The organism is Microbacterium shaanxiense (genome assembly GCF_054779995.1).
On the sequence record NZ_BAAGXE010000007.1, the window covers coordinates 1 to 54,905 of the forward strand.

The following is a 54,905-nucleotide window of genomic DNA, read 5'->3' on the forward strand; positions in this document are numbered from 1 at the left end:
CACAACGCCGAACCGGCGCTCACATAAACACCGGAACAGAACCCAGGGCGGTTCAGAACGGTCTGGGGTGCATGCGCGTCGGCGGCGTCGAAAGAGACGTCGACGTTGCTGTTCGGGTCGTATACGTCGGGGACGACAAGGACGTTGATGTTCCCGATTGTGTGGTCCACGGCAGGAAGGGGCGTGATCGTGCCGACGGTGCCCGTGAAGACGCTACCCGCCCCGTACCACGGGGCGGTGCCGCCGCCACCGTTGCTCATCGTGATCTGGGTGCCACCGAGCATGGTGAACTGATACGTGGTGCCGTAGACCGCGGGGTCGACAAGGGACGTGTCGATTCCGAAGTACTGACTGCCGATGGTCCACCACGAACGCGCGTTGAAGACATGCCAGTCGGAAGGGTCCAACTGTGCGTTGACGACCGCCGGCAGGACCCCCAACGGGCATGCCAGCGGTGTCGTCGAAGCCGCGGCCAGCGGCGTCGCCACGGCGACGGCGACGACGGGAAGAGACCAGACGGCTCCCTTGACTACGCCACGGCGCGTGGGGCCCTCGGTGCGACGTGCGCCCTCAGGTGAACCGTTGCCTCCAGTGACCACAGAAATCCTCCGCCTCTGCAGCCATCTAGACCGCCTCTTTTTGACGACGGCGTTTCGGTTTTCTGACATCGTGCGGGCGAGTGGATGAGGGCGGTGCGCGCCAGGTGGGCGCCGGAGCAACCCGTGTCAGGTGTGGACAACCGTGACGAAGCACTGGGCGGTGATGGGGGAACCAACGAGGTTTCCCAAGGCTGCGCCCATGTCATCGGTTGTCAGGGGGAAACCGTCGGGGAGAATGACGACGAGGACCCGGTCACCGAATGCGCTGGCCGCTTCCCACCATCCGGGAGGCGACTTCGGGTTCCCGCCGGCATCATGGAACAGGACTTGCTCCTCGATCACAACGCTGAGATGGTCCGGCATGATGCGGATCTCAGCGCCATCGTCTTCACGGATATGCCCCGCGTACGGCGCCCACCCGCGAGCATGCAACTGGTCGATAAGCGGGTTCCCCTCGCTGGCCGTCATCAGGAGCATGGGGACAGGGAGCGGACCGCCGTTATTGAGGACTTTCGCGTACATTTCCCCGAGAGTAGCGGCCCCCGTCTGCACTACATCGAGACCCCTAGTCAGGACTCGGGGCCAGGGGAGTGCTCGGGCATGGTGTCGGGCAGGCAGCGCGGCTGTCGGGGTTGATGCGGTTCGTGCGCTGTCTTTACGGGCGCGGAACGGAAGGAAGCGATTCGCGTGGTGCGGGTCTCCGGATACGGCCTCTCACAGGGGCAGTGCTGACGCGTATCGCACGCGGCACGGGCCTACGTTCGTAGAGACTTCATCCGTGCACCACCTAGAGACCACCCCCAACGTCCGAATCGACTGTCGTCGATAGGTGTTTTCCCGTACCTGCGTGCCCCGCTGCGCGATGAGTTCCTATGCTGGCCAACAAGCCGCTCTCCTTGCGGCAGCGCTCTCCTTGCGGCAGCTAGTGAGACCGTGGCCAGTAGTCGGTTCTCAAGAGGGGACTTTCCATGACGAGCACCCCGCGGGCACACCGCGTCGTACCCGCCGTCCTCTTATCGACGGCGGCGTTGGTGTCGATAGGGGCCAGTGTCTACCTCATCATTGGCGGTAGCTACACCACGCGCTTCGGCAGCTTGGGTGGGGTGATGGGCGTCATGCTCATTCTGTTCGGTGTCTTAGCCCTCATCGTCGGCGGCACCGCCGCCACGGCCGCAGCTCTGGCGATTCGCGGCAACCGGGCGGCGCCGATCATGGCCGTCGTGATCGCCGTCGTTCTCGGAATGGCGGGGGTGCCTGCCTTCAATTCCTTCGTAGGCGTGCTTGCAGAGAATCCTACGGACCCGTTGCCTTACCTGCTCAGCAGCATCGGCATACTGGTGACTCTCGCGTGTTCCATCACAGCCGCCATTCTCCTGATGCGATCCAGAAATGCGCGCACTCCGCATCCCCGCACGGCACCACCCGCCGCCTGAAGCGAAGCAACTGCAGGGTGATCAACTAACTGCGCGAGAGCTGCGATCCGCTGGCCTCAGCAGGCAGAGACTGATGCACCCCATCGATCCGGCTCGCAAAGCCGACCAGCTCAACGAACGGAGCTCCATGCGTGACGAAATCGCAGCTCGACGCGTCCCCACAACCGTCCAGATCGTCATCTGGATCATTGCCTTCGGTCTCACAATTGACGCGGCCGTCGCCGTCTTCAGGCTGCTGCGAGCCATTGATGTCCTGGATGGCACTGCGGCTCCCATCCCGGGTAGGCCGGAAGACGGAGCGCTCCTCCTCACTGTGGCAGCGTTCATGATTGTTTTGATCGCCCTTGAGGTCTTCGTGCTCGTGAAGTTGCGCGGTGGCCGAAACTGGGCCCGAATCGTCATCACCGTCCTTGAGGTGCTGTCGGTGCTCTCCTTCTTTGTCGACGTCACCGCGGTAGGAGTACTTGGTTCACTTGCGTCCTTACTGATCATCCTCTTGCTCTGGACGAAGTCCTCCAATGCCCACTTCCTCTCTCTGCCCCGGACCTGACGACAGGCATCTCGACGTCTGATCGCGCGCGCGGAGTGTCCAGAGGGATAAGAGCACGGTCACCTGATGCGCAACGTGTGAGCCGAACTCACAGTCTTGCCGGGACGGTCAGTCGCTCCGCGATTGGCGTGCGCGGCTGCGCACGCCAACGGTGGCGCCGACCACGAGGCAGGTCACGCCCGTGACGGTCAGTGCCAGCGGCGCAAACCAGCCAACGAGAAACGACGCGACGCCTGCCGCGACCAGGAGAAGCACGCCGGAGAGAGTCCACCTCAGTGTTGCGTTCATGGTGTCTTGCATACCTCATGATGCTGCGCTTTGCACGGTCACTGAAGCGAGCGCGTCTAGATCGATTGAGGCTGCTCGACCCGGCCGAGGAGGCACCCGGCCGCAGGTAGAAGGGGCCGTGGGCGTCTGCCCCCGCGCGCGGCCACTATTCTGCAAGCATGGAGGCACTTGTCTTCGCGGGCCTGGTCGTCGTCCTGCTGTGGATGCTCGTCGCACGCCGCGTACAAAGCTGGGGGGTCGGCGCACCCATCGTTCTAATCGTCGCGGGGGCGCTGCTTGGTGGCGTGGTCGACCCGGATTTGGGTTCCCTCCTCGACACGGTCGCCGCGGAGCATTTGCTTGAGATCATCCTCGCGCTCATCCTCTTCAGTGATGCGACAGAGGTTCGAGGCGGTCTTCTGGGCGGCGAGAAGTCCGCCGTCCTGAGGCTTGTCTTGATAGCGCTCCCGCTTTCGCTGGCGGCCGCAGCCGGAGTCGCCCTCGTGCTCTTGGGGAACATTAGTTGGCCGGTCGCTCTGGTTCTCGCGTGTGTCCTCATGCCCACAGACTTCGCGCCAACCGCCGGAATCGCCAGACGAACGAATCCGCGTGTTTCAGGGATTCTGAACGTCGAATGCGGGTACAAGGACGGGATTGTGGCACCGATTCTCCTGTTCGCCTTCGCTGCTGCGGAGGCGGCCGGTAAGGTTACCGGATCACCAGGGGAGGTTCTCTGGGCCGCTCTCCCAGAGCTCGTGGTATCGCTCCTGGTCGGCCTCGGTCTGGGTGCGGCCGTGGGCCTCGCCGTGCGATGGTCGACCTCACACGCGTTGATGTCTTCAACCGCGGTGCGCGCTGTCCTGATGCTGGCACCCGTCATCGCCTATGCCGCCGCCGAAGGAACTCACGGCAACGGGTTCGTGAGTGCGTTCGCGGCAGGTGTGACGTACCGAGCCACGCGCGCAGGAGTCGATGATGGGCTGTCGTCCGAGGAGACGTCATTGGTCGATGACGTGAGCCGTATCGCGTCGTTGCTGGTCTGGTTCCTGTTCGGTGCAACGACTGTACTTGCTCTTGAGACGGGGATACAGTGGCCGGTCGTGGCGTTGGTTGCTCTCGCCCTCACGGTCCTTCGTGCCGGTCCCGTGATGCTGGCGCTTGTAGGCACCGATCTTTCGACGCATGAGAGACTCCAGGTCGGCCTCTTCGCCCCGCGAGGTGTCGTCTCCGTGATCTTCGGGCTCCTCGCCTTCAACACTTTGAGGGAGGATGAAGCCAATCTCGTGTTCTATACGATGATCGTGTTGGTCGTCGGAAGCGTTCTGCTGCACAGTGTCCGGGTGAGGCGTAGCCGTATCGTGTAGATCGCGAGGAGCGTAGCTCGTTGCGCGGTCAAGACGTCCACTCTGTCGGGATCGAGAGCTGTTGCTGCAGCTTGTTGGATAGCCGCCGAGTTCGCGTGGGGGTACGACCGGGGACACGCTCGCGGAGAGTCCCCGCTTTACCGCTTTCGACCTTGCCTGTGGGGAAGCGCTTTGCGCGCGACGATGTGAGAATTCGGAGTCACTCTCGTCGTTCGAAGTGCAGGTTGTCCCGCGTCATTGCGGGAACGGCGCGCCTGCAGCATGGCTGTCCTTGATGCGCGACGGCTCAACCACCACATCGCACAGAGGAATGAACGATCCATGTCGCTGCTGCTCGATCTTGCTGATGCGCTCATCCCGCTCGGCCTCGTCGGAGTCGTCGTCGTCGCATGTGCCAGCGCGGTTTTCGCAGCGATCGCCTTCGTGATCATCGACGCCCCGACGACCGGGGGGCTCGCGGCGTCCGTGTGGTCGGCGGGCGTGAACCTGCGCCAGTGCGTCGCGTTCGCGCATCAGTGGCAAAAGACTCCCGTCTCCCTCGCGGTGTTGCCAGTCCCGAGTGCGGACACGCATGGGCGCTAGGACTACTAGCTGGGGACGAACATTCTCAGGTGGCAGAGGAGAGCGTTTGCAGATGACCGGTGTCGCTGTTTTCGGATTGAACCCGGGTGCGGGGGTAGGCATTGGGTCGATATAGGGCGGCGTCCGCGTTCGCCAGGCTGACCCGCGCGATCGACTCCGGTGACGATGATGTCCTGGCCAACGCGCTTGCATCCGACGCGTGGCCGTTGCTCAACCGCCACTTTCAGCAGTTCACAGAAGCTCTGGAGAGCCTTCCTGCGAGCGTCGTGCGCCGCCACTACCCGCTGGAGCTTTATCATCCCCTCGCGGGAGTCGTATTCCGTGGGCCGAGCGGACCCTCCCCGGTAGGGGCGGAGAAGCTTAAGGGGAATGACCTGGCCATGTTCCACCTTGCGCGCCTTCTCACCGCTCGTGTCGTGGGCGACAGCGAGAGCCTCAGCTACTTCTCAGATCAACTCGAGCATTGGGCGGGCTCGCAGGCCCGCACCCAACGGGACGCGGCTGACGGACCTGTGCCGTTGTGCTTCATCCAGGTCGGTTACACGTCAATGCTCCGAGGCGACCTTCGTGGTGCGCTCCGACATCTAGGGATCGCGAACAGCCTCGCCCTTCGTTCGCAGCTGCATGACGGAGCGCGTCATGCCTACATTCTCAGCTCGCTGAGCCATTCGATGAGGGGTGCCGTCGCGGAGGCGCGTGTCGCCTTAGAAGACGCAGTCGCACGTCCGATCCTTGCCCCGGAGCTCTATGAGATCGGCGTGGCGTCCGCAGAGGCGGCAGCGCGAGCCATCGTGAGCATCGAGACCGGTGGCTCGGACGCGGACGCACTGGTGGCAGCACTCTCGCCGATTGAAATGCCGGACGAAACGTGGGTGTTCAAGCTCCTCGCTCGAGTCAGGCACGCACTGATGCGTCACCGTGCCGTGGAAGCGATCGAGTTGGTGGCACTCGCCCAGGCGACACAACGCGTGGCCCCCGGCTCGCTCGCGGCTGATGTCATACCCGCATTGCGCATCGAAGCGCTCCTCGAGTCAGGGCTCATGGGCGAAGCTCGGCGCTTCGTTGATCGACGAGAAGGAACCCGGGGAATCTTGACACAAGTCGCGGTGCTTCGAATGCACGTCATGTCCGGCGACCGTCAGATGGCAGGGCGCGCGGCTGCGGCGATTGTCGCGCTTCCGGCACTCTCTGTGGGAGTGCACACCGAAGTTCTTACGCTGCTGGCGTGGGCAGACCATCTGGCCGGAGAACAGGTGAGCGCGAATACCGCGGCTCAGCTCGCAGGGTATGCAGCGCAGGGCGGTCGGAGACTTCTTTCAGTGGTACCCCGCGACGTGATCGCCGCCCTGGCGGCCACTCTCGACACGAACGCGCCTTCCCTTATCTCAGACGGGCCAGCGTCACGATCATCTGAGATCGCTGCCCGTCTCACACGCGGAGAGTTGCGCGTGCTGCGGGAGTTGGCGGAGGGACGATCCAACACAGAAGTCGCGGCCATTCTGCAGCTCTCACCACACACGGTGAAGACTCACGTGTCGTCGATACTCCGCAAACTCGGTGTGTCCACGAGGGCGGCAGCGATTACCACAGCAGCACGGCAAGGGCTGATCGAGTCAGCCAGGTAGCGGGTATCCGGTGGACGATCCGGATCTGAGGCCAGAAATGGCGGAGATCACCGTCTTAGATGGTGAACGGCGCAGAGCAGGAAACGCGCTCCATCGGAGCCGTGTGAAGCAGTTGAACAGAAAGGACCGCCATGACCGCCAGCCATGTTCCACAACCCATCGCCTCGTTCATCGCGGCAATCAACTCGCAGGACCATGCGGCGTTCATCGGTGCGTTCAACACAAGTCCGTTTGTCGACGACTGGGGCACGAGGTACGACGGGCTGCAAGCCATTCAGGCGTGGAGTGACCGCGAATTGCTCGGCGCGAAGGGAACGTTCACGGTGGAGAGCTCCAGCCAAGAAGGGAACGTCGTCGCCGTGGTCGGGGACTGGCGCAGCTCCTTCGCAAACGGGCCGTCGTCGTTCCGCTTCGGCCTCGAAGGGGACAAGATCGCTTCGATGACTATCCGCGAAGACTGACCGGACCGCCGCGCAGCAGGACTCCGGCCGGGCAGCGCTGACGGGCAACTGAACGAATCGAACGGTTCATGTCTAGAGACAACACACAGTCCACCGCTGAATCCCGTGCTCGTTTCGGGTTGACGATCATGCGTCCGCGAGATCCGAATGAACCGCACCGAGCAGCGAGTTCTCTAGAGCTGTTCTTCGACCTGGTCTTCGTGGTGGCGGTGTCCTTCTCGTCAGCGCAGTTGCACCATATGGAAGCCGGCGGTCATCCCGGCGCCGGCATCCTGGGGTATCTGATGATCTTCTTCGCCATCTGGTGGGCGTGGATGAACTTCACGTGGTTCGGGACCTCGTTCGCCACCGACGACTGGCTTTACCGGACATTGACCATCGTGCAGATGGCGGGTGTTCTGGTTCTCGCGACCGGAGCCGAATCCGCGATGGCAGACCATGACTTCACGCTCGTCACTGCGGGCTATGTCGTCATGCGGCTCGCGCTTGTCGGACAGTGGTTGCGGGCGGCGGCCAGCGCCTCAGCGCTCCGTTCGACCGCGCTGCGGTACGCCGCCGCAATCGTCGTCGTTCAGGCGCTGTGGGTGGGACGGTTGTTCCTCCCGGAGACCGCCGGCTTCATCGGCTTTTTCGTTCTCGTCGCTGCTGAAGTCGCAATCCCCATTTGGGCGGAATCGCGTAAGCCGGCGCCCTGGAATCCGAGCCACATCACCGAACGATACGGGTTGTTCACCCTCATCCTTTTGGGGGAGTCGATTCTGGCGTCTGCGAACGCTGTGGTCGACGCTATTGAGTCCGGCCATCACATCAGCGATCTGCTCATCATCGCCAGCTCGGGGCTGGTCGTCGCCGCAGGCATGTGGTGGGTCTATTTTTCGCGAGAACATCACGAGCACATCAACGGGCTGCGTTCCTCGCTCACCTTTGGTTATTTCCATTACCTGATCTTCGCCGCGGCAGGCGCGTTCTCCGCTGGCATCGAGGTCGCTATCGACCGGGTGGGAGGGCACACTGAGCTCGGCCACGAGGCGGCAGCCGCAATGCTGAGCGTCCCTGTGGGTCTGTTCTTTCTCGCAGTGTGGTGGTTGACGCTTCGCCGCACACTCAGCGCGGCGACCAGCACCGCGTTCCTCGTGGGCGTGCTCGTCGTATTCGGGGGAATCCTGACGGACGGTCTCTGGGCGGTCGCACTCGTCGCTGCCGGAGCGCTCGTCGCGGTGATCGCCGTCGAGGCAGGGGCCCGATCGCAGGCGAAGATTGGTGCGCAGAACGCTTAATCTCAGACGGGCGAGCGTTCCACTGGATGATATCTGCACCGAGGTAGCGGCCGACCGACACGGGAGTTCGACTCGAGGCCTCGCGCGCTCTCGGCTCGAGCCAGGACAGGAGCGCATTGCCTCCGAGCTCGGCAATGGCGGCGGGCGTCGCACGTTCCTCGCAATAGACGAGGGAGAAGCGCACCCCTGCGCTTCTCCCTCGGTCCTCCACCCGCATGAGTAACGGGTGTCAGGGTGAGGACGAGGAGATGGGCCTCCCAAGAAGAAGACGACGGCTCTGGGGATTTCTGGTCTGAAACGAAGCCTTGGTCAGAGCTCGCCCCCGTAAACGCAACCAGGAGCGCCGAGAGCCGTGGTCCTGAGCTGCTCAGCCAAGGGTTTAAGTCAGACTTCACCCCTCCACTCGTCATTCTCGGTGGAGTCGTTGCGGCCGCCACGTTCATGGTCGCGTACCAGAGTCGAACCCGTGATGCCGCCCATTGATCGCATAGGGAGTCCGATGGAACTGAGCGACTACGTCCGAGTCGTGCGCATGCATTGGGTCGTGATCCTCTTGGCGACGATGCTTGGTGCTGGCGCACTGTTCGGGTGGAGCGCGGTGCAACCGCGGGTGTTCTCCGCCGATACGACGGGTATCGTCACGTCCGTCGGAGGGAACGGCACGAGCGGGGCGGCTCTTGTCGGGACCCAGCTCGCGCAGAGTCGCGTGAAGTCATATCTTGAGCTCGGTTCCTGGCGGGCGGTCGCGGAGCATGCGATTGATGAGCTTGGTTTGGAGTCTGAGCCCGAAGCGCTTGTCGGCCGCGTTCGTGTGTCGAACCCGGCCGAGACTACATCACTCGTGGTCACTGCGACCGGCCCTACTCCTCAGGAGGCGCAGGAACTGGCAGAGGCATGGCTGCGCGCGATGGCAACCGAGATCCAGAACCTTGAGCGTGGCACAGCTGCGACCCCGGCTGCGGTCGAACTCGTGGTTGGCGATTCTGCGCGGATCCCCTCTTCGCCTAGTTCACCGAACACCCGCCTGAATGTGGGCGTAGGGGCGGCGGCTGGGCTGGCGCTGGGGCTCGCGTACGCGTTTGTCAGACGTGCCGTCGATCGGCGGGTTCGCCATCCGCGAGACGTTGAGCGCGAGACCGGCGTCTCGGTGATCGGTGTCATCCCGCTCGAGAAGTCGATGTCTGACGAGCGCCAGGTGATCGACTTCTCGCTGGAGTCGCAGCACGGCGTCTCGCACCACACGATCGAATCGATGCGCGAGCTGCGCACGAATCTGCAGTTCATCGACGTCGACAACCCGCCGCGCGTGATCGTCGTCACCAGCTCGGTGCCGGGCGACGGCAAGTCGACTGTGTCGGTCAACCTCGCCTCGAGCCTCGCCGCCGCGGGCCAGTGGGCGATCTTCATCGACTGCGATCTGCGTCGCCCGGTCATCGCCGACATCTTCGGGATGTCCAAGGACGTCGGCCTCACCGACGTTCTTGCTGGGCGCGCCGACCTGCAGGATGTCGCTCACCGCCCGTCGCGCGATGTGCCGCTGGCCGTCGTGGGGGCTGGGCGCATCCCGCCGAACCCGAGCGAGCTCCTCGGCTCGCACCGCATGCGCGACTTCCTGGCGGAGATCAGCAAGTCCGCGATCGTGATCCTCGACTCCCCTCCGGTGCTGCCGGTGACGGATGCCGCTGTGCTCGCCGCCGGCGCGGACGGCGTGCTGATCGTCGTCTCGTCGGGGAAGACCACTTTCGACATGCTGCAGCGCGCCATCGAGAACATCACCCGCACGACGGGCCGTGTGCTCGGCGTCGTCCTGAACCGCGTCCCCCGCAAGGGACCTGCCTCCGCCTACTCCGGTCGCGACTACTATGAGTCGCCCGTCCAGGAAGCTGATGGTGCTTTCAGAGCTGGCGGCCCCGATGCTCGCCGTGCTTTTGCTGAGGATGCAGATGGTGTACCGGACGCGTCCGTCACGCCGGCGTCAACACGGGTGAGAAGTCGACGTTCAGTGGGACGCAGCTAATTCTGTTCGCTCTGTCGTCTGATTGCGTCCCGCATGCGTCGGACACTGGTGAATCCTGAACGTGTGGCCAAGTCCGGTTCAGAGAGGTGTCCGTCAGATCGCTGTCGAAGTGTTCGCACCGCGGAGACGCGGCGTTCTTCGACAACGTCGCGAGGGCTCCTGCCTTCCTGGGCGAAGAGGCGATGCAGATGAGGTGTGGAGATGGACAGTCGCTGCGCGAGGCTGGTCACGTTAAGCGCAGGGTCTCGGTGCTGCTCCTCGATGATCCGCAAAGCCTCGGAATACAGAGAGGAGCGGGACGAGGCAGACGAGGGAGCTGCACTCGCTAGCACCGCAGCGAGTGCAGCGCCCAGAGCATCTGCGAGGAAGGGATCCTCACTACTCGCTGGCCGGTCGCCAGACGGGGCGAGAACGTTGGTGATTGCGGCGATGAGGTTCCACAGTTGTCCCTCGACGCTGAGTACTCTCATGAACGATGCGCCGAAGCGCGCGAGTTGAAGCGCTGGATAGTCCACTTCCCAGATCATCCTTGCCCATGGGGCATCTTGGGTGGTCACGACAGGCCAGTCGCCGTGGACAGCAACGATCGTATGGGGCGGGACGGTCGCGCAGCCGGCCGCTGTTTGGACCGTCCCATCGCCATCCACACCCACGAACGCGCGTACCATCCCTTGCCGAAGAGGTGTGCCTGTGAATGTGCCCGCGGAAGACCACAGCCGTGTCGCCCGCCAGCCCTCGCCTCCTCGGGAGTCGAAAGCGACTCGTGGAAAAGGGAGTGCTACGTCCCACCCGATCGACCGCACTGCCTCGACTGTCACGAATCCGTCATTCTCGAGTCGCGTTGTACGGCGGTGAGATCGTGCGGATGGCATTTCACGCCACCGCGATGATGGTCGAAGCAGGGCGATCCGAGCTGATCAGATGGTGACCGAGGGTCGCCATCGCCCCTAGAGCTTGGATGAGAGTCGCTTCACGACTCTGACGGACTGACATTCCCGCGCACCCCTTCGACGACGGCGACGAACCTCTATCGCTAAAGACGACGGCGTGCGGTCAATCTCGACGAGAACCTCGCGCCCTGCGTCGGAAAAGCTCGCGAGAGCGCGACGAGATCGCCTGTGCGACCGCGCCGTGAGGCAGGCTCGACCGGGTGGGCACCGCGCCCGGCCCGATGTCCGTGCTCTCGAGAGTGTGATGCTCACCTCCTAGGGCAGCTCGGCAGCGTGCCGAGGCAGTCGGTCCCGGAGTTCGGTCGACGAACTCGGGGCATGGTTGACCAAGAATGGAGAACCGCATGACCGTGCTTGTTGTCACGCTGTCTTCGCTTCTCGCGCTGCTTTTTTTGCTGAGCGCCGGCGGAAAGCTCGTTGCCCCGGATCGTGGGCAACGAACATTCGCTGCGTTGCGTATTCCCGTTCTCCAACCGCGGTACGCAGCGCTCGGGATCATCACCGTGGAGGCGCTGGTCGCGGTCGGGCTGATCGTGGCATCAGGCTGGCCTCTTGCTTTCGTCGCCTGGAGCGCCACAGTGTTGGCTGTCGCGCTCCTCGCGGTGGTCGTCCGTGCCTATCGCAGTGGGTCCGCGGAGGAATGCGGGTGCTTCGGCGACTGGCTTCCCTCACGGATCGGGGCGCCCCTCATCGCGCGCAACGTCGCGATCGCTGTCTCTGCGATTGCCCTCGGCATTTTGAGCACAGCCGCAGCCCCTGGCGGGAGTACGCGTGGACGTTCTTCATGTCGTGTTCGCCAGCGAACTTGCCAGCCCGATCCACTGGTCGCTCGCAGCATGCGTGTTTACTGCGGTCGTAGTCGCAACCGTGATCCGAGCATGGGACGTGCCTCGTGACGCCATGGCCCAGGTCAACAGAGAGGGGTCAGACGAACCGTCAGGTGCAGTGCTACTGCCGGATAGCGGTGAGATCGTCGATCTCACCCGCCCAAGCGCGCGGCCGCGACTGCTCGTCTTTCTCCGTGCAGGATGCCGTCCTTGTATCGCTGCGCGCGAACTTGTGGGCGCACATATTCACACGATCGCGCCGATCGTCGACGTGCACCTCATATATACGGCTTCATCCGGCAACATCGAAGAGCTACCTGATGCTGGTGATGGTTTGGGAATGTTTGTGGCTGTGGACATCGCAGGCTCGCTGGGCCACCGCCTCGGCGTCGGTGCGCGGCGGCCAGCAGCAGCCCTTGTCACTCGGGACGGGGAGATGGCGGTTCCCGTAGCGTCCGAGTTCGACAGTGTCGGCGTGCTCATCGACGGACTCGTGACGGTCGCGGTCGAGGGACAGGTGGACCCCGTCAGCTGAGCAACCCGGTGGAGCGTGCCAGTGCAACGGCATCTTCTCGCGTGTGCACATCTAAGCGTCTGTAGATCGCTTTTGTGTGGGTCCTGACCGTGTTCACAGAAAGTTGCAACCTGCCCGCGATCTCGCTCAGTGAGCCGCCGACTCGCAACTCCCGAAGTACTGCCAACTGACTGCTACGCAACCGAACAGCGGAGCGCGGTTCGGGGATGTCAACCGGCGGCGCGCCGCCAGAGGAGACCATCGATGATATCCGGGCCGGAACCGAGGTCAGAGCACGCACCAAGCCCTCCGACGAGACGGCCCTGTTCGCCAGTGAGGCGGACCAGCTGGATGCGTCGGACCGACGGCGATCCAAGATCCACAGCTTCAGCAAACCGGCTTCGGCACTGACGACGGGGCCTGCACCCTCATCCCTGAGGACGATATTCACCATCTCATCTGCACCCTCATCGTCACCAAGCTGAAGGCGGACCCGTCCCCTCGACAACCGGATTTCCGGTGTTTCCACGGCGATGGAGTCGAGGACTTCGAGCGCCGCTCCGGAATGCCCGAGGTGCGTGAGAGCGGCGGAGCGCGCGAAAGCGAGGACCGATTCAGACATCGTTGCAGGGACGATACCGTGCTCAGCTTCGGCGAGAGCGACCAGATTGAGCACGGCCGTGTAGAACCCTTGAGCGAGCTGCCAGCGAGTCCGACCCAAGACTTCGAACGGCCAGAACTTGCCCAGATCGGCACCTGCCAAGCGATCAAGCAGTCCGGCGGCCTCGCCATCGAGGCGTTCGACGGCGATCAGCGCCCTCGCCAGCAGTGCGAGGGGCTCCTCGGCTGTGGCGTTCGGCAACGGCGACGTCGCCAACTCGAGCAGACGCGCGGCTTCGTGGAGTCGCCCGTAGGCAGCATTGATCACCGCGGCGCGTACCGCGATGGCAGTGCGCAATTCAGGGCGCGAAGCCGAGAGCCGCAGGGCTCGAGCGTAGTCGGCGAGGGCTTGAAAGGGGCGTTGACAGATCGCCGCGACCGTCCCCGTCTCCAAAAGCAGCTCACCGAGTTCGGCGTCGACATTGGCGACGGGTTCAGACAAGAGGGCGAAGACACGCACGCGGAGTCGTCGGGCAAACTCGTGCGCCTCAGCTGGTGCCCCCGCCGCCAGTGACTGGCACATCTGTGAACGAATACGATGCAACAACGAGTCTGGCTCGGCGTTGATTGCCACACCAACGTGCGGCGCTGCCGTGGGTGACGCCCTTCCTGGCCGCTCAGTCGCTCTTGAGGGAGCCGGGATCGCTAGGGACAGTCTGCGGATGGCTTCGGGCACAGCATGTGGATGCTCACGAGTGAGTCTCAGGTAGTCGTCAACCAAGATGTTCGCCACGATCGGCGGGCCATCGGAGTGTGCAATCGGAGTGATTGCCGCGGGGAGCGTCATAGGGTCGACTGCTCGTCGCATGACCCCTCCCCAAGTGTGCGGCGACCGCCGGTCAGCGTCGCTTTCCGTCGAGATTGGTCCCGGCCAATCACAACAGAATCAAGCTATCTGTACGCCATCCACAGGCTCAGGGGCATGGAATGTGGAATCTGACACGGTTCCTGGCGCGGAGGGATACGAGACGCCTTGGTGTCAGAATTCCGTCGACCCTTCGTCGATATCAACGGAGGCATCCCCAGTCCTCCAGAGGCACTAACCCTGCCTCACCCGGCGGCGCCTTCTGGCCTGCCAACGCGGCTCGGGACCCCAGCGACCGCGATGTGGGGGGAGGGCCCCAAGCCTCCCCCCACAGTTTCGGCGTCAGCTGCGGTGGCTGCGTTTCATGACTACTCGTGAGACATCAGCGCTTCGAAGTCCCGCAGGCCCTTGCTGCAGTCACTGCACCTCCACAGTGCGGCGAGCAGCTCGCTGTCTTCCTGCCCCGCGATCATGCCGCCGCTCGTTGTGCTGAAACGGTCTTGGCGTGCGCGGCACCCCGTCGAAGTGCACGCTTGACGAAGCGAAGCGCTTAGCAAGGCGCTGCGCAACTTCTTTTTCGCCCGGTACAACGTTGTGTGAATCCAGGCAGCTGACTGCTGGAAGTTGCCGGTGAGTTCGCGCGCGGGCGTTCCGTCGATCAAGACTCGGATCAACAGTGTTCGATGATCATCCGACAGCGTTCCCAACGCGGCGGCGACGACATCACGGTCCATCTGTAGCTCGATGTCGTACGTGTCTGACACGCCGGCACGAGTGACCTGTTCGTCATCCAGACTCACGTCCTTGGACCTTGGCGACTTGATGTCGTCGAGGAGGCGGTTCCGCATCGACTGAGCAATGTAGCCGGTGACGTTTCGATCGGGTCCGGTACCGCTCGTCCACTTCGACCAGGTCGAGGTCACAGCAGAGGCGAGAAGCTCGTCGGGGTCACCCCGCCAACCGGCGATGTACCGAGCGGAGCGCTGCAGACGATGCCAATGCCGCCGAAGATAGAGGTCAGCGGCTTGCCGCTCGCCTTTGCTCGCTCGCTGGATGAGTAGTTGATCGTCATCGACCCCTGCCCATCCCGGTGTGTCCTCTGTGACTGCGCCCGTGGTCGCGTTCATGCTGGCCCCCTGCCCCGTTCTCCCGCCCATGGGAGAACCTGTAGCTAGGAGACGGCAGAACAGGCGGTCTGATCTGAGTTATGGCAAAAGATCATCCGTGGACTACACCACGAGTCACCCGCTCGGTACCTCGATGGCGGAAGTGCAGTGAGCTCGAAGGCGCGGACTTCACCGTGAACGCGCGCGAGGTCGTCGGCCTATCGCGTGAGACGAGGCGGGAACGTCGCACGGCCGTTTGTGCGTCGTTCAGCACCGATGATCGGGTGGCTTCGTCTATCCCCAGCGCAGGGCCAGTACGCCTACGGGAAAATCGATGCGCTCAGCATGTACCGCGCCTGCGTCGAGTTGGCGTCGGCGTCGTGTCTCCACTCCGTCGATGACTTCTGTTTCCTCGATCCATGTCGGCGTTGCGCCTTCAGCGAATTGGACCCAGAGAACGACCTCGTGTGTTCGCCGTCCGGAGGCGTAACCGCACTCTCTTTCCTCCGGATACCCCTCGGGGTAGTCCATCTGGAACTCGAGGATGGTGGACCGCCCGACCGGTACTGCCCGATCCAATGCGAAAAGGCACCCGAAGGCGTCGGCCGACGCACGCGAGATGGTGCGCGCGACGCGGCAGCCGTACCGCGCACTGAAGACCGGTGCCACGGCGCTGGGAACGTAAGTCATCTCGACCCGCGCGAACTCGGTCATGGGTGTTCGCACGGCTTGGATGCGGATGCGTTGACGCTGGCGCACGACGACCCCCCGGGCATCAACGTCTGCGACGATCTGCACGCTAACGGGACGGACGTTGTCAAGGGACTGCGACAGGAGCAACTGACCGATCTCGTCGATGGAATCGGTAACCGAACCGATCACTTCGGGGATACGTATCGGTGACGGGGCCCCGACGCGTGCGCTCGGGGGGAGCAGCGCACTCAGGGCGCCTGATCCGAGGTGAAGAATCTCCTCCATCCCGGCGACCGCCGCCAAGGACTTGGCACCTTCCGGCGTGCGTTTGCCTGCGCGCCAGTACCCGAGCGCGGAGACCGATACAGGATTGCCGTGGTCCATGAGGCGGTCGCGGAGTTGAGAAAGCGTGACACCGCGGTCTGTCATCGCGAGACGAAGTGCCTCAGCGAACGCCTGGTTCTCGCGCAACTCGTCCTCCTTCGACGCTTTCTGGTGAGCGGCTGCTGAGCGGTGCGGCCGGATACGGCTCAGCGTAGTGGCGACGTGTGCACGGTAAGACGAGTCCGCCGAGCTCACTTCTGCGTTCGGAAACGGCCGGCATCGTTCCACTTCGGTGGGGAGCGCCGCAACGCCGCGTATACGTGGCACCACTTACCTGGTCGATAGGAAGCGTCGATCTGAGCAACGTTGGATGTGCGACCTGATCAGCTTCTGATTGGGTGGGGGGATGGGTCCGGTGAAACCACGCAATCAATCCACTCACTGGTGGGCCGTGGGCCTCTATGTGGCGCTGCTGGCCGGCGGGGGGATCATCGTCGTCCCCCAGCTGGTGGATGGCACGGTCGGAACGACGGGCGCGTGGCTTGTGTGGGTGGGAGGTGCCATTCAGTCCGGACTCCTGTTCGGGATCTCGTTCCTCGCTTTGCCTCGGAGCCGAACAAGCGCGAGCCTTCGAACATTGGCTGCACTCGGCGGTGGATTGATCGCTCTCGCCGCAGGAATCATCGTGAATCAGGGGTCCTCGGTGGTGGCCCCCTTTGCCGAGGAGGTGCTGAAGCTTGGCGTCGTCGGTCTTGTTGTTTGGGTTGGGTGGAGGAACGACCCCGGCCCGCTGCAAGGACTCGTTCTGGGCTTCTTCGTCGGGTTTGGGTTTGAAATCATCGAGGATGTCATCTACGGGCTGAATGCGCTCATTCAAGGCGGTGAAGGTAACGCGTTCGCTTCGCTGTCGGTACGGACCTTTGTCGGGTTCGGACTCCACAACATGCTTACTGCCGTCAGCGGATGCGCTCTGGTCGGGGCTCTGCGCCGTGGGGGGCGCGCCTGGCTGGCGGTCGTAGTCGCACTGCCTGTGACGATCAGCTTGCACTGGGCATGGGACAACCTCCTCTCGACCGTTCCATGGCTGCTTGTGTATGCGGCTGCCATCGGCGTGTTCATCGTCGCCCGCCTCATTGCAACCCGTTCGGAGCAGAACCGGAACCTAGGCACAGTCCGTGTGGAAGATGACGGGTTACCCACCTCCCCCTAACATGTGGGTTGTGGTGGAACGTGAGACCTATCCGCGCGAAGCGATCTCACTCACGATGCTGGACTCTGTCCTCAAAGAGATCCGGAGCATCACCGGAATGCTCGCCGCCCCCCATGTCGCGTCGGGGCTGTGGACGGCGGCGCGCGGCGACAACACCGAGGCAGGGAGGTTGGCCCTCCAGCTGACACAGCACCAAATCGCCGGCATGTCGGTGCTGCCGTTTCCCTTCCCCGCGCTCGGATACGGGGCGCGGTTCGAGGAGGCTGCGGCGCTCTCGCCAGCGAGGAAGCGCCTGCTACAAGTTGCAGCTATGTCGACGAGTGATCGCGTCGACGTGGTCCTCTCCGCTGCCGGCGTTGACGTCGCTGAATTGCTTGCCTTGACGCCGACCTACCTACATGTCAACCGGGGACGATTCAGGTTCACAGACGAACGGCTCAGGTCCTTCTCTTCTCCTGCGGATAGCGCAGGACTGCACAGGGCACTCGCGAAAGCACTCCGCGATAACGGACTTCCCGGCCAGCGCGCCTGGCATGCTGCTCTCGCCCAGCAGGGCGGAGAACCCCGAATCGCTCGAGAGATTCTCGCCCTATCCGGTTCGGCTCTCTCTGGAGGTAGTCCGCATGCCGCATTCGTGACGGCGGGGTGGGTGATCGAGCACGGCGATCAACAGCAACACGCTTCCGCCCTGCTCTTGCGGGGGCAAGCGGCGTTGCTGATGGGATGCCTGCAGGACGCGCGCGAGTTCCTCGGAGCCGCGTCGCATCTCGGTACGCCCGCCCAGCGAGACAGAGCAGCGGTGCTGGTCGCGGCGGTCGATTCGCTCGTCGACGGCCCGGCCGAGGACACGGATCCTCGTCGACGGTTCGTGGAGCAAGCACGTCGCCTCGTCCCTGCGATCGCGACCACGGCCGACAGGAAGGTCATGTCCGCTATATCTGAGATCTCCGGAACGTGGTGGATCGATCCCGATGAAGCTGACGCGATTCAGGCGGCGTCGTTTCTCACCAGCGTCAGTGCGAGACAGCCATGGCCATGGGTATTCGAGCCTGCGTCGCTCTCCCCACTCTTTGAGGCGGTGATGCGCGTGCAGAACGCTGGCTTCCAGATGCAAGCCGGTGACCTGAGCGGTGCCGTCGCTGTGCTCACCGACGTCATCACCCGGCTGCCCGCCACTCACGCGGCTGGAGGTGTCATGCCAGCTGCGCTCCGCCTCCTGCCGCAGCAAGGGCCCGAAGAGCTCTCACATCTGCATCAAGCGTTGACGGCTCTGGGGCCCGCGAACCCGATCCAGTACGAAATCTATGGTCCGGACTCGGGCCGACGGGCGGCCGCAGCGGCACGGACCGAGTTCGAGCCCCCCACTGCATCTCGCAGTGATCTGACACGCCTGCTAAATCAGCTCACGCCGCGGGAACGCGAGACTATTGACTTGGTCCTTGAGGGACGTAGCAACCTCGCGATCGCGTCGCGACTCGTGATCTCCGAACGTACGGTCGAGGTGCACCTGAGGAACGGGTTCAAGAAGCTGAATGTCCGCACGAGAGCTGAGTTGTTCTCTCTCGTACTGCGGTCCGAGAGTGTCGGACGAAGTTGACTTAGTTAACCAGATAAGAAATGCAGGCGACACGTCAGGGCGAAGATATCAGGAGAGCCCGCCGAAGCCGAATACTGTGGTGACGCCTCCGAGTGCGGTGACGGCAGCGAGGACCGCCAGAACCGCCGCGGTGATGGCTAACCCGCGGGGTTCATGACGTAGGAACGCGATCACCGTCAGAACGGCCCCGGTGACCACCAGCACTGCCGTGGTGATTCCGCCAAGGAGTGTCGTGCTCAAGATTGCCATTCCCATTTCGGGAACGGCGAAAAGCGCAACTGTCCCCACAGCGACGATGAGGGCGAGGCCGCCCACCCCGACCGCAGAGACGGCGAAACCGCTTCGGATATTGGTTCGTAGGGCCATCATCGCCGCATTCTATAGATGACGGACGACCGCGCTCTCGTCGCTCCCGGCTCTGTCCTGCCAGCCCGAGAAGCGCAGCGCCCGACGGTGACAGCTCGAGGATGGCCGTTGTCCTCTTCGAAATGAACAACCCCAACGCGAAGTGCCACGCGGCTTGTTCGGTAGCGGCGGCGTCATTTCGCGCCAGAACATCGCAGGATCGAGCAGAAACATCTCCATTGTGAGGCGTTGTCGTGTGTGCGCGAACGCTTCGCATCCTGCTCGGCGAGGCGGTGGTGATTGCCGCTGACGAAATGTTGCTTCCGGGCAACCCGGAGAGGCCGGATCTCAGATCCGGCGATAGGGGAGAAGTATGAGTAATCAAGACATCCAGGCCGAAGGGCCTCAGAGCGAGGGGCGTAGTTTCAAACGTCGTACCGTCGTCAAGGCCGCTGCCTGGTCCGTTCCGGTCATCGCCGCGGCCGTCGCGACACCGCTCGCAGCAGCAAGCGTTCTGGATCCGTGGAACGTGCGCATCTCTGGCGATTGCGTGCTCGATGCCGGTGGTACAGGCCTTCTCGCGCCGGGCTTCCGGGTCGTCGCAGACTCGCCGACCGAACCGATCCCTGCTGTGCTGACGATCACGGAGACCGCGACCGGCACGTGGAGCATGACGCTCCCCGCGCCGAGCGTTCCGCTGGTCGGGACGGTTGACCCGACGCTTGTCCCCGGTGCCGACCTTGCGTTCGGCGGATTCTCGCTGGCGTATGCGAGCGCGATCGTTGCGGCGGTTCTCGTTCCCGCGGCGCTCGCCGCCAATGGGCCGAAGGTCGGTGGCGATCTTTGGGTGACGCCGTCGAACCTTCTCGACTACCTTTCTCCGCCCACGTTCACACGCACCTACTCTGGCTCGGGACTCAACCAGACCGTCACCCTGAGCTGCACCTGGGACATCCAACGTGATCTGACGCTCACCGGCCTCGTGCCAGGCGACCAGACGTACTGGGGCTACTTCGGGGCCCTCGTCCCGCCGAATGTGACGGGTGTACCCGGATACGCAGCCCTCAACACGTTCATCCAGGGCCTCGGGGTCATCCCGGTCGCTGGACCGCTGATCGTCAGCGCGTGGAACACCGCAGTCGGCTCGATCAGCCCGGACCTTCAACTCACCGCAGTTGGCAACTGGACCGATGCCGCGCCCGACCACGTCGGTCAGATCACGAACGTCTTCGCCTTCAGCTGCTGATCGCGAGACGAATCCCCCGGCCGCTCACGGTCCGGGGGATTCGTTGACTCCGGCGAGAGTTGGCCACCGTTCTGGATTCCCCCTGACGTCGTTCGTGAAGCGTCCCACCTGTCCACGCCTTACTTCTTCTCACAGAGGGACACTGCGGTCGCGATCCTTCCAACGGTCGAAGTCTCAGACACGGTGAACGAGGCGGCCGCGGTCGGCGCGCTCGCGGGCGCGAGGACCGCTCCTGCTACACCGACGAAGACCAGCGCATCCGTAGAGCGAGCAAGAGGGCAGTTTTGCTTCTTTGAAGGTTCGTCCGCGCCTCGCATCGAGGAATGTAGTTGGGGGAGGGGGTCCCCACGACCGCCTCCCCCACGGGCCGTCCAGGGAGCGAAGGAGTGTCGGGCCCGGCCTCCGAACACGAAGGGCGTCCGGAGTGAGCCCATGGATGCCGGGCTCATTCGATAGACGATTCAGGGCTACCAATCTGCCCGTGTTTGGAATTCACGAACACCGAGCCTTCCGCATCGGTTGGGGACTGCGGGGGTCCGGTGGCGGGCGGATTGAGGCGGGGCGACGCGATCTCTGCTCTCGAGTTACCCGGCTGCGACGGTAGGTGTGTGCGGGCTGGCGGGGAAAGGGATGCTGGGGAGGGAGAGCCCCCGGTCGTCGGGGTCTTACGCGCCCATGAGATTCGAGCCGTGCTTGTGCAGCTGCTCGTACGCGTCGGCGTAGGTCTGAGGCTCGGGCGCATCGTGATGTCCGAACCGCGCCTGCAGGAGCCCGATCAGGCCGCGGGCAGGCGGGCTCAGCGGCTTGTCCTTGTGAGCGTGTCCGGGGTGCGGCGGGGCTTCCTGCGGGTTGGCGGGGGTCCACTGCGGCACCGTCGTCGGCCAATCGTCCGGATGGCGCGGAGCGTCGAGGTTCACGATCGACAACAGGTCGTTCGCGCCGGCGTCGCGTCGGGTCAACGGCTCCAGCCCATGCAGCGTGCTGAGCGTCTTTATGACCGAACCATGATGCATCTCATCGTTGATGACCGTGCCGCGACGCGTGTAGGCGGACACGGCGATCGCGGGCACGCGGCATCCGAGACGATCGAAGGAGAAGTCCATCTCACCCGCTTCGGCGTCCGCGTGGGGAGGTTCGCCCGCGGGCGGGGGGACATGGTCGTAGGTGCCGCCGTGCTCATCGAACGTGATCAAGAGCATGGTGTTCACGGCGTTGGATCCTGTCGCCGACGCGGAGTTCTTGATCGACATGTAGATGTCATGGATCAGGGCCTCGCCGGCGCGCACATCGGAGACAGCGCTGTCGACCACCTGCACCCCGTCGACCTCACTCTCCCGAAGGACCCCGAACGGCGGGTGGAAGTCGTTGTGGTTGTACGCCATCCGTGGCTCGATGAAGGCGTACGCCGGGAGATCGCCGTTCGCCACATCCTTGTAGAACTGGTCCATCGTCGCGAAGTGGTCGCTCTTCCAGTACTTCTCCAGGACGGGAGCGTGCAGCACCCCGGTGAAGGAGACGAGCTGGAGCTCATCGAAGTAGATCCGCCAACTCAGCCCCGCGTCCTCGAGCCGGTTGAAGATCGTGGGCGCCTCCGGAGCGTCGATCCACTTGCCGTAGCCGCCGCCGTGTTTGTTGGTCACGAAGCCGTGCGACGTGGATGCGTGGAAGAAGGACCGGTTGCAAAACGTCTGCGACGGCACAGCGCAGAACCAATGATCGAACACGGCGAACTCGCGGGCGAGCGTCGAGAGCACCGGCAGCATCTCGGGAGAGAAGCCGCCCATGATGTGTCGAAGGTCGTCGGTTTGCGGCTCGACGCCTTTCTTCAGTCGCCGGTAGTTGATGAAGTAGTCGTGCACGAAACCCGAATTCGTCGGAGTTTCGGTGGAACCCGGCCGATTGAAGGGATGGGTCATCTCTTCGACCCACAGGTGTTCGTTGCCCTGTGGCTCGACATGGTCGAACAGCTGTGTGTTGACGTGCGGGAACTCCTCCCCGGGGTCGGGGTTGGGGTACCCCATCACCTTGTCGGTGTCGCCGTTGTAGACATGAGCGGGGATGACGGTCCCGTCCGGAGCGGTGTTCGAGTAGTCGCCGAACGCCAGCCCGTCGAACTGGGCGCCGGTCGGGAGAGTCTCCGGCGTATACAGCCAGCCGAGCAGGTTGTCGAATGCTCGGTTCTCACCCATCACCACGACCATGTGGTCGAAGCCCGGCGCAGACCGGGGCTGGAGCCCCACGAAGTCATCGGCGCCCGCGGCGAATCCGTCGCGATAGCCGATGGCTGCGCCGGCAGCCGCGCCGCCCGCGGCTCCCAGGCCTCCGGCGATGGCTGCGATCCCGCCCGCTTTGAAGAAGTCGCGGCGCGAGTGCGTTTTGGGGTCGCGGGGCTGCTCGCTGGCTCTGTCGTGATCTCGCCTCATGGTCCTGCCGTTCGCTCGTGTGCCGGTCTAGTAGTTCTCGGCGGGAACTCTCTCGTACCACCAGAAGGGGTGCGTGAGCACATGCATGAGAGGCTCCCTGCCGACCCACGACCCGAAGTGACCCTCACGCCATCGTCCGCTCGAATCGCTGAGGTACTTCATGGAGGGGTTCATGAACCGCTCCTCATAGGCGTGGTAGCGGAGGCCCCACTCGCGCACCAGTTCGTCCGCGAAGGAGGAGCCCCCCATCCGTGCCGGCTCATGAAGGCTCAGGCCACCGATCGGGCGCCCGACCGCAGCCTCGAAGATCGTTCGCTGCCGGTGGGCCCAGTCGAGGTTGCTCGACCCGAGCCACTCTCGCAGGCCGCCTTCGAGGTGGAGCTGCACTTCATGTCCGAGTTCCTCGATCTCGCGTATCGCCAGCAGCGAGGGAAGGCTCAACGGGTTGTAGCCGTGCGCATGCACACGGATGAAGAAACTCGACGTGCACCCGTGTCGTGAATCGATCCGCGCCACTCGGACCGCCAGCTCGATGCTGTTGTCGATGTCGTGGCGAAGGATGAGATGTCGCTCGCGTGGAGCGTCGAGATAGTTCTCGAAGCTCGAGACCGCATATCCTTCGGCGACGTAGGCGTCCAGCGTCTCCGCGTAGGACCGCAGGGAGAAGTCGAGGGGGCCGCTCACGTTCCGACCCCGGAAGCGGTGGCCGAGATGACGTCGACGACACGATCCGCGACGGCCTGCAGCGAGTGATTCCGCGACGCCCACCGGGCGAGGTCTCGACGCTCCTCCGCGGAGGTCAGCGACTCGACCGACTCGACCAGCTGGGCGGCGATGGCCTCGGCGTCATAGGCGCATGCAGCGCCGGCGCGAACCCCTGCGGCTTTCGCCTCGTCGATGAGATCGATGGTCGGGCCGGACCCCGCGAAGATGACCGGACAGCCGGTCATGAAGGAGGAGAACGCCTTGGACGCATACGAGTACTCGTACACCGTCTCCGGCTTGATGGTGGCGAGACTCGCAACTGCCGCGTTCAGGTGAGGCAGAAGGGCGGAGGGCGTCACGGGCTGGAGGAATTCGACCTGTGAGAACACGCCGAGCTCGCGTGCCCGCTCCTCCACGGCGTCACGCGAGGCGCCGTTGCCGATGAACCTCAGCACGTAGCCGGGGTGCTGCTCCGAGACGCGTGCGAAACCGTCGACGAGGATGTCGGCTCCGTGATACGGCGAGTAGCTGCCCGCGTACACGAAGAGCTTCTCGGCCGGCATCTCGAGATAGGTGAACTGAGTGGCATCCGCCCCGAAGCCGGTCACCGTGGCGGGAGCACCGGAACCGAGCGCACGGATTCTGCCGACGACACCCTGCGAGACCGTCACGATGTGCGCCGCGCCGCGAAGTGCGAACTGCTCGACCGCCCGCAGCACACGAACCACCACCCCGGGCACCGGCTCGAGCTGAACGGCGTCGGACCAGATGTCCGCCGCATCGTAGACATAGGGGATGCGGCGCAATGCGCATACCGCTCGCACGACAGCCCCGGATGTCGGCGGCGGCTCGACGAGGACAGCATCCGGCCGAGGACCGAAGAGCAGCCGGAAGAACAGGGGAACGTCGAAACTCACGTAGCCCGTGTAGCCGCGCACGTATCCCGTCGAGTCGCGCAGGACGGGCCAGCTCCGCACGCGCTCACCCCGTGTCTGCGACGGCGTCCCCCGAGGCGGTGACGCCGTGTAGACGTCGACGAGCATGCCCCTGCCCAGCGCGGAATCCACCACCGCACCGAGGAAGATGGAGGCTGCCGCAGGCTCCGGGCGATAGATCCGCGTGACGACGGCAAGCCTCATCGGCGCTGCACTGCTCCTCATCGGGCGCAGAGAGTTCGGGCCGCAGGCTTCGCTCTGTCGGAGTCGGTCCAGCGTCGAGGCTGGAGCGTTTCGCTAGGGTGGCACGTCATCTTTTCCCGTCCCGTGGTCGAAGGGCGGAGACCTCACAGGCATGGAAACCTCCGGGCGCCACACCGACGTTGCGCGCGGACCGAGGCTAGCCGGGCTCGGAAGCGCCGCCGTCCTGTCCGAGCCCGATCTCCGTATTCACTGAGCGCGCATATACGAGTTACCACGTATGTGACCGAGCTTCCTCGTCGGCGATCGGCGGTGTGGTCCCGCGCGGAGTAGCGCTTGCGGGGACCGCATTTCAGGCATCGTCCTGTTGGTGGCGCTCCGCTGCTGGACGCCGTTGCGAAGGATCTCGAGCGGTCCCGTCATCTGGTGCCGCGTCTGTCCGTAGTCCCCGTCAGAGAGAAGATGACGCTATGAGAGAACCGATCATCCTCGGGGGCACAGCGGTCGTACTAGGCGTGGTCATCGGTCTCGCGCTTTTCGTTCCGTTCGTCACGATCAGCTTTCGCAGGCGTGGCGGGCTGAGCCTTGGTCGTTTCGTGCTGTGGGCCGCGGCTCTGGTGTACTTCCTCGCGATCTGGACCTACACACTGCTGCCGCTCCCATCTGTCGCTGACCTCACCTGCGCGAACTCAAACTTGAACCTGTTCGAATTCGTCAATGACATCCGCAGCGCGATCGCCCGCCCCGGTAACACGCTGACCGATCCTGCGGTTCTTCAGCTGGGCCTCAACGTTCTGCTGTTCATGCCGCTGGGTTTCTTCGTACGCGTCCTAGGTGGCCGGGGTGTTGTAACGGCATTGCTCATCGGGCTCGGCGTCTCGTTCTTCATCGAAACCACTCAGCTCACGGGCGTGTGGGGGATGTACCCGTGCGCCTATCGAGTGTTCGACGTCGATGATGTGATGACGAACACGACCGGAGCTGCCATCGGAGCGCTGCTATCTCTCATCGTGCCCGACCGCTACCGCGGCATGGCGCAGCTCGTGGATGCCGGTGTGCCGCGCCCCGTCACGAAAGGGCGTCGTCTGCTCGCCATGCTGTGTGACGCCCTGATCTTCGCGTTCGCCTCGGCCGTGGTGGCTATCGGCACGCACGTGTCGATGAGCTACGTTGCCGAGGGCTCATCCAATGCGCTCGACAGCGGCCTGATCGTACTGACCACGCCAGTGGTCCCCGCCGCCTTGTGGTTGGTCATCATCATCTCGACGGGCCGATCGGTCGGTGATCTGGCCGTTCAGCTGCGTTACTCCGGCGGCCCACTGCCGGTCACGCTGAGAAGGGGCCTTCGTTGGGTGGGGGGAATCAGCGCGTACCCTCTTCTCGCATCACTTCCCCGACCGTGGTCGCTCGCGGCGGGAGCGTTCCTGGTTGTTGCCATCGTGCTTGTTTTCACGACCAAGGGCGGCCGGGGCATCCCAGGTCTCCTCAGCGGAACGCAACTCGACGATGCCCGCGCACCGGATGCTCGCGCACCGGGAGAGAACTCCGACGCGAGGCCCGAAACGGTGCCCGATTGCAGTACGGACCTCAGGTCCGACGATCCTTCATAGCCACCCGGAAGGAGCGTCCGGCAGCGAGTGAGCAATCTTGGCGATCGGGCAGAGTGCGGCCAAGACGATTCGTCACACGCGCTCCCGCAGCGTCTTCGCCACGAATGCCGCTCGTCTGTTCTCACGGTTGCTGGGGGTCCGGGCGCGAGATTTCGGTCGAGTCATCGTCATTCCTAACGCGCTCTGCATGGCGCGAGTCTCGGGCTTCCTCCGTTCGACGGTAAGCGCGGAGGAACTGTGGCGGGTCGGTCCCGCTGCGAGCATTCACCAACTTCTACGGTGAAGGTCGGTCTGGGGGAGCGAATCCCCCAGACCGGTTCCGGCAAAGTGTTCGACTGGTCACGGGCGTCAGTATGAGTCCTCATGAGCAAAAGGGCACCTGCAGCAGAAGACGTGCTGCGGCCATTTTGCCGATGACAGCGCGGTGACGGCTTCCGACGCCACCGCGGCCGGTCCAGTCGCGCACGTGGATCGCTTATGCGCGCTTCGCTTCGGCGCCCTGACGTGGAGGCCAGAAAGCGAGCACTCGGTCGTCTCTATGTCGCGGCTGTCCGGCGGCTGCGAGGGGAGACACCTGTGGTCGCTGAGAGCGAGGTAAGGCGGGCGCCTGGGCGCGACTGGCCTACGCGTCGGAAAGTCGTGATCGGAGCCGCTTGGGCACCGTCTGTCATCGCGGCTGCCGTCGCCGTCCCCGTGGCCGCAGCGTCGAGCATCCCCCTGGCGTGTCCCGTGGGAGTGCGGCCAGCAGTGCAAGCGATCCCGCAGGTGAGCACGTCACTGCCTGTTATCGGGACCATCGGGGAAATCCGTCTGAGCGCCGGTACGGTCCGCGTTGATACGACCGCTCTCGTGCCCATGGACTTTGGCGCCGCAGCGATGATCTCGGTCACCTACACGTTGACCATGAGCAGCGGCACGACTCACATGGCGGTCGGGGAAGAGTCGCTGCCGATCACGATTGGGACAGTCGCGGATCTGCCGGCTGGCACTTTCCGAGATATCAGGTTTCCGAACGGTACCTACACCGCTGCGGCGAGCCTCCAGCGGCCGACGCATCTCACTGCGACCGTGACAATCGAGCTCACCCCGGCGGATAGTTCCGCGCCGATCAGTTGCCCCTACGTCCTATCCTGGTCTCTCGCCGCTGTAGCCACCGGCGCCGTGATTTTCGGTGCGGGCACGCTGACGTACGTCGGAACCATTGCGGCGATCTAGCAGCCCAACGTTATGTTCTCCGGTGTGGCGCCGGCGACACGCTCATCGAACTCGCATCACAGCGTCATGCAGACCCTGCTTGAGACCACCCGGTCGCGCGAAGCAGGAGCAGTCCGAGTGCTGCAAGAAGCTCGACGTAGGAGATGACGAGGCCGACGATCGCGAGCCCGCGCAACGCGCCCCGCCGGAGAACCGCACGGTGTCCGAGCACAGCGGCAGTCACCCCGATGGCGACGAGTGCGAGATACTCGCCAACGCCACCTCGGATAGTGAAGACCGCTGCCAGCGAAAGGACCCCGGCTGCCAGCGCCGCCACATGGTGTGCCCGGTTCTCCTGATCCGTTCCGTTGTTCTGCATGCTGCTCCTCGTCCCACAACAGTGAGCTTGTTCACTGAGGCTCAAACGAATGACGAGCGACTGAGCACGATCTGCCGCGGTGCGAGCTGGGCTCGCTGTCAGATGTGGGCGAGCCCCTCGTCCATGCAGACAGGGAGCTTGCTGTGCGATGTGCGAACCATCACACGCGGCCGAACGTCTGGGACCAGTGGAGACCGCCCGATGTCTCTGGTCCCGCGGCGCTGAAGCGCATTCAAAACGACGAAGGGGACGACAATGAGAATGGCACGAAAGAAAGTGACCGCCGCGGTTCTGGCCGCCACTTTGGCCGGCGCCGGAGCCGCCATGGGAGCTGCCCTACCGGCAGCGGCGGACGGCGCGAACGGCGAGGTGCGCGGCTACCTGTGGCCCGGCACCAACGGAACACCGAACTGGGAGGGTACCTACCGGATGCCTGACGGCGTCGAGGCATGGTGCGCATCCATCTGGGAACCTGAGCCCATCTTCGCTGACGGGTATGGTCAACCCGTGCCGCTCACCAAGGAGGACGGCACGCCGCTCTCCGCCGCTGATATGCAGACGCTTGCCTACGTCGTTTCAACCGCGAGCGACGTCGTCATCAACCAGATCGGAAAGAACGCCGACGATCATGCCGCTGCTGCCTCGGTCGTCATCCATGACATGACCAATGCGATTCCGAGTGAGTATGATCCGAGCTGGCCGCTGGGCTTCTTCGATGCGAACGCTGACCCGAATGGGACGGGACAGCAGACCGAGGCAGTCCACGGGATCTACGACCAGATGCTCACTGAGGCCGGTCTGTATGGTGGCGAGTGGGTCATCGATTTCGATCCTGCGCCTTCGGGGCTTCACGTCGGTGATGCGGTCGAAATCACCGGGGCCCTGCGCACGATCAACGGCACCCCGATTCCCGCGCGCGTGGTGGACGTGTCGCACTTCGAGGGGCTGGACGTCCCCGCCATGACGGTGACGACTGACGTGGACGGGCGATTCTCCATCCCCGGCACGATCATGAACACCAGCGCCGAGTTGGAAGTGTCGCTGAGCGCGCCTGCCGCCACGGTGATGATGCGCGAGCCAATCACTTGGTCGTCGGCGAGCCGCCCGCAGAACATGGTCCTCGTTGACAACACGCCGATCAGCGACACCATCTCTCTCGCCGCGGAGGTGCCGCTTGTTCCGGTGCTGGGTACGAGCGCGACGGATCAGGCTGATGGTGACAAGGTGCTGCCCGCTGCGGGCGGCACGATCATCGATGTCGTCTCGTTCGAGAATCTGATCCCCGGTACCGAGTACACGGTGCGTGGTGAGCTGATGGACAAGACCACGGGCGAGGGCACCGGCATCACCGGTGAGATGACCTTCACCCCGGCCACTGCGAACGGCACCGTCGAGGTCCTGTTCACGGTTCCGGCGGGTCACGCCGGTTCCACTCTTGTCGTGTTCGAGCGTCTATACGATGCGGAGGGCACGCTGGTGGCCACGCATGAGGATATCGACTCGACGGAGCAGACAGTGACCGTCACCGAGGTGCCGCTTGTTCCGGTGCTGGGTACGAGCGCGACGGATCAGGCTGATGGTGACAAGGTGCTGCCCGCTGCGGGCGGCACGATCATCGATGTCGTCTCGTTCGAGAATCTGATCCCCGGTACCGAGTACACGGTGCGTGGTGAGCTGATGGACAAGACCACGGGCGAGGGCACCGGCATCACCGGTGAGATGACCTTCACCCCGGCCACTGCGAACGGCACCGTCGAGGTCCTGTTCACGGTTCCGGCGGGTCACGCCGGTTCCACTCTTGTCGTGTTCGAGCGTCTATACGATGCGGAGGGCACGCTGGTGGCCACGCATGAGGATATCGACTCGACGGAGCAGACAGTGACCGTCACCGAGGTGCCGCCGGTAACACCCGGTGCCCCGATCACGCCGGGAGGCCACACTGGTCTCGCGTCGACTGGTGGTGCCGCACCGTTCCTGTTGATTGGTTCCTCGGTGATCCTTCTTGCGCTGGGCGGGCTGCTCGCAATACGTCGGCGGGCGCGGATCTAGCAGCATGGGTCGTTGGGCGGTGTCGGGCCTTCGGCGCCGCCCAACGCCTTGGCCTCCGGCGAGCGCCTGCAAGTGGCGATCGCAACTCCCCGTCCACAACGAAGGAATCGGTGGCGATGCACCCGTCAGAGCACACTATGACGCGAATTGCGGTCGACTCTTTCATGCCGACTCGACGGCTAGTGCGTGCGGAAGCCGCTGTCCGCCTGGCACTGCGAGATTTCGAGTGGGTAGGACGCCCCGCAGCACCCGTGCGGCTCGTCGGAGTCCAGGAGCAGAAAGCCGTTGTCGCCATCGGCGCGGACAGCTATGCCCTGCCAATGACCACGGCGGCAGAGCTTGTGGTCGCAACGGTGGAACACGTCCAGCGCAGCGAGGCTGAAGGCGGAAGGTGCTGGCCTGATCTCCCGGCGATCGGAGTGCTCAAGCCCGCGCTCGCTTACGGCGACGCGCTATGGGTGACGCCCGATGGGGGGCCGTTCTGCCCCATCGGGCGCTTGTTCTTCGGGGCCTCAGACGACGCATAGCTGCATTGTCCCTCAGGGCAGTGAATGCCGAGTACTTGACTATTGGTGGCCACGGGCACCGCGCACAGAGAGAGCGACCAGCCCTGCACTGCCCGATGGCACCTTCTGAGGAGGCACGCGTCCCTCGTTGCCGAGAGGCTCAAATGAGTACTGACACAAGATCTGTTATCGGCCCGCGTGCGGCTCTACGTACAACTCCTCGTCTCGGTCGGCGAAACTCAGACGCGGATGTGGCTGGAAGCGGCCTGCTTTTGCGAATGTAGGATTTCGCCATCTCGCGTGGAATCCAGCGCTCAAGATCGATGCCAACTAGCGCGGAAACCGCCGGATCCTCGCCATCTAGGTCCGGAACCTACACTGAGCCAGGGTTCCGGGTGAACCCGGCGACCTAGGGCGCTGTGGAGAGGACTTCGGCCAGCACACGCTGCTGAGTTCTCCCGGCGTCTGAGCTGGACTGGTTCGACATCGTCGCAAGTGCTTTCCACAGGGCCCATCCTCGCGCGCGTCGCCATGTTGCATCATCGAGGGCGACCGACTCGCGAAACGCCGCACGCGCCTCGCCATCAAAGTAGGTCCACGCGATGACGAGATCACATGCGGGGTCGCCGATCCCGCATGTGCCGAGATCGATGACTGCCGAGAGTCTCCCCTCGTCTGTAAGAAGGTTGCCGGTGGCAACGTCTCCGTGAAACCAGACCGGCTCGGATTCCCACGCAGACGTCGTCGCAGCGAGCCAGATCTCTCGGCACCGCTCCGCGTCGACGTCGTCTCCCAGACGTTCGAGGGCGATCTGCACTTGATCGCTGTACACGCTCGGGTGACAGCCACGGTAGAAGGAATGTCGTCCCGCTGGGGCGCCCGCACCCGTCGGGAGGGATCTCAGTGTGCGCAACACGGATCCCAGATCGTCGGCCAAGGAGACCCGATCGATGAGCGGATTCTCGTCGATCGTGTCACCGGGCAACCATCGACGTACCGACCAGGGAAGCGGGTACTCCTGGGTCGGCGCTCCGACTGCCATGACACCGGGGACAAGAATCGGAAGCTTCCCGTCGAGGAAATCGAGCGCGCGCTGCTCTTTCTCGACAGCCGCGGCATAGGCCTCTCCACTGGGCAACCGCACGGAGAGGCCATCTCCCAGGCGAAACGTCCGGTTGTCCCACCCCTGCTGCGGAACCGCACGAATGCGCAGCGTGCTCCAGCGTGGAAACTGCTTCGAAATGAGTTCGGCCACCAGGGGCTCGTCGATCTCGATCTTGGTTCCTCCCAGCGCTTTGTCGTCTATTGCTACCACTCAATCATCGACAGCGTGCTCAAGCACGTCAGCGCAAGTGAAGACGCCGCACCATGAGAGGCGGCCCGCCCGATCCGAAGATCGAGCGGGCCGCTTGGTGAGGATCGGTCAGCGCTTCTCGATGTTGCGCTGAGCGAGCAGGTTCTCGAGCACGTCGGGACGGTTGGTGATGATCCCGTCGACGCCGTAGTCGAGCAGACGCGCCATGTCGGCGACCTCGTTGACCGTGTAGGTGTTGATGACCATGCCGGCGTCGTGCACGGCGTCGACGTAGTCGGCCGTCACGGCGCCGTAGTTCGGGTTGACCTGGTCGGCCCACTCGCCGTACGCAGCGAGGTCGGCGACGGGAACCGTGCCGAGCAGACCCACCGGAACCTGGGGCTGCAGTTCGGCGTAGGTCGCCATCGACTCCCAGTTGAAGCTCTGAACCGCGAGGCGCTCGCTGGCGAGAGCCGAGTTGACGTAGCCGGGGAACGAGTCGAAGACGTCGATGACCTCCTGCTCGACACCCGGATACAGCTCGGGCGACTTGAGCTCCATGATGATGCCCGAACGGCTCGACCGCACCTGCGACACCATCTCCGCGAGCGTGGGAACCTGCTCGCCGGCGAACTCCTCGCCGAACCACGATCCGGCATCGAGCTGCTTGATCTCCTCGAGCGTGAAGTCGGCGACCTTCCACGGCGCGCGGTCCGGGAAGACCTCTTCGACGTTCGTGGTGCGCGTCAGCGTGGTGTCGTGCATGAGCACGGCGACCCCGTCCTTGCTGAGCTGGACGTCCGACTCGATCCAGGTGGCCTTCTGCTCGATACCGACCTCGAATGCGGCGAGCGTGTTCTCCGGCGCGTAGGCCATCGCGCCGCGGTGCGCCGTGGTGATGACTGAGACCTTCTCCGGCTGGGCGGCGATGGCAGGGGTGGCGACGAGCGAGAGCCCGACGATACCGGCCGCGGCGGCCAGCGTGAGTGTGCGAGTGCGCATTGGTTGATCTCCTTAGGAGGTGGTTAGCACTGGACACCTCCACGGTTTCGTCCGCGCGTGACGTCACCGTGTCCTCGAGGTAAATGATCACGGAAAGGTTACGAAGGCCTGGGCTGAATAGTTTGCCTCACGGCAAAGTGTTTGCAATACTGTTCCACATGGCTAACCATTCGCAACCGTTGGACGAGGTGTTCATCGCACTGGCCGACCCCACCAGGCGCGAGGTCATCCGCCGTCTGGGGCACGGGCCGGTGAGCGTCGGAGAGTTGGCGCGCCCTTTCGCGATCACGCTGCCGTCCTTCCTGAAGCATGTGCGGACGCTGGAGTCCAGCGGACTGATCCGCACGGCGAAGTCCGGGCGGGTGCGTACCTGCACGCTCAACCGTGAGCGACTCGCACTGCTCGACGAGTGGCTCGCCGAGCAGCGGCTCGTCTGGGAGGGCCGCACCGATCGCCTCGAGCAATTCCTCACGAACCCGAAGGAGACACCGTGACCGTCAACGAGATCGGTCCCGACTACGACCTCACCCTGCAGCGCGTCATCCGCGCATCCGCCGCTGACATCTGGCGAGCCTGGACCGACCCCTCGCAGCTCGCACAGTGGTGGATTCCAGCCCCGATGATCACCCGCGTCGACGCGCTCGACGTCAGCCCGGGCGGAGGGTTCGTCACCCGCATGAGCGAGGACGGGGAGAAGTTCGTGCCCCATACCGACGCCGTGTTCCTCGTCGTCGAGAACGAACGGCGGCTGGTGTTCACCAACGCCGTGACCAGTGCCTGGCGACCGGCCTCGCCCGAACCCGTCGCGATGACAGCGGAGATTGTTCTCGACGAGCATCCGGTTGGCACCGACTACCGGGTCGTCGTGCGACACGGGGATCCTGCAGCTCGTGCGCATCACCAGGAGTTGGGCTTCTTCGACGGGTGGGGATCGGTCACCGCAGCACTCGCCGACCTGGTCGAGCGGGGCGCGGCAGAGTGAGGATCAGCATCACTCAGTTCGTCACTCTCGACGGTGTCAGCCAGGGGCCGGGATCGGCTGAGGAGGACACCAGCGACGGTTTCACGCGCGGCGGGTGGTTCGTGCCCTACCTCGACGAAGCCTTCGTGAAGACGGCATCCGATTGGCTGGACCTCGCCGACGGTCTGCTCCTGGGACGCCGCACCTATGATGCGTTCGCGCGGGACTGGCCGCACATTCCGGAACCCGACCCGTTCACCGCCCGCATGAACGCCCTCCCGAAGTACGTCGTGAGCAACACACTCCGCAGCGGTTCGTGGAACCCGACCACGGTTATCGGCGGCGACCCCATCGAATCAGTGACGTCGCTCAGGAGTCTGCCCGGCGGCGAGCTCCAGATCCATGGCAGCTCTCGCCTCGCCTCCGCGCTGCTCGCCGCCGGCCTCGTGGATACCCTGCGTCTGGCCGTGGCGCCCGTCATCATCGGGCAAGGGCGTCGGCTGCTTTCGCATCCGTCGGCGGATGCCGGGCTTCGCCTCGTGAGGCACGACGCCACCGAGAGCGGATTGCTCGTGCTCGAGTACGCGACGGCAGGTGCGGCGCCCCTTGCCGATTACGAGGGCAGTCCCGCCCTGCCGTGATGGCGTCGAATTGGATATCAGTTCGCAGCGCGCGTGGGTGAATGCTCCGCGGCGGCCACCTCGATGAGCGCACGCAGCTCGTCGACGGGGAGATCGGCGCCGAAAGTGGGCTTACCCGGCTCGAGCAGAACACCGGCGGCGAGCGGCCCCGCGACGAGGGGATCGAAGCCCAGCGCGTCGACGAACCCGGAGACGCGCGCGACGTCGGCCTCCCGGTCACCCGCGATCGCGATGGCCTTGCGCCCGTCCGCCCCTGCCGGTCGAGCCTCCTCTTCGAGGTCGTGATAGCCCATGTGGTTCAGGGCCTTCACGACGCGCGACTGCGGCAGGAACTCCTGCACGATCTCGCTCGTCGAGGTGCGAGGGTCGTTGAGGTCGTCTCGTATTCCGTCGGTCTCCCACCAGTAGTTCATGGCATCCACCACGAGCGTGCCCTCGAGCTCCGCGGCCGGCAGATGGCGATACTTGCCGAGCGGCAGCGCGAGCACGACGATGTCTGCATCGCGGGCCGCATCTTCCGGACCGACGGGGATCGCGCCCGGTGCGAGCACATCGATCGTGAGCGCGATCCGCTCTGGGTCGCCGGATCCGGCGATGAGCACGCGGTAGCCCGCGGCGATCGCGAGGCGCGCCAGTACGGTCCCGACCTTGCCCGCTCCCAGGATGCCGACGGTCGGCCTGCCACCGTTCGTCTCGATCATCGCCGGAACGCCTCTCCGGTGACGGCGGACTGCGCGGGCGCTTCCGCCAGCAGTTCGCGCACCATCGGGATCACCTTCGTGCCGTACAGCTCGACGGCACGAAGCCGCGCGCTCGCCGCCATGGCCCCGCCGGCGGTGTAGATGAGGTCGAACCGACCGACATCCAACGTGCGGATGGCTGCCGCCGTCTTCCTCGCCACCGTCTCCGGCGAGCCGACGTACAGCGATCCGCTCTCGACGTCCGCTTCGAACTCGGAGCGACGCAGCGGCGGCCAGCCGCGCAGCGCTCCGATGCGGTCGCGGATCACCTTGTACCCGGGGTAGAACGCCTCCATCGCCTCTTCATCGGTCTCGGCGATGAATCCGGGGGAGTGCATGCCCACCGGGTAGGCGGTGGTGCCCAGCTGCTCGGTCGCCCGCCGGTACAGATCGACATACGGTGCGAAACGGGCAGGCGCGCCTCCGATGATGGCGAGCATGAGCCGGAATCCGTAGTGCGCGGTGCGAAGCACGGACTGCGGCGATCCGCCGACGCCCACCCACGTGCGCAGCCGCCCGGAATCAGTCTTCGGGAAGACGTCCGCCTCGTGCAGCGCGGCGCGGGTCGTTCCCTCCCAGGTGACGGGCTTCTCATCCAGCAGGGCGTGGAACAGGTCGATCTTCTCGTCGAAGAGCAGCTCGTAGTCGGTAAGGTCATAGCCGAACAGCGGGAACGATTCGGTGAAGGAGCCCCGCCCCAGGATGATCTCGGCGCGTCCGTCGGAGAGGGCGTCGAGCGTGGCGAAGCGTTGGAACACCCGTACCGGGTCGTCCGACGACAACACGGTGACACCGGAGCCGAGACGGATGCGCTCGGTCGCCGTCGCGATTCCCGCCAGTACGGTCTCGGGGGAGGAGATCGCGAACTCGGGGCGGTGATGCTCGCCGATCGCCACCGCCTCGATACCCAGGTCGTCGGCGAGCACTGCTTCAGCCACCGTGGCGCGGATGGCCGCGGCGTAGGAGACGACGGCACCCCGGTCGTCGCGTGGAAGGTCTCCGAAGGTGTCGATGCCGAATTCGAGGTCGGTGAAGTCGCTCATGATCTCTTTCTTCTCGTGGTTCTCAGCTCTGGTGGATTCATGCGTGGGCGGCTTTGCCGCCCTTGACGATCTCTGCGGGTGCACGGCCGGTGAGATGCCACTCGCCCGGGTCCTCGTCGAGCAACTCGCGCACCCGGGGTGCGACGCGTTCACCGAACAGGCGGATGCTGTGCTCTCGGGCGTCGCGCGGCAGATGCAGCACGTCGTACTTCAGATCGAAGCGCGACAGGTGGTTGGCACGGACGATGCCCGCGATCTTCTGTGCCACGGTCTCCGGAGATCCGACGAACAGCGCACCGGTGTCGACCTCGGTCTCGTACCGCTCGTGGGTGGGAGCGTAGAAGCCGCGCTCCTCGCTCATCGCGGTGACGACCGGCTGCCAGTGCTTCCAGTGCGTGTCCTTCGCGTCCTCGTCGGTGTCGGCGATGAACCCGAGGGAGTGCTGACCGATGGGCAGCTCGGGCCGGCCGAACTGCGAGAGCGCACGAAGATACAGCTCGGCGTGCCCGGCGAACCGTTCGGGGCGTCCGCCGATGATCGCCATCATCAGCGGCAGGCCGTTCCTGGCTGCGCGCACGACCGAGTCGGGGCTTCCACCGATGCCGATCCAGGTCGGGATCCCGCCATCGGGCATCCGGGGGTGAAGACGTACGTTCTCCAGCGGCGCGCGGTACCGACCGGTCCACGTCACCCGGTCCTCGCGCATCAGACGCAGGAACAACTCGAGCTTCTCCTCGAAGATCTGCTCGTACTCGGCGATGTCGTAGCCGAAAAGCGGGAACGATTCGATCGCCGATGCGCGCCCGAGTACCAGATGCGCCCGACCGCCTGACAGGCCGTCGACGGTGGCGAACTGCTGATAGAGCCGCACCGGATCCTGGGTAGAGAGCACGGTGACAGAGGTGCCGAGCCGTATGGTCGATGTCGCCTGCGCGGCGGCGGCGAGGATGACGGGAGTGGCGGCGTCGACCATTCCCTCGCGGTAGTGCTCGCCGATGCTGAACACGTCGAGCCCGACCGATTCGGCCAGTTGGGCCTCCTCGACGAGCAGCCGCAGCGATTCGGCATCCGACATCACTCGTCCGCCGTCAGTGGCGACGTCGCCGAACGAGTTCAGCCCGAACTCGACGTCACCGATTCGAATCGCCATGATCAGCATCCTTCCCGTCACCGGAGCATCCGAATTGACGTGTCAATGCTGCAACATGGGTATTGACGTGTCTATTCCGAGGAGACCAGATGACTCAGCACCACCGCACGATGCCGACGCGGGAGCAACTGCGTATCTGGCGCGACTACATCGAGACGGCGCAGGTGCTGCGCACGCGGTTGGGCAGTCGCCTGCTGAGCGAGTCGTCGCTGTCGAGCGGCGACTACCAGGTGCTTCTCGCGCTCACGGAGGCGCCGCAGTACACGCTCCGATCGGCGGAGCTGGCCGCTCTGATCGGATGGGAGCGCAGCCGGCTCTCGCATCATCTGGGCCGGATGGAGAAGCGTCACCTGATCAGGCGCGTCCCGTGCGTCGACGATCCGCACGGAGTGGATGTCACAGCCACCGACACCGGCCGCGAGTCGTTCCGGGCCGGGTCGGTGCCGCACCTGCGCGCGGTGCGCGAGCTGTTCATCGACGCTCTCACCCCGCAGCAGCTCGCGCACCTCGACGACATCTCCGCTGCGCTCCAGCGTCATCTCGGTACGGACGGCCCGCCCGCACCCACGGTGTGACCTCGCGCCCGACTACTCGGGTCGTGCGATGCGGCGTGCGGACTCCGCGATCATCGCGGAGTACCCCTCGACGTACGTCGGGTACTCCAGATGGCCGAGGAGCGATCGCAGCAGCGACCCGTCGTGCACGAATCCCGTCGGTCCGGCCGACGAGTCGTCGGGCGGTGGGTCGACGCCGAGCGTGCGGGCGATGTGCTCGACGACCTCACCCAGCGGGGCGGATGCCGCATCCACGGCATGCACGAGTGGCGGCGGGTCCGGCATCCGCAGCAGCAGGTCGAGTGCGCGCACGAGATCGACCTCGTGGATGCGGTTCGTGCGCCGCCGATGGTTCACGATCGCGTGCTGATCCACCTGTCGAAGGAGGAAGCCCCGGCCGGGGCCGTAGATCCCCGCCGGTCGCACGATCACCGCACCGAACATCTCGATCGCTGCGCGCTCGCCGTCGCGCAGTCCGCGCGCGCGTTCGCTTGCCGGCGCCGGCTCGTCGCGCTCGGTGATGGGGTGCGCGGATGCCGTGCCGTCGAAGACCCCGGTCGACGAGACGAAGACCGTACGAGCGGGGGCGTGGGGAAGCGCCTCCGCGAGGTGGCCCAGCGCCGTGCGATAGCCGTCGACGCCACCGGGTGGCGGGAGTGTGACGACCATCGCATCGACCGCTGGCAGATCCGCTTCGATGGGAGACGCCAGATCTGCGCGGATGCCGTCGACGCCCTGGGGCAGCGGATCGTCACTGCGCCGCAGCGCGATGACCTCTCCGCCGTCGGCGAGCAGTCGCGGCGCGAGGCGCCGACCGAGCTTGCCGAAGCCGACGAGGAGAGTGCGGGCCGGCCGTGCGGGGAGCGGATCGGGGAGCGAGTTCATCGACTCCAATCTGTCACATGACGCGCGGGTGCCGGACGTGATTATTCAGCAAAACCTGTATCGTCGACCACATGATGACGATGACGGCCACTGTGACGCACACCGCTGCGCTCGCACGGCTCGGCCACGCTCTGTCCGACCAGACCCGCGCGAGTGTCCTCCTCGCGCTCCGCGAAGCTCCGGCGTATCCGTCCGATCTCGCCGAGGCGCTGGGAGTCTCCCGGCAGGTCATGTCCAATCAGCTCGCGTGCCTGCGCGGGTGCGGCCTCGTCGAGGCTGTTCCAGAAGGGCGGCGCACGTCGTATCGCCTCGCCGACCCGCATCTGGCGCCCGCGCTCAACGAACTCCTCGGCGTCGTGCTCCACGTCGAACCGGAATGCTGCACCGGCGAGAGGTGCACGTGCGCATGATGTCCTCGAGCGTCACCGCCGACAGCCGCCGGCACATTCTGCAGCGCCGCATCCGTTGGATCGTCACGGCCACGATCGTCTACAACCTCATAGAGGCGGTCGTCGCGATAACTGCCGGGTCGGTCGCGTCCTCGACGGCTCTGATCGCGTTCGGGCTGGACTCGACGATCGAAGTGCTGTCGGCGGCGGCGGTCGCCTGGCAATTCACCCGCCGCGACCCTGAGCGATGGGAGAAGAGCACGCTGAGAGTGATCGCCGTGGCGTTCTTCGCGCTGGCGATCTACGTGACGGTCAACTCGGTGCTCGCTCTGCTGATGCGAGTCGATGTCGAGCCCTCTCCGGTCGGGATCGCGATCACTGCGCTCAGCGTCGTGATCATGCCCTTCCTCTCCTTCGCAGAGCGCCGTGCCGGGAAGGAGCTCGGGTCTGCGACCGCGATCGCAGACTCCAAGCAGACTCTCCTGTGCACCTATCTCTCCGCCGCTGTCCTCGTCGGCCTCGTGCTCAACAGCCTCCTCGGCTGGTGGTGGGCGGATGCGATCGCGGGCCTCGTCATCGCGGCCTTCGCCGTGCGCGAGGGCTTGGAAGCCTGGCGCGGAGATGCGTGCGCGACCTCGGTCGGGATGCTGCTGGAAGAGGAGAACGAGGCGCACGAGCACTGAACTCGCTACTGGCGGGGCGGGTTCAGCGGCAGCCACTCCTCGAGGGTCGTCTCGAAGATCTGGGCGTCGTCGACCGGGACGAGGGTGCGCTCCTCGATCTTCGCGCCGTAGTACGGTGCGTCGTTGTCGCGGACCACGGTGCGGGCGTCGCCGCGGAAGGCCAGGCCGCGGCGCACGAACTCGTCCATCCCGAACGCCTCGGGTCCCGCGATCTCGACATCACCGAGCGGATCCCCGGCTGCGGCGCGCGCCACGGCGGTGGCGACATCCTCCGCTGCGATCGGCTGGATGAGCGCGCCGGGCAGCCGCACCGTGTCGCCCTCGGTCGAGATGTCGGCGATGCTGCCGACGAACTCGAAGAACTGCGTGGCGTGCACCAGCGAGTAGGCGACGCCGGACTCGCGGATGAGCTTCTCCTGCGCGACCTTCGCGGCGAAGTAAGGGATGTTCTGCGGTCGGTTCGTGCCGACGATCGTGAGCGCGACGTGGTGGGTGACGCCTGCCGCCGCCTCGGCCTCGAGCAGGTTGCGGGTCGACGTCGTGAAGAACTCGAGCACATCGTCCGGAGCGAAGGACGGCGAGTTCGACACGTCGACGACGGTGTTCGCGCCGGTGAGCACCTCGGTGAGGCCCTCGCCGGTGAGGGAGTTGACTCCGGTGTTGGGCGACGCGGCCACCGCCTCATGGCCGTGCTCGGTGAGCTTCGCGACGACCTTCGAGCCGATGAGGCCGGTGCCTCCGATGACGACGATCTTTGCCATTTCCATGCCTTTCCATTGGGGAGGTGCCGAACCGGCATCCACCAGCTATGACAGGGGCGCACCCTCAGATGTGACAGCGCTCGGGGACTGAACACGCCAGTCGTGGTAGCGAGTCGGCGCGATCGTGGCCGTCGCCTCCGGCAGCAGATCACGACGGGCGAGGCGCGCGCCGAAGTATGTGCCGAGCGGATCGGGCACGACCTCGCGTTCGTCCTGGCGGTAGCGCAGGTCCTGCACGGCGATCTCATCGAGCGTGAACACCTCCGGTCCTCCGAACTCGACGGTGCCGTAGACCGGCTCGCCGAGGGCGGTCTGCGCGACGGCGGCTGCGACGTCGTCGGCCGCCATGGGCTGGATGAGCACGTCCGCGACGCGCACAGCGCCGCTGCGCACGGCGTGGTCGGTGATGTTGCGGATGAACTCGAAGAACTGCGTCGCGTGCACCAGGGAGAACGGTCGCTGAGATGTCGCGATAAGGCGCTCCTGCTGCTCTTTCGCGATGAAGTACCCGCCCTCGGCGCGGGCGAGGCGATCGGTGCCGACCACTGACAGCGCGACGTGGTGGCCGACTCCAGCCGCCTCGCCGTAACTGAGCAGGTTCATGGTCGAGGTGTAGAAGAACTCTCGTGCGGCTTCTTCGTCGGTGTACGACGAGTTGGAGACGTCGATCAGCACGTCGGCTCCAGCCAAGGCATCCGCCAGCCCTTCGCCGGTGTACGAGTTGACGCCCGTCGAGCGCGCCGCGACGACGACGTCATGGCCGGTCGATCGCAGGATTCGCACCAGCCTGGTGCCGATCAGGCCGGTTCCGCCGATGACTGTGATTCTCATGTCGCTCCTCCGAGTGTCTATGGGTCAAGGACAGGTGCCCTTGACCCATAGACAGCGCAGCCCCTCGCGGTGTGACAGATCTGTCACAGATCACGGCGCTGCGCTGTCGTAGCTGTCGCGAGGCATTGCGCGGGTGGATCATGAGAGACAGGAGGCGGACGGGTGCAGTCGAAGGATGACGACGTCGGAGAACTCGACGACGCGACGGAGGTCTTCACCGCGCATCGACGACGCCTGTTCGGGATCGCCTACCGGATGCTGGGCACCGTGGCCGATGCGGAGGACATCGTCCAGGAGACCTGGATCAGATGGCAGAACGCCGATCGTGCGGACATCCTCGAGCCCGCCGCGTTCCTGGCGACGATCACGACGAGGCTCTCGATCAACGTGCTGCAGTCCGCGCACGCCAGGCGCGAGACGTACATCGGCCCCTGGCTGCCCGAGCCGGTGAACACCGACGACGACCCTGCCCTGGGAGCGGAGCGGGCCGAGGCGCTGCAGTTCGCCATCCTGCTGACACTCGAGAAGCTGACTCCGACCGAGCGCGCCGCATACATCCTGCGGGAGGCGTTCGACTACCCGTACCCGCGCATCGCCGAGGTGATCTCGGTGAGCGTCGTCAGTGCCAGGCAGCTGGTCAGCAGAGCGCGCGCGCACCTCGAATCGAGTCGACGAGCGACGGTGGAGCCGTCCGCCCAGCGCCGCCTGCTGGAGGCGTTCCTCACCGCCGCGCAGAAGGGTGACGCCCACGCGCTCGAGAGTCTCTTCGCCGCCGACGTCGTGAGCTACACCGACGGCAACGGGGTCAAGCTCGCGGCCCGCATCCCGATGATCGGGCGCAGCAGGGTCGCGAAGTTCGTCGCCGCGTTCGCGCATCATTTCTGGACGGGCAAGACGATCGGATGGGTGCAGGTGAACGGTCAGCCTGCGGCGACGCTCATCGAAGACGGAGTCGTCACCACCATGGTGACGATGGACGCCTCGCGCGACGGCATCCATCAGCTCCTCTGGGTGATGAGCCCGCCCAAGCTCCAGCACGTGACCCCGGTCGGGGCATGAACGGAAGGCAGCCCCCGGCGTGGAGGCGCCGGAGCCGCAGTGGTGCCCCGGACGAGGCAACCATGAGCGCGCTCGCGAGATCGATGACGTCTGGCGACGGCGAAGGCGTGCGCGCTGGTGTGCGCCGAGAGGTTCTGCTCACCATCGACAGCGGCGGCCTCCTGCCGGGCGCATCGACGATCCTGGACGGCCGTGTGGCCGCGGCATCCGCACTGTTCGCGCTGGTGACACCGGAGACGTCAGTCACCGTGGCGTCGATCAACGGCGAGCCGGGCGTCATCCTCACTCGAGACGGTGCGGTCGCCGGCGTGATCACCGCCGAGACGCGGTCAGGGATGCTGTCGAGCATCTGGGTCGTCTGCAACCCTGAGAAGCTGCGGCACTGGAACCGCTGACGGTGTGACGCCCGACCGCATGCAAGAGTGGACGGATGACAGGCGAGGGGTCGGTGCGTTGGAACAACAACATCCACTATCACCGCCGCATCCTCGACGCGGTGCCGTCGGGGGCGCGAACTGCTCTGGATGTCGGTACCGGGAACGGCCTGCTCGCCGCCGATCTGCGTGCGCGCATATCCGACGTGACCGGAATCGACGTCGACGCCGCAGCGCTGGAATCTGCGCGCGCCGAGGATCCGGGCGTGCGCTGGATCCAGGGCGATGTGATGAGCCATCCGTTTCCGACCGCGTCGTTCGATGTGGTCGCCTCAGTGGCCACGGTTCATCATCTGCCAGACCTCGACAAGACACTCGCCCGCTTGGCTGAGCTCACCGCGCCGGGCGGGGTGCTGGCCGTGGTGGGGCTGGCGAAGTCGTCTGAGCCGATCGATTTCCTCTACGATCTCGCCGGCCTCGTCGCGCAGGCCGGACACATGCGTCGACACGGCATCTGGGAGCACACGGCGCCGACAGTGTGGCCGCCTCCCCACACGTATGCCGACGTGAAGCGCAGTGCGGCCAGGGTGCTCCAGGGAAGCAGCTGGACTCGGCTGGCGATGTGGCGCTATCTGGTGCTCTGGCAGAGGCCCGCCGAGTGACCGTTTCGCGAGGTGGAGTTCACGGACGGACGCGGACGGTCCGTCCCTCGAATGTGACGAGATCGCCGTCGTGCAGCTGCCGTCCGCGCCGACGCTCCTCCTCGCCGTTGACGCTCACGTAGCCGTCGATGATGACCTCCTTGGCGTTGCCGCCCGAGTCGAGCAGGCCCGAGAACTTGAGGAACTGTCCGAGGCGGATGACCTCGCCCCCGATGGGCACGTCGTCGATCTTGTCAGCGTTCGTCATTCCTGAATGCTAACCGTCCGAGCGGGCGAGGATGCGGTCGATGCCGGCCGGACGTCGGTGTTCCTTGCTATCGTGGCGCCGTGCGATGGCTTGCGGACGAGGCGAGTGGTTCACGATGTGTTCCGCTCTCTCCGGGGTCACCCCGGGGTACGCAGTCTGACCTGGAACGAACGCCGCAGGCGCCTCACTGCGCTTCGCGCAGACCGGTGCCCGCACTGATGGACGAGTCGTACGCAGGCCATCGCACGCCGACGGTCATCTCCTGATGGTGGCAACGACCGCGGCGCGCGTGCTCGCCCGTACTCCGCGCGAGCAGCCCTCCGCCGTCGCCGCGGCTCTGGCCGATGCGTTCCTCGCGTCAGAGGTCTGGGCGAAGAAGCCGCTCATCGATGCCGGCGCTCATGTCATGGGAGCGCGGCGTCGTTGGCTCTCACCGCTCGTGGGCGATGTGCTGAGCGCCTTCGTCCGCCCGCCTGTCGATGCACCGCGTCTGCTGACGTCGGTGATCCTCCGCTCTCCCGATCTCGCAGAAGCGATGCGCAAGGCCGACGAACGCCGCGCGCCGCTGCGCATCCACCACCACGTGGTCGGCCCAACGGCATCGCGTCCGCCTGCAGGCGGCCTGCCCCGCATCGACAGCATCCCGGATCTCGCATCCGTGCTCGACCTCGACATCGGCCGGCTGCAGTGGCTCGCCGACACCAAGCACTGGAACCGCCGCGCTCGTCCTGGGCCGCTGCACCACTACCGCTACGAGTGGCGCACTCGACCGGGACGCATCCCGCGCCTGCTGGAGATCCCCGAAGACCGGATCCGCCGCGCCCAGCGAAGGCTTCTGACCCGTGTGCTGGCGCTCATCCCCGCGAACGACGCCGCCCACGGCTTCATACCCGGTCGCAGCGCGCGCACCGGTGCAGCCCTCCACGCCGCATCCGACATCGTCATCTCGCTCGATCTCACGACCTTCTTCGCTCGCGTGACGGCCGGTCGCATCTACGGAACGCTTCGGCAAGCGGGTTACGCCGAGGCCGTCGCGCACGTCATCACCGGCCTGTGCACCAACGCCGTCCCCTCGCGCGTGCTCGCGGCCATGCCGCCCGGCGGATCCCCCGACGAGCGGTTCGCCCTGCGCCGAGCTCTGGCGACGAGCCATCTGCCGCAGGGCGCACCCTCCTCGCCGATGCTGGCGAACCTCGCCATCCGGCGTCTCGACTCGCGACTGACGGGCTGGGCGGATGCCGTCGGCGCGACGTACACGCGCTACGCCGATGACCTCGCGTTCAGCGGCGACGGCGCACTCGCGCGACGCCCGGACGCTTTCATCCGCGGCGTGCGGCGGATCATCGAAGACGAGGGGCACACGGCCAACGCCCACAAGACGAGGGTCAGGCGCCAGGGCGTCAGGCAGAGCGTGACCGGAATCGTCGTCAACCAGCATCTCAACGTTTCACGAGCCGACTACGACCGACTCAAGGCGACGATCCACAATTGCGTCGTGCACGGGCCGCATACGCAGAATCACCGCGGTCTCGATGACTTCCGCGCCCATCTGTTGGGTCGTATCTCGTGGGTCGAGAGCCTGAATCCCGAGCGGGGTGAGAAGCTGCGCGCACAGTTCCTGCGCATCCGTTGGTGATCGCGGTCAGGGTTCAATCATCACCTTCGAACAGGCCGCCGTCGAGGATCCAGTTGTACCGCATGCGCAGTGCCCGCTCGGTGCTCGCCACGAGCCCACCGACGACCAGTGAGATGTTCGCCAACGCCGGAAGGTGGATCGGGCTGTCGAACGTTCCGATGGCATCGGCGATGGGAGGAATCCGGGTGATGTCCTCGATGATCTGCGGCACGCCGAGCACGAGCGCGATGACGAGCACCACCACCGACACGACTCCGATCCCGCGGCTCAGCGTCGGACGCGTCTGATCCAGGCGTGCGCGGCGCCCCTCAGCGGATGCGGGATCGGGAACGAGCATCCGGGCTGTCCCGTCGTCGGTGACGTAGTGACAGCGCTTGAGCCCGTAGCTGCTCGTGGCCACTTCGATAGTGCCTCCGGGGATGCGGAACGCCGCGGGAAGTCTGGAGCGCGCTTGGTTGCGTCCGTCGAGATAGAGCTGGGCCCATACCTCTCCATTGGAGTCGCCACCATGGCGAACGTCGACTGACCAGACTTCCGGCGCGCCGGCGACGCCGTCGAGACGCAGATGGAACAGCGACCGCGAGAACATCTGCCACCAGCGGTAGCGCTGCAGAGGATGGTCATCCCCCGGCTTGGCTCTGCGCACCATTCGTCATCTCCGTTCCGCGTCCGTCCGACCGACGTTACAAGCGGCTCGCCGCGCGAAGAAGTGCACAACAGTCCTGAATCGGCATGACATCGGTCACGGTCATCCCTGACCTGCTCATCCTTTCGGAGGAGCGGATATCGCGCGTCGCGCAGATCAGTGCGCCGGGTGATCTCCGCCGGCGATCTGGTCGAGCAGATGGTCGAGAACCTGGCCGAGCACGGCGAGGCCGTCGCGCACGCCTCCCGTGGAACCGGGCAGATTCATCACGAGCGTGCCACCGGCGACGCCGGCGGTGGCGCGGCTGAGGATGGCCGTCGGTGTGACCTCCGCACCGCGCCGGCGCACCTCCTCGGCGATCCCCGGCAGCTCCATGTCCAGCAGCGCCCTGGTCGCCTCCGGCGTGCGATCATCGGGCGACACGCCGGTCCCGCCGGTGGTGAGGATCACATCCGGATGCTGTGCCAGCAGTTCTGCGAGAGCATCGGCGATCGCAGTATCCGCCACGATGACGGGATCGGCGGAATCGAAGCCGCGGGCGCGCAGCCAGTCGGCGATCACCGGTCCGGTGCGGTCCTCGTACGTCCCCGCCGCCGCGCGGGTCGACGCGACGAGAACCGCGGCGCGCCTGGTCATTCGCGCGACCAGTCGCCGCTCTTGCCGCCCGACTTCGCGAGGACCAGCACATCGGTGATCACGGCGCGGTTGTCGACGGCCTTGATCATGTCGTAGAGCGTCAGCGCGGCGATGTTCGCGGCTGTCAGCGCCTCCATCTCGACGCCGGTGACGCCGTTCGTCACAGCGGTCGCGACGATCCGCACGCGGTCGCCCTGCGGTTCGAGGTCGACCGAGAGCTTGGTGAGTGGAAGCGGATGGCACAGCGGGATCAGGTTCGACGTCTGCTTGGCCCCCATGATGCCCGCCAGCCGCGCCGTTCCCAGCGCCTCACCCTTGGGCAGGGAGCCGTCGGCGATCTTCGCCACGACCTCTTCCGTCGTCACGAGTACGGCCTGCGCGCGCGCTTCGCGCCGCGTGACCGCTTTGTCGGTGACGTCGACCATGTGGGCGGAGCCGTCGGAACGCAGGTGCGTCAGGTCACTCATCGATTCTCCATACCTCGACCTCGGCGCCCGCAGGGAGTGCGTCGACGCCGATCGGAACGTGCACCAGGACCGTCGCCCGCGCGTAATCGTGCAGCAGGTGCGAACCGGGAGCTCCCACCTCGACGCTACCGTCCGCCCGCAGCCGTCCGCGACGGATCTGGTGCTTGTCCCGCGGAGACCGGAGAGCATCGGCCAGCAGTGCACGCTGCACCGGACGGGCCGGATCGAGGCCGGACGCGGCACGCAGGACGGGCCGCAGGAACATCTCGAACGACAGCAGTGCGGACACGGGGTTTCCGGGGAAGGCGATCACCGGCACCGTGCGGTCGTGCTCGCCGATCCGCACTCGTGCCTCGCCGAGTCCCTGCGGGCCACCCGGCTGCATCGCGACCTTCCCGAATCGCACGCCGGCCGGTTCGAGAGCATCGCGCACCACCTCGAATGCGCCGGCGCTGACTCCGCCGGTGGTCACCACCACGTCGGCATCCGGATGCTGCGAGATCGCGTCCAGCACGGCAGGGGCGTCGTCCGGCGCGAAAGCGGTGCGGACGGTCGCCCCGCACTGCTCGAGGGCCGCGGTGAGCGACGCGGTGTTGGCATCGTAGATCTGTCCGGGGGTCAGCTCGTCGCCGGGCGCACGCAGCTCGTGCCCGGTGGAGAGCAGCAGCACGACCGGTCGCGGGCGCACCCGAACCTCGGTGACCCCGGCGGAGGCCAGTGAGCCCAGCTGCGCCGGACCCAACCGTGCTCCGGCGGGAAGGATGGTCGCTCCGACCGCGAGATCGGCGCCGGCGCTGCGGACGAACGCACCGACCTCGACCGGCGCCTGGAAGCCGACGGTCGTTCCCGCCGCGCTCTCGTCCCCACCGCCGAGTCCGACGAAACGTGGCGGGTCGGCGAGCTCGATCGGCACGACGGCATCCGCCCCCGACGGGATCGGCGCACCGGTCATCACCGGCGATGCCGTCCCTGGAGCGTGCTCGTGCACGGCGTCGCCCGCGGCGCTGGTCACGCCGATGCCGAGCCGCGCCGGCGCGGATTCCGACGCGGAGGCCAGATCAGAGGCGAGCACGGCGTAGCCGTCCATCTGCGAGTTCGTGAACGGCGGCACCTGGATCAGGCTGTGCACGTCAGCGGACAGCACCCGCCCTGACGCAGCACCAGGCGTCAGTGCGACCAGCTCGGCGTTCGCATCGTCTGTCAATCGTGTGAGCACGGGTGCGAGCAGTGCGGATACGGCTGCGGCGTGGTCGGCCGGGGCGGCGGGGCTCGAGGTCATGATCCGATCATCCTCCGGCGAAGGGCGGCAGGATGTCGACCTTCGCACCGATCGCGTGCGCAGGGTCGCGACGCACGACTCCGTCGACGAGGAAAGAGCCCGAGCGGAGCACGCGCGACATCGGTTCGCCATAGGTGCGCTCGAGCACCTCGCGCAGCCCGCCGAGGGTCGTCGCCCCACCGAGATCCAGGTCTTCCTGCTCGCGACCGGCTGCCTCGGAGGCGGCGGCGAAGTATCGCACCGTCACGATTGCCATGCTGTCCATTCTAGTTCAAGGGATGGAATTCGAACTTCGTATCGTGGAAACACCTCGCCCCACGGTGAAGTTCGACGCGTACTATTGCACCATGATCCCGCTGGTCGAGCCGGGCCCCGCGCTGGAGCCCGAGCGCATCACCCGTTACAGCCGTCAGCTCATGCTGCCCGGCTTCGGCGAGGATGCGCAACGGCGCCTCGGCGCGGCGCGCGTGCTCGTGATCGGCGCCGGGGGTCTCGGCAGCGCGATCGTCCCGGTCCTCGCAGGATCCGGCGTCGGCACGATCGGCGTGGCCGATGACGACGTTGTCGAACTGTCGAACCTTCACCGCCAGCTCAGCCACGGCACGGGCGACATCGGCCGGGCGAAGGTCGACTCGCTCGCCGACACCGTGCGGGCGATCGACCCGCAGCGCGAGCTGATCATCCACCGCGAGCGACTGACGTCCGACAACCTGCCGGCGATCCTCGAGCAGTACGACCTCATCGTCGACGGCAGCGACAACTTCCCGACGCGTTATCTCTCGAACGACGCCGCAGAACTCGCGGGAAAGCCCCTTGTCTGGGGCAGCATCCTGCGCTTCCACGGCCAGGTCGGGGTGGCGTGGCGCGGGCACGGGCCGACCTTCCGCGATCTGTTCCCCGCGCCGCCGCCGGCGGACGAGACGCTGTCCTGCGAGCTGGGCGGGGTGCTGCCGAGCCTGTGCACCGCGATCGGATCGCTCATGGCGACGGAAGTCGTCAAGCTCGTGGTCGGCATCGGGGAGCCGTTGCTCGGGCGGGTGCTCTTCTACGATGCGCTCAATGCCCGCACCCGCGAGATCTCGTACGCCGCCGACGAGGAGCGCGCGCCGGTCGCCGGACTCATCGATTACGAGCTGTTCTGCGGCGTGCAGAGCGACTCGACCGAGGGCGATCCGGCCGCGACCTCGGCCGCCGAACTGCTGCAGTGGATGAGGGAGCGCCGACCGGTGCAGCTGGTCGACGTGCGCGAGCCGCACGAAGCGCGCGCGCGGCGCATCCCGGGCGGGCAGCTTCTACCGCTGGGCACCCTCGACGCCGGGGAGAACCCTGCGGTCGACAGCGGCGATCCGATCGTCATCTACTGCGAACGCGACCCGCGCTCCCGCCGCGCCGCCCGCGCGCTCGCCGAACGCGGATTCCCGGTGACGTACCTCGCCGGCGGTGTTCAGGCGTTCACGGCCGTCGGCGGACACGTGGTCGGCGACACTGTGCAGGATGCTGCGATCGACGATCCGGCACGGAAGGAGTCCGTGAACTCATGACCACCTTCGCGCTGATATCGGAGGATCCGATCGACGAGGCCGCGGTGCGCGCCGCCGTCGGTTCCGACGCGCACGGCGCCGTCGTCACCTTCTGCGGGGTCGTCCGCGATCACGACGGTGGTCGATCGGTGCGCTCGCTCGACTATCGCGCGCATCCGGATGCCGCGCGGTTCCTCGCCGAGATCGTCGAACGCGTCGGGGCCGAGACCGGTCTGCTGGTCGCCGCCGCCCATCGCGTCGGAGATCTGCGCATCGGTGACATCGCCCTGTACGCGGCGGCATCCGGCGGCCATCGTGCGGAGACGTTCCGCGCCTGCGAACTGGTGGTCGAGGAGATCAAACGCGGTGTGCCGATCTGGAAGAGGCAGCACTACGACGACGGCGTCTCGGAGTGGGTCGGCCTCTGACCTCTGCGCCGAGCGGTGCTCAGCCGCCGATGTAGCTCATCTCGATGCGCTGGCGTGATGCACGGAGTTCGGGTGTGAGGCTGGAGCGGATCTCGGAGTACCGGTCCTCACGCGCTCCCCAGATCGATGCCATGGCGGTGGCGAGCTGTGCGTCGTCGGCCCCTTCGCGCAGTAGCGCGCGCAGGTCATGCCCCTCGGTGGCGAAGAGGCAGGTGAAGAGCTTGCCTTCGGTGGAGATGCGGGCACGGTTGCACGTGCCGCAGAACGTGTTCGTCACCGACGAGATCACACCGATCTCACCTGAGCCGTCCGTGTACCGCCAGCGCTGGGCTGTCTCTCCCGTCACCGTGGGGCCGACAGGCTCGAGCGGATGCAGCGCGCTGATCCGCTCGACGATCTCCGCCGAGGGCACCACTTCGTCGAGCGACCAGCCGTTGGACGTGCCGACATCCATGTACTCGATGAAACGCAGCGTGTAGGGGGTCCCCTTGAAATGCGACGCCATCGCCTCGATCTCGCCGTCGTTCAGCCCGCGCTTGACGACCATGTTCAGCTTGATCGGCCCCAGCCCCGCGGCGTGGGCGGCATCGAGGCCGTCGAGTACACGCGAGACCGGGAACCGCACGTCGTTCATCTGCTGGAAGAGGTCGTCGTCGAGCGAGTCGATCGAGACGGTGAGGCGGCCGAGCCCGGCATCCTTGAGGGCCTGCGCCTTCACGGTCAGTGCCGAGCCGTTCGTCGTGAGGGCGATCTCGAGCTTCTCGCCCTCGGGTGTGCGCAGCGCGGCGAGACGCGAGATGAGCTCTTCGATGCCGCGGCGCAGCAGCGGCTCACCTCCGGTCAGGCGCAGTTTGCGCACGCCGTGGGCGGCTGCGACGCGTGCGATGCGCTCGATCTCCTCGAAGCTGAGCAGTTCATCACGATCGAGGAATGCGTAGTCACGACCGAATACCGCGCGCGGCATGCAGTAGACGCAGCGGAAGTTGCACCGGTCCGTCACCGAGATCCGCAGATCGCGCATCGGCCGCGCGAACCTGTCGACCAGACCGCCGGTCGAGGGCAGGCGCGACGCCCCTGTCGCCCGCTCTGGTGCGGGAATCGGAATGCTCGCCATCGCCGTCCCTTTCGTGTGGGCAACGGTAGCACCGCTCAGCGCGAGCGGCGCACAGAGACGTCGTCCTCCGGCACCGAGAAGGTGAGAACGGCCTCGGGGCGGATGCCGGCGTCGACGGCCGCCATCGACGAGCTGTCGACCGCGATGTCCGGATGCTCGACGGTGAACAGTCGCACGCCACCGGGGATCGGCTCGAGGTGAGCGACCGTGCCGCTCCAGGTGTTCGGCGCAGCGTCGACGCCCTCTGACGCCGCGATCGGACCCGCGTGGACCCGCACCGCGCCGGGGGAGAAGACCGCAGTGCCCGACTCGCCGCGCTGCAGCCGATCTCCGCGACCGATCCACGTCGTGGACAGCGATGACGCCGTCGGGGCGGCCGCGTGCAGGACGCCCTCTCGCTCCGCCACCCCCGCGACGAGATTGACACCAGCGATCGCCGCCACGAAGGCGGAGTCCGGGTGGCCGAGCACGTCCCTGGTGAAGCCCTCCTGCACGACCCGCCCCTCCTGGAGCACCACGGTCCGTGCAGCCAGCATGACGGCATCCATCGGATCGTGCGTGACCAGCACCATCGGAACGCTCACCCGATCTCGGAGCTCCGAGACCAGGCGCCTGGCCTGGGCGGAGGTCTGCACGTCGAGGGCGGCGAACGGCTCGTCGAGCAGCAGCGCTTCGGGCGCCGCAGCGAGTGCACGGGCCAGCGCGACGCGCTGGCGCTGCCCTCCGGACAGCTGCGCGGGTCGTCGATCAGCGAGGTCGCCGAGACCGACGTCGCCGAGGTGTCTGCGCGCGATCGCCGCGGCCTCGCTCCGGGGCGTTCCCTGCGCGCGCGGGCCGAACGCGACGTTGTCGAGGGCGGTCAGATGCGGGAAGAGCGTGGTGTGCTGACCGAGCAGGCCGACGCGTCGGCGCTCCGGCGGCACCGATCGGTCCAGCATCCGATCGCCCAGCGCGATCCGGCCGGACACCTCCGCATGCCGCCCGACGTGGTCGAGATGACCGGCGATCGCACCGAGCAGCGTCGACTTCCCCGATCCGTTGGGTCCGAGGACGGCGAGCACTTCGCCGGGGGCGGCCGCTATCGCCGCCTCGAGCGTGAACGTGCCGACGCGGGCGCGGATGTCGACGTCGAGGCTCATCGGACCGCATCCGCTCGCCAGCCGCGCATCAGCAGCAGCACCGCGACGGCGACCATGATGAGTAGCAGCGACAGCGCGATCGCGGTGTCCTCCTGCACGCCTGCCCCGTTGAACGCGGTGTAGATCGCGAGCGGCATCGTTCGGGTGACACCCGGCGCGTTGCCGGCGAAGAGCGCGGTGGCACCGAACTCTCCCAGCGCCCGTGCGAAGCAGAGGACGGTTCCGGCCACCAGCCCGGGCGCCACCAGGGGCAAGGTCACCCGGCGGAACACGGTGAACCTCCCCGCGCCGAGCGAGGCGGCGACCAGCTCGTGCCCTGTGCCGGCCGTGCGCAGGGCCCCCTCGGCGGAGATCACGAGGAACGGGAGTGCGACGAAGACCTGGGCGATCACGACCGCGACCGTCGTGAAGGGGATCTGGATCCCGGCAGCGGAGAGGGCGCCGCCGAACATGCCCCCGCGGCCGAGAAGCGAGAGCAGTGCGATGCCGCCCACCAACGGCGGCAGTACGAGGGGCAAGGTCGTCAGCGTGCGCAGGATCGCGGCGAGCCACTGCGGGCTGCGGGCGATCACCAGCGCCAGCGGCACGCCGAGGATCACGCACACCACCGTCGCGATCGATGCCGTCGACAGCGACAGCGACAGCGCTTGCAGCGCCGCGGGAGACGTGATCGCGGCGGGCACTCCCGCCCATTCCAGACGCGCGAGCAGTGCGATGAACGGCAGCACGAGCACGAGCGCCCCGAGGGCGGCCGGTACCGCGAGCCAGGGCGGGATACGCCCGAGGACGGAGGAGCCGGCCGCCCCGGGGTGCGCCGGGGTCTGCGCGGCGCTCACGGCGCACCGAATCCGAAGTCGTACAGGACCGCCTGCCCGTCGTCCGAGAGCACGAAGTCGACGAACGCCTCCGCAGCGCCCGGGTTCGCAGCGTCCGTCAGCGTCGAGAGCGGGTAGATGTTCGTCGCGGTGGCGGCGCCCTCGATGTCGACGGCCTCCACTGCATCGCCGGCCGCCGCGATGTCGGTGCGATAGACGAGCCCGGCATCGGCCTCGCCGGATTTCACCTTCGCCAGCACCGCTGTCACGTTCTGCTCCTCGCTGGCCGGCGTCACCTCGACGCCGGCGGCATCCAGCAACGCGCGGGCGGTGGCACCGCACGGCACCTCGGCGGCGCACATCACGACGATCAGGTCGTCGTCGGCGAGAGCGGGCAGCCCGTCGATCCGGTCGGGATTGCCCGGTGCCACCGCGAGCTGCATGGTGTTCGTCGCGAACGCCTCCGCGCCTGCGGCGAGCCCTGCGTCGGTCACCTTCGTCATGTTCCGCTCATCGGCAGAGGCGAACACGTCGGCGGTGGCGCCCTCGATCAGCTGGGTCGCCAGCACGGACGAGCCGTCGTAACTGATCGGCAGGACGTCGACGTCCGGATGCTGCGCCTCGAACTGCGCCGCGAGCTCGTCGAACGCTCCGGACAGCGAAGCCGCCGCGAAGATCGTGAGCTCCCCGCTCGGGCCGCCCTCACCGTCCCCGACCTCTGCGGTTCCACCGGTGCACCCGGTGAAGACGAACGCGGCGGCGAGCACACCGGTCGCTGCCGCGCGTCGATGCGCGGATCGGGAGATCATCGGGCGTCGCCGTCGGTCTCGAGGATGACCATGGTCGCCTTGACCACCGCGACGGCCTTGGAGCCGACGTCGAGCCGCAGCTCGCGCGCGGCCTCGGACGACATCAGAGACACGACGCGGTTGGGCCCGCACTGCAGTTCGACCTGGGCCATGAGTCCGTCGATCTCGACCTTCGTCACCAGACCCGTGAACCGATTGCGTGCGCTGCGCTTGACGTCTCCGACGTCGGAGACCTCCGTCGCCAGCACTTTGGCGTGCGCGGCGAGCTCGGCGCCGTCGACGACCTGTCGGCCGGCGCCGTCGTGAGAGACCGAGAGGATGCCGTCGGCGCACCACCTCCGAACGGTGTCGTCGCTGACGCCGAGGAGCGCGGCGGCCTCACTGATCCGAAAATGCGTCATGAGATGCACTGTACTCTCGCATCTGCGGAGGTGCAATGATAGATATCGCATAGCGGAAAACAGATTCCGAAAAAGATGGACGATCGGCTGTTTCGCTGTTAGGGTCATAAAGCCCTGCGACCCGCGAACACCCGGGCACGCAGGTACCCAGAAGCCAGCGGATCGACGAGGACCGCGCATGACACCCGTCGCAACCTCGTCGCATCAGCGTCCGACGCAAGGAACCACTCCCACATGGACACGATCGGTATCAACCCGTCCACTGCACCGTCGTCGACCGACGGC

57 protein-coding genes and 3 pseudogenes (1 of these 60 running past the window's edge) are annotated in these 54,905 nt (G+C 65.9%); 29 read left to right on the forward strand and 31 right to left on the reverse strand.

Translation table 11 applies throughout. The features are described from left to right. Window positions 1-599: pseudogene (locus tag ACYVG2_RS18215) on the reverse strand (hypothetical protein); the annotation flags it as partial. Between the two features lie 126 nt (window positions 600-725). After that, a complete protein-coding gene (locus ACYVG2_RS18220; protein ID WP_460782277.1) occupies window positions 726-1,121 on the reverse strand; it encodes a hypothetical protein in 396 nt (131 codons plus the stop codon). Between the two features lie 446 nt (window positions 1,122-1,567). Here ACYVG2_RS18220 and ACYVG2_RS18225 point away from each other — a divergent pair, with 446 nt between their 5' ends. Both ACYVG2_RS18225 and ACYVG2_RS18230 read left to right on the forward strand, forming a co-directional pair. Next, window positions 1,568-2,032, forward strand: a complete 465-nt coding sequence (locus tag ACYVG2_RS18225) for a hypothetical protein (RefSeq protein WP_460782278.1) — start codon at window positions 1,568-1,570, stop codon at window positions 2,030-2,032. A 127-nt stretch (window positions 2,033-2,159) separates the two neighbouring features. Next, a complete protein-coding gene (locus ACYVG2_RS18230; protein WP_460782279.1) occupies window positions 2,160-2,582 on the forward strand; it encodes a hypothetical protein in 423 nt (140 codons plus the stop codon). Between the two features lie 108 nt (window positions 2,583-2,690). On the opposite strand, the gene ACYVG2_RS18235 is transcribed toward ACYVG2_RS18230, so the two are convergent. Further along, the gene (locus ACYVG2_RS18235; RefSeq protein WP_460782280.1) at window positions 2,691-2,870 is read right to left on the reverse strand and encodes a hypothetical protein; all 180 of its coding nucleotides are present in this window, start codon (window positions 2,868-2,870) and stop codon (window positions 2,691-2,693) included. Between the two features lie 158 nt (window positions 2,871-3,028). On the opposite strand from ACYVG2_RS18235, the gene ACYVG2_RS18240 reads away from it, so the two are divergent. The 6 genes from ACYVG2_RS18240 (at window position 3,029) to ACYVG2_RS18265 (ending at window position 10,175) form a co-directional block, all read left to right on the forward strand. Next, window positions 3,029-4,213, forward strand: coding sequence for a cation:proton antiporter domain-containing protein (locus ACYVG2_RS18240; RefSeq protein ID WP_460782281.1), 1,185 nt, complete (start codon window positions 3,029-3,031; stop codon window positions 4,211-4,213). A 321-nt stretch (window positions 4,214-4,534) separates the two neighbouring features. Beyond that, window positions 4,535-4,795, forward strand: a complete 261-nt coding sequence (locus ACYVG2_RS18245; protein WP_460782282.1) for a hypothetical protein — start codon at window positions 4,535-4,537, stop codon at window positions 4,793-4,795. 416 nt (window positions 4,796-5,211) lie between these two features. Beyond that, complete coding sequence (locus ACYVG2_RS18250; RefSeq protein WP_460782283.1) at window positions 5,212-6,420, forward strand: helix-turn-helix transcriptional regulator; 1,209 nt, start codon at window positions 5,212-5,214, stop codon at window positions 6,418-6,420. Window positions 6,421-6,551: 131 nt separating this feature from the next. Then, window positions 6,552-6,881, forward strand: coding sequence for a nuclear transport factor 2-like protein (locus ACYVG2_RS18255; protein ID WP_460782284.1), 330 nt, complete (start codon window positions 6,552-6,554; stop codon window positions 6,879-6,881). A gap of 128 nt (window positions 6,882-7,009) precedes the next feature. After that, complete coding sequence (locus ACYVG2_RS18260; RefSeq protein WP_460782285.1) at window positions 7,010-8,158, forward strand: low temperature requirement protein A; 1,149 nt, start codon at window positions 7,010-7,012, stop codon at window positions 8,156-8,158. 841 nt (window positions 8,159-8,999) lie between these two features. Next, window positions 9,000-10,175, forward strand: coding sequence for a polysaccharide biosynthesis tyrosine autokinase (locus ACYVG2_RS18265; RefSeq protein ID WP_460782286.1), 1,176 nt, complete (start codon window positions 9,000-9,002; stop codon window positions 10,173-10,175). Here the strand turns inward: ACYVG2_RS18265 and ACYVG2_RS18270 are convergent. Beyond that, the gene (locus tag ACYVG2_RS18270) at window positions 10,172-11,047 is read right to left on the reverse strand and encodes a helix-turn-helix transcriptional regulator (protein WP_460782287.1); all 876 of its coding nucleotides are present in this window, start codon (window positions 11,045-11,047) and stop codon (window positions 10,172-10,174) included. The genes ACYVG2_RS18265 and ACYVG2_RS18270 overlap by 4 nt on opposite strands. Window positions 11,048-11,469: 422 nt before the next feature. On the opposite strand from ACYVG2_RS18270, the pseudogene ACYVG2_RS18275 reads away from it, so the two are divergent. Next, window positions 11,470-11,844, forward strand: a pseudogene (locus ACYVG2_RS18275) (MauE/DoxX family redox-associated membrane protein); the annotation flags it as partial. Between the two features lie 52 nt (window positions 11,845-11,896). Next, entirely contained in the window at window positions 11,897-12,487 is a 591-nt protein-coding gene (locus tag ACYVG2_RS18280; protein WP_460782355.1) for a hypothetical protein, read from the forward strand. Here ACYVG2_RS18280 and ACYVG2_RS18285 read toward each other — a convergent pair. The 3 genes from ACYVG2_RS18285 to ACYVG2_RS18295 all read right to left on the reverse strand — a co-directional run bounded on the left by ACYVG2_RS18285 (window position 12,480) and on the right by ACYVG2_RS18295 (window position 16,201). Further along, window positions 12,480-13,586 carry a helix-turn-helix transcriptional regulator gene (locus ACYVG2_RS18285; protein ID WP_460782288.1) on the reverse strand — a complete coding sequence of 369 codons (1,107 nt, stop codon included), beginning with the start codon at window positions 13,584-13,586 and terminating at the stop codon, window positions 12,480-12,482. The genes ACYVG2_RS18280 and ACYVG2_RS18285 overlap by 8 nt on opposite strands. A gap of 713 nt (window positions 13,587-14,299) precedes the next feature. Further along, entirely contained in the window at window positions 14,300-15,058 is a 759-nt protein-coding gene (locus ACYVG2_RS18290) for an RNA polymerase sigma factor (protein WP_460782289.1), read from the reverse strand. A gap of 273 nt (window positions 15,059-15,331) precedes the next feature. Then, window positions 15,332-16,201: a hypothetical protein gene (locus ACYVG2_RS18295; RefSeq protein WP_460782290.1), complete on the reverse strand. Its 870-nt coding sequence runs from the start codon at window positions 16,199-16,201 to the stop codon at window positions 15,332-15,334. 259 nt (window positions 16,202-16,460) lie between these two features. Here ACYVG2_RS18295 and ACYVG2_RS18300 point away from each other — a divergent pair, with 259 nt between their 5' ends. Together ACYVG2_RS18300 and ACYVG2_RS18305 are read left to right on the forward strand one after the other, a co-directional pair. After that, window positions 16,461-17,264: a PrsW family glutamic-type intramembrane protease gene (locus ACYVG2_RS18300; protein ID WP_460782291.1), complete on the forward strand. Its 804-nt coding sequence runs from the start codon at window positions 16,461-16,463 to the stop codon at window positions 17,262-17,264. A 10-nt stretch (window positions 17,265-17,274) separates the two neighbouring features. Next, window positions 17,275-18,861 (forward strand): response regulator transcription factor, encoded by a 1,587-nt coding sequence (locus ACYVG2_RS18305; protein WP_460782292.1) that lies wholly within the window; start codon window positions 17,275-17,277, stop codon window positions 18,859-18,861. 48 nt (window positions 18,862-18,909) lie between these two features. On the opposite strand, the gene ACYVG2_RS18310 is transcribed toward ACYVG2_RS18305, so the two are convergent. Beyond that, on the reverse strand, window positions 18,910-19,230 hold the full coding sequence (locus tag ACYVG2_RS18310) for a hypothetical protein (RefSeq protein WP_460782293.1): 321 nt from the start codon (window positions 19,228-19,230) through the stop codon (window positions 18,910-18,912). Window positions 19,231-19,579: 349 nt separating this feature from the next. Between ACYVG2_RS18310 and ACYVG2_RS18315 the strand changes: the two genes are divergently transcribed. Further along, window positions 19,580-20,452, forward strand: coding sequence for a hypothetical protein (locus ACYVG2_RS18315; protein ID WP_460782294.1), 873 nt, complete (start codon window positions 19,580-19,582; stop codon window positions 20,450-20,452). A 665-nt stretch (window positions 20,453-21,117) separates the two neighbouring features. Here ACYVG2_RS18315 and ACYVG2_RS18320 read toward each other — a convergent pair. The 3 genes from ACYVG2_RS18320 to ACYVG2_RS18330 are packed head-to-tail and all read right to left on the reverse strand — an operon-like array spanning window position 21,118 to window position 24,719. Next, window positions 21,118-22,875 (reverse strand): alkaline phosphatase family protein, encoded by a 1,758-nt coding sequence (locus ACYVG2_RS18320; RefSeq protein WP_460782295.1) that lies wholly within the window; start codon window positions 22,873-22,875, stop codon window positions 21,118-21,120. A gap of 27 nt (window positions 22,876-22,902) precedes the next feature. After that, window positions 22,903-23,559: a GCN5 family acetyltransferase gene (locus ACYVG2_RS18325; protein WP_460782296.1), complete on the reverse strand. Its 657-nt coding sequence runs from the start codon at window positions 23,557-23,559 to the stop codon at window positions 22,903-22,905. Continuing rightward, on the reverse strand, window positions 23,556-24,719 hold the full coding sequence (locus ACYVG2_RS18330; RefSeq protein ID WP_460782297.1) for a glycosyltransferase: 1,164 nt from the start codon (window positions 24,717-24,719) through the stop codon (window positions 23,556-23,558). The genes ACYVG2_RS18325 and ACYVG2_RS18330 overlap by 4 nt, the downstream gene beginning before the upstream one ends. Window positions 24,720-25,231: 512 nt before the next feature. Here ACYVG2_RS18330 and ACYVG2_RS18335 point away from each other — a divergent pair. Further along, the gene (locus ACYVG2_RS18335; protein WP_460782298.1) at window positions 25,232-26,326 is read left to right on the forward strand and encodes a VanZ family protein; all 1,095 of its coding nucleotides are present in this window, start codon (window positions 25,232-25,234) and stop codon (window positions 26,324-26,326) included. Between the two features lie 765 nt (window positions 26,327-27,091). Then, window positions 27,092-27,541, forward strand: coding sequence for a hypothetical protein (locus tag ACYVG2_RS18340; RefSeq protein WP_460782299.1), 450 nt, complete (start codon window positions 27,092-27,094; stop codon window positions 27,539-27,541). Window positions 27,542-27,605: 64 nt separating this feature from the next. On the opposite strand, the gene ACYVG2_RS18345 is transcribed toward ACYVG2_RS18340, so the two are convergent. Further along, window positions 27,606-27,899 carry a hypothetical protein gene (locus ACYVG2_RS18345; RefSeq protein ID WP_460782300.1) on the reverse strand — a complete coding sequence of 98 codons (294 nt, stop codon included), beginning with the start codon at window positions 27,897-27,899 and terminating at the stop codon, window positions 27,606-27,608. Between the two features lie 255 nt (window positions 27,900-28,154). Between ACYVG2_RS18345 and ACYVG2_RS18350 the strand changes: the two genes are divergently transcribed. Continuing rightward, window positions 28,155-29,948, forward strand: coding sequence for a VaFE repeat-containing surface-anchored protein (locus ACYVG2_RS18350; RefSeq protein ID WP_460782301.1), 1,794 nt, complete (start codon window positions 28,155-28,157; stop codon window positions 29,946-29,948). 915 nt (window positions 29,949-30,863) lie between these two features. On the opposite strand, the gene ACYVG2_RS18355 is transcribed toward ACYVG2_RS18350, so the two are convergent. Then, on the reverse strand, window positions 30,864-31,709 hold the full coding sequence (locus ACYVG2_RS18355; RefSeq protein WP_460782302.1) for an aminoglycoside phosphotransferase family protein: 846 nt from the start codon (window positions 31,707-31,709) through the stop codon (window positions 30,864-30,866). A gap of 168 nt (window positions 31,710-31,877) precedes the next feature. Beyond that, window positions 31,878-32,750 carry a glycerophosphodiester phosphodiesterase gene (locus ACYVG2_RS18360; protein ID WP_460782303.1) on the reverse strand — a complete coding sequence of 291 codons (873 nt, stop codon included), beginning with the start codon at window positions 32,748-32,750 and terminating at the stop codon, window positions 31,878-31,880. A gap of 158 nt (window positions 32,751-32,908) precedes the next feature. Here ACYVG2_RS18360 and ACYVG2_RS18365 point away from each other — a divergent pair, with 158 nt between their 5' ends. Genes ACYVG2_RS18365 through ACYVG2_RS18375 form a run of 3 tightly spaced genes read left to right on the forward strand, consistent with a single transcriptional unit; the run spans window position 32,909 to window position 34,352 of the window. Next, window positions 32,909-33,244 carry an ArsR/SmtB family transcription factor gene (locus tag ACYVG2_RS18365; RefSeq protein WP_460782304.1) on the forward strand — a complete coding sequence of 112 codons (336 nt, stop codon included), beginning with the start codon at window positions 32,909-32,911 and terminating at the stop codon, window positions 33,242-33,244. Then, the gene (locus ACYVG2_RS18370; RefSeq protein WP_460782305.1) at window positions 33,241-33,732 is read left to right on the forward strand and encodes an SRPBCC domain-containing protein; all 492 of its coding nucleotides are present in this window, start codon (window positions 33,241-33,243) and stop codon (window positions 33,730-33,732) included. Before ACYVG2_RS18365 ends, ACYVG2_RS18370 begins: the two co-directional genes overlap by 4 nt. Beyond that, window positions 33,729-34,352, forward strand: a complete 624-nt coding sequence (locus tag ACYVG2_RS18375; RefSeq protein ID WP_460782306.1) for a dihydrofolate reductase family protein — start codon at window positions 33,729-33,731, stop codon at window positions 34,350-34,352. The genes ACYVG2_RS18370 and ACYVG2_RS18375 overlap by 4 nt, the downstream gene beginning before the upstream one ends. 17 nt (window positions 34,353-34,369) lie before the next feature. Here the strand turns inward: ACYVG2_RS18375 and ACYVG2_RS18380 are convergent, their stop codons facing one another. From ACYVG2_RS18380 to ACYVG2_RS18390, 3 genes are read right to left on the reverse strand one after another with little or no spacing between them, the layout of a single operon-like run. Continuing rightward, entirely contained in the window at window positions 34,370-35,053 is a 684-nt protein-coding gene (locus ACYVG2_RS18380; protein WP_460782307.1) for an NADPH-dependent F420 reductase, read from the reverse strand. Continuing rightward, the gene (locus ACYVG2_RS18385) at window positions 35,050-36,135 is read right to left on the reverse strand and encodes an LLM class flavin-dependent oxidoreductase (RefSeq protein WP_460782308.1); all 1,086 of its coding nucleotides are present in this window, start codon (window positions 36,133-36,135) and stop codon (window positions 35,050-35,052) included. The genes ACYVG2_RS18380 and ACYVG2_RS18385 overlap by 4 nt, the downstream gene beginning before the upstream one ends. 37 nt (window positions 36,136-36,172) lie before the next feature. Beyond that, window positions 36,173-37,285 (reverse strand): LLM class flavin-dependent oxidoreductase, encoded by a 1,113-nt coding sequence (locus ACYVG2_RS18390; RefSeq protein WP_460782309.1) that lies wholly within the window; start codon window positions 37,283-37,285, stop codon window positions 36,173-36,175. An 89-nt stretch (window positions 37,286-37,374) separates the two neighbouring features. On the opposite strand from ACYVG2_RS18390, the gene ACYVG2_RS18395 reads away from it, so the two are divergent. Continuing rightward, entirely contained in the window at window positions 37,375-37,860 is a 486-nt protein-coding gene (locus ACYVG2_RS18395; protein ID WP_460782310.1) for a MarR family winged helix-turn-helix transcriptional regulator, read from the forward strand. 12 nt (window positions 37,861-37,872) lie between these two features. Here ACYVG2_RS18395 and ACYVG2_RS18400 read toward each other — a convergent pair whose 3' ends face one another. After that, the gene (locus tag ACYVG2_RS18400; RefSeq protein WP_460782312.1) at window positions 37,873-38,724 is read right to left on the reverse strand and encodes a sugar nucleotide-binding protein; all 852 of its coding nucleotides are present in this window, start codon (window positions 38,722-38,724) and stop codon (window positions 37,873-37,875) included. A 71-nt stretch (window positions 38,725-38,795) separates the two neighbouring features. Between ACYVG2_RS18400 and ACYVG2_RS18405 the strand changes: the two genes are divergently transcribed. Continuing rightward, window positions 38,796-39,134, forward strand: a complete 339-nt coding sequence (locus ACYVG2_RS18405; RefSeq protein ID WP_460782313.1) for an ArsR/SmtB family transcription factor — start codon at window positions 38,796-38,798, stop codon at window positions 39,132-39,134. Next, window positions 39,131-39,796, forward strand: coding sequence for a cation diffusion facilitator family transporter (locus tag ACYVG2_RS18410; protein WP_460782314.1), 666 nt, complete (start codon window positions 39,131-39,133; stop codon window positions 39,794-39,796). The genes ACYVG2_RS18405 and ACYVG2_RS18410 overlap by 4 nt, the downstream gene beginning before the upstream one ends. A 5-nt stretch (window positions 39,797-39,801) precedes the next feature. On the opposite strand, the gene ACYVG2_RS18415 is transcribed toward ACYVG2_RS18410, so the two are convergent. Together ACYVG2_RS18415 and ACYVG2_RS18420 are read right to left on the reverse strand one after the other, a co-directional pair. Then, entirely contained in the window at window positions 39,802-40,557 is a 756-nt protein-coding gene (locus ACYVG2_RS18415) for an SDR family oxidoreductase (protein WP_460782315.1), read from the reverse strand. Window positions 40,558-40,602: 45 nt separating this feature from the next. Beyond that, window positions 40,603-41,388 carry an SDR family oxidoreductase gene (locus tag ACYVG2_RS18420; protein ID WP_460782316.1) on the reverse strand — a complete coding sequence of 262 codons (786 nt, stop codon included), beginning with the start codon at window positions 41,386-41,388 and terminating at the stop codon, window positions 40,603-40,605. Between the two features lie 162 nt (window positions 41,389-41,550). On the opposite strand from ACYVG2_RS18420, the gene ACYVG2_RS18425 reads away from it, so the two are divergent. The 3 genes from ACYVG2_RS18425 (at window position 41,551) to ACYVG2_RS18435 (ending at window position 43,483) form a co-directional block, all read left to right on the forward strand. Then, window positions 41,551-42,447 carry an RNA polymerase sigma-70 factor gene (locus ACYVG2_RS18425; protein ID WP_460782317.1) on the forward strand — a complete coding sequence of 299 codons (897 nt, stop codon included), beginning with the start codon at window positions 41,551-41,553 and terminating at the stop codon, window positions 42,445-42,447. Window positions 42,448-42,509: 62 nt separating this feature from the next. Then, complete coding sequence (locus ACYVG2_RS18430; RefSeq protein ID WP_460782318.1) at window positions 42,510-42,842, forward strand: sigma-70 family RNA polymerase sigma factor family protein; 333 nt, start codon at window positions 42,510-42,512, stop codon at window positions 42,840-42,842. Window positions 42,843-42,877: 35 nt separating this feature from the next. Next, window positions 42,878-43,483, forward strand: a complete 606-nt coding sequence (locus tag ACYVG2_RS18435; protein ID WP_460782320.1) for a class I SAM-dependent methyltransferase — start codon at window positions 42,878-42,880, stop codon at window positions 43,481-43,483. 19 nt (window positions 43,484-43,502) lie between these two features. Here ACYVG2_RS18435 and ACYVG2_RS18440 read toward each other — a convergent pair whose 3' ends face one another. Then, the gene (locus tag ACYVG2_RS18440; protein WP_448967199.1) at window positions 43,503-43,730 is read right to left on the reverse strand and encodes an RNA-binding S4 domain-containing protein; all 228 of its coding nucleotides are present in this window, start codon (window positions 43,728-43,730) and stop codon (window positions 43,503-43,505) included. Between the two features lie 265 nt (window positions 43,731-43,995). Between ACYVG2_RS18440 and ACYVG2_RS18445 the strand changes: the two genes are divergently transcribed. Continuing rightward, a complete protein-coding gene (locus ACYVG2_RS18445; RefSeq protein ID WP_460782321.1) occupies window positions 43,996-45,366 on the forward strand; it encodes a reverse transcriptase family protein in 1,371 nt (456 codons plus the stop codon). 13 nt (window positions 45,367-45,379) lie between these two features. Here the strand turns inward: ACYVG2_RS18445 and ACYVG2_RS18450 are convergent, their stop codons facing one another. From ACYVG2_RS18450 to ACYVG2_RS18470, 5 genes are all read right to left on the reverse strand, one after another. Next, complete coding sequence (locus tag ACYVG2_RS18450; protein ID WP_460782322.1) at window positions 45,380-46,015, reverse strand: hypothetical protein; 636 nt, start codon at window positions 46,013-46,015, stop codon at window positions 45,380-45,382. A 153-nt stretch (window positions 46,016-46,168) separates the two neighbouring features. Next, window positions 46,169-46,648, reverse strand: a complete 480-nt coding sequence (locus ACYVG2_RS18455) for a MogA/MoaB family molybdenum cofactor biosynthesis protein (protein ID WP_460782323.1) — start codon at window positions 46,646-46,648, stop codon at window positions 46,169-46,171. Further along, window positions 46,645-47,115 carry a cyclic pyranopterin monophosphate synthase MoaC gene (gene moaC, locus ACYVG2_RS18460; protein ID WP_188435254.1) on the reverse strand — a complete coding sequence of 157 codons (471 nt, stop codon included), beginning with the start codon at window positions 47,113-47,115 and terminating at the stop codon, window positions 46,645-46,647. The genes ACYVG2_RS18455 and moaC overlap by 4 nt, the downstream gene beginning before the upstream one ends. After that, window positions 47,108-48,394 (reverse strand): molybdopterin molybdotransferase MoeA, encoded by a 1,287-nt coding sequence (locus tag ACYVG2_RS18465; RefSeq protein WP_460782324.1) that lies wholly within the window; start codon window positions 48,392-48,394, stop codon window positions 47,108-47,110. Before ACYVG2_RS18465 ends, moaC begins: the two co-directional genes overlap by 8 nt. A 7-nt stretch (window positions 48,395-48,401) precedes the next feature. Continuing rightward, on the reverse strand, window positions 48,402-48,650 hold the full coding sequence (locus ACYVG2_RS18470) for a MoaD/ThiS family protein (RefSeq protein WP_448967205.1): 249 nt from the start codon (window positions 48,648-48,650) through the stop codon (window positions 48,402-48,404). 91 nt (window positions 48,651-48,741) lie between these two features. Here ACYVG2_RS18470 and ACYVG2_RS18475 point away from each other — a divergent pair, with 91 nt between their 5' ends. Further along, entirely contained in the window at window positions 48,742-49,935 is a 1,194-nt protein-coding gene (locus ACYVG2_RS18475) for a ThiF family adenylyltransferase (protein ID WP_460782325.1), read from the forward strand. Beyond that, a complete protein-coding gene (locus ACYVG2_RS18480; protein WP_448967207.1) occupies window positions 49,932-50,342 on the forward strand; it encodes a molybdenum cofactor biosynthesis protein MoaE in 411 nt (136 codons plus the stop codon). The genes ACYVG2_RS18475 and ACYVG2_RS18480 overlap by 4 nt, the downstream gene beginning before the upstream one ends. Window positions 50,343-50,361: 19 nt before the next feature. On the opposite strand, the gene moaA is transcribed toward ACYVG2_RS18480, so the two are convergent. From moaA to ACYVG2_RS18505, 5 genes and pseudogenes are all read right to left on the reverse strand, one after another. Continuing rightward, window positions 50,362-51,456 carry a GTP 3',8-cyclase MoaA gene (moaA, locus tag ACYVG2_RS18485; RefSeq protein ID WP_460782326.1) on the reverse strand — a complete coding sequence of 365 codons (1,095 nt, stop codon included), beginning with the start codon at window positions 51,454-51,456 and terminating at the stop codon, window positions 50,362-50,364. A gap of 631 nt (window positions 51,457-52,087) precedes the next feature. Then, window positions 52,088-52,595, reverse strand: a pseudogene (locus ACYVG2_RS18490) (ATP-binding cassette domain-containing protein); the annotation flags it as partial. Then, entirely contained in the window at window positions 52,592-53,431 is an 840-nt protein-coding gene (locus tag ACYVG2_RS18495) for an ABC transporter permease (protein ID WP_460782327.1), read from the reverse strand. The pseudogene ACYVG2_RS18490 and the gene ACYVG2_RS18495, both read right to left, overlap by 4 nt. Next, window positions 53,428-54,219, reverse strand: a complete 792-nt coding sequence (modA, locus tag ACYVG2_RS18500) for a molybdate ABC transporter substrate-binding protein (protein ID WP_460782328.1) — start codon at window positions 54,217-54,219, stop codon at window positions 53,428-53,430. Before modA ends, ACYVG2_RS18495 begins: the two co-directional genes overlap by 4 nt. Continuing rightward, the gene (locus ACYVG2_RS18505) at window positions 54,216-54,620 is read right to left on the reverse strand and encodes a TOBE domain-containing protein (protein WP_460782329.1); all 405 of its coding nucleotides are present in this window, start codon (window positions 54,618-54,620) and stop codon (window positions 54,216-54,218) included. Before ACYVG2_RS18505 ends, modA begins: the two co-directional genes overlap by 4 nt. A 234-nt stretch (window positions 54,621-54,854) precedes the next feature. On the opposite strand from ACYVG2_RS18505, the gene ACYVG2_RS18510 reads away from it, so the two are divergent. Further along, window positions 54,855-54,905 carry the 5' portion of a nucleoside deaminase gene (locus ACYVG2_RS18510; RefSeq protein WP_448967213.1) on the forward strand. It continues 480 nt past the right edge of the window, so the window shows 51 of its 531 coding nt (coding positions 1-51); the start codon lies at window positions 54,855-54,857; the stop codon falls past the right edge of the window.

Coding starts and splice junctions, on each gene's coding strand:
- ACYVG2_RS18220 (WP_460782277.1), bottom strand. CDS start 1,121: ATGTACGCGAAAGTCCTCAATAACGGCGGTCCGCTCCCTGTCCCCATG.
- ACYVG2_RS18225 (WP_460782278.1), top strand. CDS start 1,568: ATGACGAGCACCCCGCGGGCACACCGCGTCGTACCCGCCGTCCTCTTA.
- ACYVG2_RS18230 (WP_460782279.1), top strand. CDS start 2,160: ATGCGTGACGAAATCGCAGCTCGACGCGTCCCCACAACCGTCCAGATC.
- ACYVG2_RS18235 (WP_460782280.1), bottom strand. CDS start 2,870: ATGAACGCAACACTGAGGTGGACTCTCTCCGGCGTGCTTCTCCTGGTC.
- ACYVG2_RS18240 (WP_460782281.1), top strand. CDS start 3,029: ATGGAGGCACTTGTCTTCGCGGGCCTGGTCGTCGTCCTGCTGTGGATG.
- ACYVG2_RS18245 (WP_460782282.1), top strand. CDS start 4,535: ATGTCGCTGCTGCTCGATCTTGCTGATGCGCTCATCCCGCTCGGCCTC.
- ACYVG2_RS18255 (WP_460782284.1), top strand. CDS start 6,552: ATGACCGCCAGCCATGTTCCACAACCCATCGCCTCGTTCATCGCGGCA.
- ACYVG2_RS18260 (WP_460782285.1), top strand. CDS start 7,010: ATGCGTCCGCGAGATCCGAATGAACCGCACCGAGCAGCGAGTTCTCTA.
- ACYVG2_RS18270 (WP_460782287.1), bottom strand. CDS start 11,047: ATGCCATCCGCACGATCTCACCGCCGTACAACGCGACTCGAGAATGAC.
- ACYVG2_RS18290 (WP_460782289.1), bottom strand. CDS start 15,058: ATGAACGCGACCACGGGCGCAGTCACAGAGGACACACCGGGATGGGCA.
- ACYVG2_RS18300 (WP_460782291.1), top strand. CDS start 16,461: ATGGGTCCGGTGAAACCACGCAATCAATCCACTCACTGGTGGGCCGTG.
- ACYVG2_RS18310 (WP_460782293.1), bottom strand. CDS start 19,230: ATGATGGCCCTACGAACCAATATCCGAAGCGGTTTCGCCGTCTCTGCG.
- ACYVG2_RS18315 (WP_460782294.1), top strand. CDS start 19,580: ATGAGTAATCAAGACATCCAGGCCGAAGGGCCTCAGAGCGAGGGGCGT.
- ACYVG2_RS18320 (WP_460782295.1), bottom strand. CDS start 22,875: ATGAGGCGAGATCACGACAGAGCCAGCGAGCAGCCCCGCGACCCCAAA.
- ACYVG2_RS18330 (WP_460782297.1), bottom strand. CDS start 24,719: ATGAGGCTTGCCGTCGTCACGCGGATCTATCGCCCGGAGCCTGCGGCA.
- ACYVG2_RS18345 (WP_460782300.1), bottom strand. CDS start 27,899: ATGCAGAACAACGGAACGGATCAGGAGAACCGGGCACACCATGTGGCG.
- ACYVG2_RS18350 (WP_460782301.1), top strand. CDS start 28,155: ATGAGAATGGCACGAAAGAAAGTGACCGCCGCGGTTCTGGCCGCCACT.
- ACYVG2_RS18360 (WP_460782303.1), bottom strand. CDS start 32,750: ATGCGCACTCGCACACTCACGCTGGCCGCCGCGGCCGGTATCGTCGGG.
- ACYVG2_RS18365 (WP_460782304.1), top strand. CDS start 32,909: ATGGCTAACCATTCGCAACCGTTGGACGAGGTGTTCATCGCACTGGCC.
- ACYVG2_RS18380 (WP_460782307.1), bottom strand. CDS start 35,053: ATGATCGAGACGAACGGTGGCAGGCCGACCGTCGGCATCCTGGGAGCG.
- ACYVG2_RS18385 (WP_460782308.1), bottom strand. CDS start 36,135: ATGAGCGACTTCACCGACCTCGAATTCGGCATCGACACCTTCGGAGAC.
- ACYVG2_RS18390 (WP_460782309.1), bottom strand. CDS start 37,285: ATGGCGATTCGAATCGGTGACGTCGAGTTCGGGCTGAACTCGTTCGGC.
- ACYVG2_RS18395 (WP_460782310.1), top strand. CDS start 37,375: ATGACTCAGCACCACCGCACGATGCCGACGCGGGAGCAACTGCGTATC.
- ACYVG2_RS18400 (WP_460782312.1), bottom strand. CDS start 38,724: ATGAACTCGCTCCCCGATCCGCTCCCCGCACGGCCGGCCCGCACTCTC.
- ACYVG2_RS18405 (WP_460782313.1), top strand. CDS start 38,796: ATGATGACGATGACGGCCACTGTGACGCACACCGCTGCGCTCGCACGG.
- ACYVG2_RS18410 (WP_460782314.1), top strand. CDS start 39,131: ATGATGTCCTCGAGCGTCACCGCCGACAGCCGCCGGCACATTCTGCAG.
- ACYVG2_RS18415 (WP_460782315.1), bottom strand. CDS start 40,557: ATGGCAAAGATCGTCGTCATCGGAGGCACCGGCCTCATCGGCTCGAAG.
- ACYVG2_RS18420 (WP_460782316.1), bottom strand. CDS start 41,388: ATGAGAATCACAGTCATCGGCGGAACCGGCCTGATCGGCACCAGGCTG.
- ACYVG2_RS18430 (WP_460782318.1), top strand. CDS start 42,510: ATGAGCGCGCTCGCGAGATCGATGACGTCTGGCGACGGCGAAGGCGTG.
- ACYVG2_RS18435 (WP_460782320.1), top strand. CDS start 42,878: ATGACAGGCGAGGGGTCGGTGCGTTGGAACAACAACATCCACTATCAC.
- ACYVG2_RS18440 (WP_448967199.1), bottom strand. CDS start 43,730: ATGACGAACGCTGACAAGATCGACGACGTGCCCATCGGGGGCGAGGTC.
- ACYVG2_RS18445 (WP_460782321.1), top strand. CDS start 43,996: ATGGTGGCAACGACCGCGGCGCGCGTGCTCGCCCGTACTCCGCGCGAG.
- ACYVG2_RS18450 (WP_460782322.1), bottom strand. CDS start 46,015: ATGGTGCGCAGAGCCAAGCCGGGGGATGACCATCCTCTGCAGCGCTAC.
- ACYVG2_RS18455 (WP_460782323.1), bottom strand. CDS start 46,648: ATGACCAGGCGCGCCGCGGTTCTCGTCGCGTCGACCCGCGCGGCGGCG.
- moaC (WP_188435254.1), bottom strand. CDS start 47,115: ATGAGTGACCTGACGCACCTGCGTTCCGACGGCTCCGCCCACATGGTC.
- ACYVG2_RS18465 (WP_460782324.1), bottom strand. CDS start 48,394: ATGACCTCGAGCCCCGCCGCCCCGGCCGACCACGCCGCAGCCGTATCC.
- ACYVG2_RS18470 (WP_448967205.1), bottom strand. CDS start 48,650: ATGGCAATCGTGACGGTGCGATACTTCGCCGCCGCCTCCGAGGCAGCC.
- ACYVG2_RS18475 (WP_460782325.1), top strand. CDS start 48,742: ATGATCCCGCTGGTCGAGCCGGGCCCCGCGCTGGAGCCCGAGCGCATC.
- ACYVG2_RS18480 (WP_448967207.1), top strand. CDS start 49,932: ATGACCACCTTCGCGCTGATATCGGAGGATCCGATCGACGAGGCCGCG.
- moaA (WP_460782326.1), bottom strand. CDS start 51,456: ATGGCGAGCATTCCGATTCCCGCACCAGAGCGGGCGACAGGGGCGTCG.
- modA (WP_460782328.1), bottom strand. CDS start 54,219: ATGATCTCCCGATCCGCGCATCGACGCGCGGCAGCGACCGGTGTGCTC.
- ACYVG2_RS18505 (WP_460782329.1), bottom strand. CDS start 54,620: ATGACGCATTTTCGGATCAGTGAGGCCGCCGCGCTCCTCGGCGTCAGC.